The 47,797-nt window shown below is 51.7% G+C and carries 46 protein-coding genes, 3 tRNA genes and 1 pseudogene; 16 read left to right on the top strand and 34 right to left on the bottom strand.

Annotation, left to right across the window (positions count from 1 at the left end):
* Positions 1 to 133, top strand: a pseudogene (locus tag KWG64_RS24150) (IS200/IS605 family transposase); the annotation flags it as partial.
* A gap of 134 nt (positions 134 to 267) precedes the next feature.
* Here KWG64_RS24150 and nlpE read toward each other — a convergent pair.
* From nlpE to KWG64_RS24165, 3 genes are read right to left on the bottom strand one after another with little or no spacing between them, the layout of a single operon-like run.
* A complete protein-coding gene (gene nlpE / locus KWG64_RS24155; protein ID WP_195825540.1) occupies positions 268 to 945 on the bottom strand; it encodes an envelope stress response activation lipoprotein NlpE in 678 nt (225 codons plus the stop codon).
* A gap of 59 nt (positions 946 to 1,004) precedes the next feature.
* A complete protein-coding gene (arfB, locus tag KWG64_RS24160; protein ID WP_165061789.1) occupies positions 1,005 to 1,421 on the bottom strand; it encodes an alternative ribosome rescue aminoacyl-tRNA hydrolase ArfB in 417 nt (138 codons plus the stop codon).
* A 5-nt stretch (positions 1,422 to 1,426) separates the two neighbouring features.
* Entirely contained in the window at positions 1,427 to 1,987 is a 561-nt protein-coding gene (locus KWG64_RS24165) for a YaeQ family protein (protein WP_152326538.1), read from the bottom strand.
* 215 nt (positions 1,988 to 2,202) lie between these two features.
* On the opposite strand from KWG64_RS24165, the gene KWG64_RS24170 reads away from it, so the two are divergent.
* Entirely contained in the window at positions 2,203 to 2,403 is a 201-nt protein-coding gene (locus KWG64_RS24170; RefSeq protein ID WP_015696108.1) for a YaeP family protein, read from the top strand.
* Entirely contained in the window at positions 2,390 to 2,650 is a 261-nt protein-coding gene (gene rof / locus KWG64_RS24175; RefSeq protein WP_101079200.1) for a Rho-binding antiterminator, read from the top strand. The genes KWG64_RS24170 and rof overlap by 14 nt, the downstream gene beginning before the upstream one ends.
* 75 nt (positions 2,651 to 2,725) lie before the next feature.
* Here the strand turns inward: rof and KWG64_RS24180 are convergent, their stop codons facing one another.
* The 21 genes from KWG64_RS24180 to rpsB all read right to left on the bottom strand — a co-directional run bounded on the left by KWG64_RS24180 (position 2,726) and on the right by rpsB (position 27,022).
* Complete coding sequence (locus KWG64_RS24180) at positions 2,726 to 3,058, bottom strand: cytochrome c (protein ID WP_195825539.1); 333 nt, start codon at positions 3,056 to 3,058, stop codon at positions 2,726 to 2,728.
* A gap of 31 nt (positions 3,059 to 3,089) precedes the next feature.
* Positions 3,090 to 4,436, bottom strand: a complete 1,347-nt coding sequence (gene tilS / locus KWG64_RS24185; RefSeq protein WP_218523374.1) for a tRNA lysidine(34) synthetase TilS — start codon at positions 4,434 to 4,436, stop codon at positions 3,090 to 3,092.
* 4 nt (positions 4,437 to 4,440) lie between these two features.
* The gene (locus KWG64_RS24190; RefSeq protein WP_195825537.1) at positions 4,441 to 4,833 is read right to left on the bottom strand and encodes a VOC family protein; all 393 of its coding nucleotides are present in this window, start codon (positions 4,831 to 4,833) and stop codon (positions 4,441 to 4,443) included.
* Positions 4,834 to 4,919: 86 nt separating this feature from the next.
* Positions 4,920 to 7,067: a lysine decarboxylase LdcC gene (locus tag KWG64_RS24195; protein WP_218523375.1), complete on the bottom strand. Its 2,148-nt coding sequence runs from the start codon at positions 7,065 to 7,067 to the stop codon at positions 4,920 to 4,922.
* A 189-nt stretch (positions 7,068 to 7,256) separates the two neighbouring features.
* Positions 7,257 to 8,216 (bottom strand): acetyl-CoA carboxylase carboxyl transferase subunit alpha, encoded by a 960-nt coding sequence (gene accA, locus KWG64_RS24200; protein WP_101079205.1) that lies wholly within the window; start codon positions 8,214 to 8,216, stop codon positions 7,257 to 7,259.
* A 12-nt stretch (positions 8,217 to 8,228) separates the two neighbouring features.
* A complete protein-coding gene (gene dnaE, locus KWG64_RS24205) occupies positions 8,229 to 11,711 on the bottom strand; it encodes a DNA polymerase III subunit alpha (protein ID WP_195815767.1) in 3,483 nt (1,160 codons plus the stop codon).
* A gap of 87 nt (positions 11,712 to 11,798) precedes the next feature.
* On the bottom strand, positions 11,799 to 12,395 hold the full coding sequence (rnhB, locus tag KWG64_RS24210) for a ribonuclease HII (protein WP_218523376.1): 597 nt from the start codon (positions 12,393 to 12,395) through the stop codon (positions 11,799 to 11,801).
* Positions 12,392 to 13,540 carry a lipid-A-disaccharide synthase gene (gene lpxB / locus KWG64_RS24215; RefSeq protein ID WP_195815765.1) on the bottom strand — a complete coding sequence of 383 codons (1,149 nt, stop codon included), beginning with the start codon at positions 13,538 to 13,540 and terminating at the stop codon, positions 12,392 to 12,394. Before lpxB ends, rnhB begins: the two co-directional genes overlap by 4 nt.
* An 18-nt stretch (positions 13,541 to 13,558) precedes the next feature.
* Positions 13,559 to 14,347, bottom strand: coding sequence for an acyl-ACP--UDP-N-acetylglucosamine O-acyltransferase (gene lpxA, locus KWG64_RS24220; protein WP_195815764.1), 789 nt, complete (start codon positions 14,345 to 14,347; stop codon positions 13,559 to 13,561).
* A gap of 3 nt (positions 14,348 to 14,350) precedes the next feature.
* Positions 14,351 to 14,806: a 3-hydroxyacyl-ACP dehydratase FabZ gene (gene fabZ, locus KWG64_RS24225; protein ID WP_095923207.1), complete on the bottom strand. Its 456-nt coding sequence runs from the start codon at positions 14,804 to 14,806 to the stop codon at positions 14,351 to 14,353.
* A 148-nt stretch (positions 14,807 to 14,954) separates the two neighbouring features.
* Positions 14,955 to 15,977, bottom strand: a complete 1,023-nt coding sequence (gene lpxD, locus KWG64_RS24230) for a UDP-3-O-(3-hydroxymyristoyl)glucosamine N-acyltransferase (protein WP_218523377.1) — start codon at positions 15,975 to 15,977, stop codon at positions 14,955 to 14,957.
* Between the two features lie 2 nt (positions 15,978 to 15,979).
* Positions 15,980 to 16,477, bottom strand: a complete 498-nt coding sequence (skp, locus tag KWG64_RS24235; protein ID WP_195815763.1) for a molecular chaperone Skp — start codon at positions 16,475 to 16,477, stop codon at positions 15,980 to 15,982.
* A 153-nt stretch (positions 16,478 to 16,630) separates the two neighbouring features.
* Positions 16,631 to 19,051 (bottom strand): outer membrane protein assembly factor BamA, encoded by a 2,421-nt coding sequence (bamA, locus tag KWG64_RS24240; protein WP_195815762.1) that lies wholly within the window; start codon positions 19,049 to 19,051, stop codon positions 16,631 to 16,633.
* Between the two features lie 36 nt (positions 19,052 to 19,087).
* Positions 19,088 to 20,443: a sigma E protease regulator RseP gene (gene rseP, locus KWG64_RS24245; RefSeq protein WP_218523378.1), complete on the bottom strand. Its 1,356-nt coding sequence runs from the start codon at positions 20,441 to 20,443 to the stop codon at positions 19,088 to 19,090.
* A 41-nt stretch (positions 20,444 to 20,484) separates the two neighbouring features.
* Complete coding sequence (gene cdsA, locus KWG64_RS24250) at positions 20,485 to 21,333, bottom strand: phosphatidate cytidylyltransferase (protein ID WP_218523379.1); 849 nt, start codon at positions 21,331 to 21,333, stop codon at positions 20,485 to 20,487.
* Positions 21,334 to 21,342: 9 nt separating this feature from the next.
* Complete coding sequence (ispU, locus tag KWG64_RS24255; RefSeq protein ID WP_095923213.1) at positions 21,343 to 22,101, bottom strand: (2E,6E)-farnesyl-diphosphate-specific ditrans,polycis-undecaprenyl-diphosphate synthase; 759 nt, start codon at positions 22,099 to 22,101, stop codon at positions 21,343 to 21,345.
* 285 nt (positions 22,102 to 22,386) lie between these two features.
* Complete coding sequence (gene ispC, locus KWG64_RS24260) at positions 22,387 to 23,583, bottom strand: 1-deoxy-D-xylulose-5-phosphate reductoisomerase (protein WP_218523380.1); 1,197 nt, start codon at positions 23,581 to 23,583, stop codon at positions 22,387 to 22,389.
* 158 nt (positions 23,584 to 23,741) lie between these two features.
* Entirely contained in the window at positions 23,742 to 24,299 is a 558-nt protein-coding gene (frr, locus tag KWG64_RS24265; RefSeq protein WP_218523381.1) for a ribosome recycling factor, read from the bottom strand.
* 108 nt (positions 24,300 to 24,407) lie between these two features.
* Complete coding sequence (gene pyrH / locus KWG64_RS24270) at positions 24,408 to 25,139, bottom strand: UMP kinase (RefSeq protein WP_101079218.1); 732 nt, start codon at positions 25,137 to 25,139, stop codon at positions 24,408 to 24,410.
* Positions 25,140 to 25,297: 158 nt separating this feature from the next.
* A complete protein-coding gene (tsf, locus tag KWG64_RS24275) occupies positions 25,298 to 26,149 on the bottom strand; it encodes a translation elongation factor Ts (protein ID WP_152326523.1) in 852 nt (283 codons plus the stop codon).
* A 147-nt stretch (positions 26,150 to 26,296) separates the two neighbouring features.
* Positions 26,297 to 27,022, bottom strand: a complete 726-nt coding sequence (gene rpsB / locus KWG64_RS24280; protein ID WP_152326522.1) for a 30S ribosomal protein S2 — start codon at positions 27,020 to 27,022, stop codon at positions 26,297 to 26,299.
* A 368-nt stretch (positions 27,023 to 27,390) separates the two neighbouring features.
* Between rpsB and map the strand changes: the two genes are divergently transcribed.
* The 4 genes from map (at position 27,391) to KWG64_RS24300 (ending at position 32,380) form a co-directional block, all read left to right on the top strand.
* The gene (map, locus tag KWG64_RS24285; RefSeq protein ID WP_152326521.1) at positions 27,391 to 28,182 is read left to right on the top strand and encodes a type I methionyl aminopeptidase; all 792 of its coding nucleotides are present in this window, start codon (positions 27,391 to 27,393) and stop codon (positions 28,180 to 28,182) included.
* 96 nt (positions 28,183 to 28,278) lie between these two features.
* A complete protein-coding gene (gene glnD, locus KWG64_RS24290; RefSeq protein WP_218523382.1) occupies positions 28,279 to 30,969 on the top strand; it encodes a bifunctional uridylyltransferase/uridylyl-removing protein GlnD in 2,691 nt (896 codons plus the stop codon).
* A 46-nt stretch (positions 30,970 to 31,015) separates the two neighbouring features.
* On the top strand, positions 31,016 to 31,840 hold the full coding sequence (gene dapD / locus KWG64_RS24295) for a 2,3,4,5-tetrahydropyridine-2,6-dicarboxylate N-succinyltransferase (protein ID WP_152326519.1): 825 nt from the start codon (positions 31,016 to 31,018) through the stop codon (positions 31,838 to 31,840).
* 150 nt (positions 31,841 to 31,990) lie between these two features.
* On the top strand, positions 31,991 to 32,380 hold the full coding sequence (locus tag KWG64_RS24300; RefSeq protein WP_056781756.1) for a DUF3461 family protein: 390 nt from the start codon (positions 31,991 to 31,993) through the stop codon (positions 32,378 to 32,380).
* Between the two features lie 108 nt (positions 32,381 to 32,488).
* Here the strand turns inward: KWG64_RS24300 and KWG64_RS24305 are convergent, their stop codons facing one another.
* The 3 genes from KWG64_RS24305 to KWG64_RS24315 are packed head-to-tail and all read right to left on the bottom strand — an operon-like array spanning position 32,489 to position 34,063.
* Positions 32,489 to 32,938 (bottom strand): flavodoxin, encoded by a 450-nt coding sequence (locus KWG64_RS24305; RefSeq protein ID WP_195825528.1) that lies wholly within the window; start codon positions 32,936 to 32,938, stop codon positions 32,489 to 32,491.
* Positions 32,939 to 32,967: 29 nt separating this feature from the next.
* Complete coding sequence (gene truC / locus KWG64_RS24310; RefSeq protein WP_218523383.1) at positions 32,968 to 33,747, bottom strand: tRNA pseudouridine(65) synthase TruC; 780 nt, start codon at positions 33,745 to 33,747, stop codon at positions 32,968 to 32,970.
* A 1-nt stretch (position 33,748) separates the two neighbouring features.
* Complete coding sequence (locus KWG64_RS24315) at positions 33,749 to 34,063, bottom strand: YqcC family protein (RefSeq protein ID WP_152326517.1); 315 nt, start codon at positions 34,061 to 34,063, stop codon at positions 33,749 to 33,751.
* Positions 34,064 to 34,250: 187 nt separating this feature from the next.
* Here KWG64_RS24315 and KWG64_RS24320 point away from each other — a divergent pair, with 187 nt between their 5' ends.
* Positions 34,251 to 35,489, top strand: a complete 1,239-nt coding sequence (locus KWG64_RS24320) for an MFS transporter (RefSeq protein WP_195825526.1) — start codon at positions 34,251 to 34,253, stop codon at positions 35,487 to 35,489.
* A gap of 676 nt (positions 35,490 to 36,165) precedes the next feature.
* On the opposite strand, the gene syd is transcribed toward KWG64_RS24320, so the two are convergent.
* Entirely contained in the window at positions 36,166 to 36,717 is a 552-nt protein-coding gene (gene syd, locus KWG64_RS24325) for a SecY-interacting protein (RefSeq protein ID WP_218523384.1), read from the bottom strand.
* A 79-nt stretch (positions 36,718 to 36,796) separates the two neighbouring features.
* On the opposite strand from syd, the gene queF reads away from it, so the two are divergent.
* The 3 genes from queF (at position 36,797) to xni (ending at position 40,081) form a co-directional block, all read left to right on the top strand.
* A complete protein-coding gene (queF, locus tag KWG64_RS24330) occupies positions 36,797 to 37,642 on the top strand; it encodes an NADPH-dependent 7-cyano-7-deazaguanine reductase QueF (RefSeq protein WP_218523385.1) in 846 nt (281 codons plus the stop codon).
* Between the two features lie 241 nt (positions 37,643 to 37,883).
* On the top strand, positions 37,884 to 39,248 hold the full coding sequence (ppnN, locus tag KWG64_RS24335; protein WP_152326513.1) for a nucleotide 5'-monophosphate nucleosidase PpnN: 1,365 nt from the start codon (positions 37,884 to 37,886) through the stop codon (positions 39,246 to 39,248).
* 80 nt (positions 39,249 to 39,328) lie between these two features.
* A complete protein-coding gene (gene xni, locus KWG64_RS24340; protein ID WP_195825523.1) occupies positions 39,329 to 40,081 on the top strand; it encodes a flap endonuclease Xni in 753 nt (250 codons plus the stop codon).
* Between the two features lie 67 nt (positions 40,082 to 40,148).
* On the opposite strand, the gene rlmM is transcribed toward xni, so the two are convergent.
* The 4 genes from rlmM to KWG64_RS24360 form a co-directional block, all read right to left on the bottom strand.
* On the bottom strand, positions 40,149 to 41,255 hold the full coding sequence (gene rlmM / locus KWG64_RS24345; protein WP_101079232.1) for a 23S rRNA (cytidine(2498)-2'-O)-methyltransferase RlmM: 1,107 nt from the start codon (positions 41,253 to 41,255) through the stop codon (positions 40,149 to 40,151).
* A complete protein-coding gene (locus KWG64_RS24350) occupies positions 41,248 to 41,643 on the bottom strand; it encodes a DUF423 domain-containing protein (RefSeq protein WP_152326511.1) in 396 nt (131 codons plus the stop codon). The genes rlmM and KWG64_RS24350 overlap by 8 nt, the downstream gene beginning before the upstream one ends.
* 91 nt (positions 41,644 to 41,734) lie before the next feature.
* Complete coding sequence (locus tag KWG64_RS24355) at positions 41,735 to 42,655, bottom strand: transcriptional regulator GcvA (RefSeq protein WP_101079234.1); 921 nt, start codon at positions 42,653 to 42,655, stop codon at positions 41,735 to 41,737.
* Between the two features lie 450 nt (positions 42,656 to 43,105).
* A complete protein-coding gene (locus KWG64_RS24360) occupies positions 43,106 to 43,327 on the bottom strand; it encodes a YgdI/YgdR family lipoprotein (protein ID WP_104924609.1) in 222 nt (73 codons plus the stop codon).
* A 188-nt stretch (positions 43,328 to 43,515) separates the two neighbouring features.
* Between KWG64_RS24360 and csdA the strand changes: the two genes are divergently transcribed.
* Positions 43,516 to 44,721: a cysteine desulfurase CsdA gene (csdA, locus tag KWG64_RS24365; RefSeq protein ID WP_218523386.1), complete on the top strand. Its 1,206-nt coding sequence runs from the start codon at positions 43,516 to 43,518 to the stop codon at positions 44,719 to 44,721.
* 18 nt (positions 44,722 to 44,739) lie between these two features.
* Positions 44,740 to 45,174 carry a cysteine desulfurase sulfur acceptor subunit CsdE gene (csdE, locus tag KWG64_RS24370; protein ID WP_218523387.1) on the top strand — a complete coding sequence of 145 codons (435 nt, stop codon included), beginning with the start codon at positions 44,740 to 44,742 and terminating at the stop codon, positions 45,172 to 45,174.
* On the opposite strand, the gene tcdA is transcribed toward csdE, so the two are convergent.
* Together tcdA and mltA are read right to left on the bottom strand one after the other, a co-directional pair.
* The gene (gene tcdA, locus KWG64_RS24375; RefSeq protein WP_218523388.1) at positions 45,162 to 45,977 is read right to left on the bottom strand and encodes a tRNA cyclic N6-threonylcarbamoyladenosine(37) synthase TcdA; all 816 of its coding nucleotides are present in this window, start codon (positions 45,975 to 45,977) and stop codon (positions 45,162 to 45,164) included. The two genes, csdE and tcdA, sit on opposite strands and share 13 nt — an antisense overlap.
* Before the next feature lie 29 nt (positions 45,978 to 46,006).
* A complete protein-coding gene (gene mltA / locus KWG64_RS24380) occupies positions 46,007 to 47,119 on the bottom strand; it encodes a murein transglycosylase A (protein WP_195815749.1) in 1,113 nt (370 codons plus the stop codon).
* 220 nt (positions 47,120 to 47,339) lie between these two features.
* On the opposite strand from mltA, the gene KWG64_RS24385 reads away from it, so the two are divergent.
* The 3 genes from KWG64_RS24385 to KWG64_RS24395 all read left to right on the top strand — a co-directional run bounded on the left by KWG64_RS24385 (position 47,340) and on the right by KWG64_RS24395 (position 47,706).
* Positions 47,340 to 47,416, top strand: a tRNA-Met gene (locus KWG64_RS24385).
* 63 nt (positions 47,417 to 47,479) lie between these two features.
* Positions 47,480 to 47,556, top strand: a tRNA-Met gene (locus KWG64_RS24390).
* A 73-nt stretch (positions 47,557 to 47,629) separates the two neighbouring features.
* Positions 47,630 to 47,706 (top strand) — tRNA-Met (locus KWG64_RS24395).
* Positions 47,707 to 47,797: the final 91 nt, after the last annotated feature.

The raw sequence follows: 47,797 nt of genomic DNA on the forward strand, positions 1-47,797 counted from the left end.
GTATTACGTTGATACGGTTGGGAAAAACACGGCCAGGATACAGGAATACATAAAGCACCAACTGGAAGAGGATAAAATGGGTGAGCAGCTCTCGATCCCATATCCGGGCAGCCCGTTTACGGGCAGTAAGTAATCCATAGATGCAAATGTCAGATCGCGATGCGCCTGTTAGGGCGCGGCTGGTAACAGAGCCTTATAGGCGCATATGAAAAACCTCCGGCTATGCCGGAGGATATTTATTTGTGTAATCCGATAAAAGCTGAAAACCTAAGGGCAAACTTTATTGGCATCAAAGCTGATATTCTTATCCGCAACAACCGCCCGTTGCATCTGCCCCTCTTCCATTGACGGTTCTGTCATAAAATGACCGTCCATCGAGATGAAGACCAGCTGGTTCGGCACTTTACGCGCAGCAAGATAGCCGGCTTCCAGCGTTTTATTGGCGGACATCGGGAAAATATTACCCGTTGCGCAATCTTTAAAAGAGGCCGCATCGGCGCTGTATTGCATCATGCCGGTCAGTGCCATTGGCGTTTTAGGCAGGCTCTGCTGCACAGGTTTCAGCGTGTAGTTGAACGAAGAAACGATCGGCTCACCGCTTTGATCAAGCATTTCCAGATTTTCATCTTTTGGATGGAAATAGCGCTTCTCGCCACGGCTGTCAGTCAGCACCAGTTTATCTGCCGTACGCGCCCAACGGCCGTAGCTGGCGAAACTCTGATCGCCCTCTTTGCTGCCCTGATACACTTCCTGCAAGATGTAAGTGCCGTCCTGTTGCAGGAACAATGAGGTTTTTAAGCCGCTGCAATCTGCGCAAGGCAAAACACCGCTGTAACTTTGCTGCATCGCCTGAAGCGGTTTTTCATGATTGAAGGCAGCGGTGTGACAGCCGAACAGTGACAGCGCCCCGAGCGCCAGCACTGCCGTGATAATGATTTTTTTCACAGTTTCTCCCCTACTGCTTTTTTCCTTGTGCTGCGATAAAGATTGTCCTGCAACACGATTTAAGGCTGACGAATTTTGCCTCGTAATGCTTTTGTGGCACCTTTGCGAACTTTACTTTCTACGCGACGAATTTTGGACCCTTTGGTCGGCTTCGTCGCCCGGCGAGGTTTTTCTACCACCATCGCCTGCGAAATCAATGTGCTCAGCCGGGCAACAGCGGCTTCGCGGTTCTGCTCCTGACTCCGGTACTCCTGGGCTTTAATGATTACCCAACCGTCGGCAGTAATAGAATGGTGATTGAATGCCAGTAACCGCTCTTTGTAATATTCTGGCAAACTTGACGCTTTAATATCAAAGCGTAAATGGATCGCCGTTGATGTTTTATTGACGTTCTGACCACCATTTCCCTGCGCGCGGATCGCCGTTAATTCGATTTCGCTGTCAGGGATTTCCAGTTTTCCGGAAAGGATTAGCACGCTGATTACCTTCCGTCATTTCCGGCAAACTCTTTCCATTCAGAAAAATGAATTTCCAAATTACTCTGAGCATCGGAAAGCCAAATAGTTCCATCCTGTAAAGTTGCCTGTAAATCCATGGTTCGGCTGCCAAAAGCGGTCAGCTGATTCAGAAGCTCATCTTCTAAATATCGAATGCGAAGGTTGTTAAAACCTCTGACTTTTCCTTCGATTTGCGACCACCAGACTTTTGCCGCTCTCTCACCATAAGCGTAAAGCACGACTTCGCGCGATTGGTTACAGGCCTTTTTCAGACGCTTCTCATCCGGCAATCCTAATTCAACCCATAATTCGATGCCGTTATGATCGTTTTTACGCCAGATTTCAGGTTCATCTTCCGCACTTAATCCGCGAGTAAAAGTCAGGCGTTCATCTGCATGATAAATCCATGCCAGCAGACGCAGCATCATTCGTTGTTCTGTTTCTGAGGGATGCTGGGCCAAAGTCAGGTTGGCGTCATGAAAGAAATTACGATCCATATCAGCAATATTGATTGCTGCTTTATAAATTGTTGCTTTTAGCGCCATGGGAAACCTCTTGATATCAGACGCACAGTGTACTTGAAAGCGTCCTGCCTAAACCAGTTTTCCCCCGATGGACCTTCGGAATAAAGGCTGTACGCAAACGATTTACCTTTACAGGCCTGCTAATAACTCACACTCTCCTGTGCTATAGTCGTTAAATACTGAGAGTTTATCTTTCTGCGCTTTCCTCAGAGGGATACGCTTTTTAGGGAGAACTTATGCAACAATACTGTGAGTTGGTACGCCGTAAATATTCTGAAATCGCTAGCGGCGATCTCGGATATGTGCCCGATGCGTTGGGTTGTGTATTGAAAGCATTGGACGAAGTGGCAGCGAATGCTGAGCTTCCGTCTTCCGTTAGGGACCAGGCGGCCTACGCCGCCGCTAACTTATTGGTGAGCGATTATGTCGATGAATGATGAGTACCAACCCATCAATTGTGATGACTACGATAATCTCGAGCTCGCCTGCCAGCATCACCTGGTTTTGACGCTGAAGCTGCGTAGCGGAGAAGTCGTTGAGGCAAAAGCCAAAGATTTGTTAATGCGTAAGAAAGTGGAGTATCTGGTGGTCGAGGCCAGCGGAGAACAACGCGATCTGCGGCTTGACCATATTGAAAGCTTTAGCCATCCGGAAATTGGCACGGTGGTCGTGAGCGCAGAATAAGCGAAAACCTCCGTCACTATGACTAACGGGCAATCTCAGGGTTGCCCGTTTGCATTTCTGCAACCGACCCAATTCCTATTTAAGCGGCGTCAGACTGGCATAGTAGGCTGCCAGATCACTGATATCCTGCTCAGACAGTGATGACGTAAATGCCTGCATGACACCCGCCTGCCCGCCGCTGCGTTCTCCTTTCTGATAAGCACGCAGCGCCAGTGCCAGGTAGTCTTCATTTTGCCCGGCCAGATTAGGGTAAATAGCATTAACCGCTTTTCCCTTTGCGCCGTGGCATGCCGCACAGCTTGCCGATTTAGACTGACCATCAGCACTGATTCCCTGAGCCAGAACCGGTGAACTCAGCAATATCAGCGGCAATAAGCCTGCCATTGCCCACAACAAAACTCTCAGCATTACAACTCCCCAAAATTAACTGCTTTCTATTTTATTGGGCAACGGACCATAACAGCCGCCATTGCTCTTCGTTATTTTCAGCCAGTGCCTGACGGGTGATAAACCAGCCAGGTGCAGCAATAAGCTGTTCATTGTAATAAACCAGCGGAATGCGATCCCGTTGCCAGGGCGGCACGCCTAACTCAGACCACAACTTTTTCGCCTGACGGGCACGATCGCGCCCAACCTTTTCAATCATCCCGGAAGCATGGAAGCGAACGGTGATCGTTTCCCCCGCGCGCGGCTGACGGATGACACAGTTTTCATCACCCGCATCACGAATTGCAGAAACTGATAAAACACCCAGAACGTCAGGCAACAGAAGTTTGTCAGCAGGATCCCAGCTGATGATCTGATCTTTGAGGGATGAATATTGGGGCAACAGATACAGACGCTGGCGAAAACGTCGCACAACAAAACTCCCAAGCTGAAGCTGCGCCTGTGCATCTTCACGGCTTAACGCCACTTCATCCCAAATTCTCTGGAGCTGTTCGCGGGAAGGCATTTTTGCTCCCCGTCCAGCCAGCCAGCGGCGCAGCAGCGCGAAACGTCTTACCGCCGAGAAACTCTCCATGCCCTCAACGGATAAACTCCCCTGTTCATCTGTTAATGCAGTCAGGGACTCACTGAGCAGTTCATCCAGCAGAGATTCCTGTTCCGCGCACAACGAAGCGCTGCGGGCGGTGGATTGCGCAAAGTGTGGCCAGCGCGCATAGAGCGAAGGGAGAATATCGAGTCGCAAAAAATTACGATCAAAACGGGCATCACGATTGCTGTCATCCTCGATCCACGTCAGCTGGTGTTGATCTGCGTATTCCTCAAGCTGATCCCGGCTGAGATCGAGCAACGGCCGCATCAGCCGATAACCCAGCCCCATGCTGTCCGCGCTCATCGCCGACAACCCCGCAGGGCCACTGCCGCGTTTGAGCGCAAGCAAAAACGTTTCACACTGATCGTTAAGATGTTGCGCTGTCAGTAAGACTTCGCCTTCTTCCAGCTGTGTTGAAAATACCTGATATCGCGCAGCCCTTGCTGCCGCTTCAATCCCGCCATCCCGGGCATTTACCTGAACCTTGATGACCGACAGCCCGATATTCCACAGCTGACAAAAATCATGGCAATGCTTCGCCCAGTCATCCGCAAACGGGCTTAATCCGTGATGGACATGTAATGCCCGCAGCCGTAAGTCCGGGATCTGGTTGTCCCGCACCTGTGCAAGACCAGCCAGCAAAACGGTTGAATCCAGACCGCCGCTAAATGCCACGCAAAGTTTTCGCGCAGACCCAATTTTGGTGCGCAGATGTTCAGTCAGAAACAGTGCTGACGGATGACGATTCATGAGATTACCGGGATTCGTAAAGCTCTAACGGCAGGCCGTCGGGATCGGTGAAAAAAGTAAACTGTTTGCCGGTATAAGGATCTGTTCTCACCGGTTCGCAAAAGACACCGGCCGCATTCAGCACACTGACGGACTGCCCGATATCTTCAACGCTGAACGCCAGATGGCGCAAACCGCAGGATTCAGGCCGGCTTGGACGGGCAGGTGGATTCGGGAAGCTGAATAATTCAATCGTATACTGGCCATTCAGTGCCAGATCGGCTTTCCAGGAATCACGTTCTTCGCGGTAAAACTCGCCAAGTAAGGTAAACCCAAGAATATCGCAATAGAAATGTTTACTGGCCTGATAATCAGAACCAATGACCGCGATGTGATGAACCTGACGAAGATTAAGCATGATGATTTCCTGTTAATTCCTGCTGTGCACGTTACTCAGGGTGTTTGCAGACGTCAATAAAAAGCCCTCACGAAGAGGGCAGTTTGTTAACCCGCTTCCGGGAGTTTTAAAACTTTTACCAGATAGCGTCCGTCTTCTGTGAGACGGGTTCCATGAATATCCGTTTCAAATCCCGGATAACGCTCACCGATAGAACACAGCATGATCAGAAAATCGAGAACGGCCCGGCTCTCTTGCGTAATCATCTCACCGGGCATCACCACGGGCACACCCGGTGGATACGGCAGAATCATATTAGCGGACACTTTGCCAATCAGTTCGTCAATGTCGCACTCATCGATATGCCCGCGCACCTGATGCTGGAACATTTCGTACGGCGTCATTTTCATTTCCGGCAACACATCAAAAGCCTCAATCATCAGACGCGGAAGATCATGGCGAACAATCAGTTTGTGGATCCCCTGAGCCAGATCCTGAATGCGCATATTACGGTAGAAATCCGGATCTTCCGCATAGAGGTCCGGAAGCATATTTTTGACCCGAAGATTAAGATCATAGCTGCGTTTGAAATCTGTCAGCCCGCGCATCAGGCTCATGGATTTGGTTTTATCAATGCCAATACTGAACAGGAAAAGCAGATTGTACGGACCCGTTTTTTCCACCACCACGCCGCGCTCATCAAGGAATTTCGCCACCAGCGCCGCCGGGATCCCCTCTTCTTCAAGTTTGCCCATTTCATTCATACCGGGCGTCAGAATCGTCACTTTGATCGGATCCAGATACATATGATCGGTATCCGCATCAGCAAACCCATGCCAGTTCTGATCAGGATTCAGCGGCCAGCACTCTGCTTCATCAATATGCTCAGGTTGCCAGATATCGAAGAACCAGCCGTCAGTTTCCTCACGCAGCCGTTGTATCTCTTTACGGAAATGCAGCGCACGTTCCACAGAACGGTTGATGAGCCGCCGTCCAGGATTTCCGCGCAACATAGCCGCCGCAGTTTCTGCCGACGCCACAATGCCGTAGTTCGGTGATGTGGTGGTGTGCATCATGTAGGCTTCATTGAAGGTGCTTTCGTTATAGTCGCCTTTAATGTGAATCATGGAAGCCTGCGAGAAAGCCGCCAGCAATTTATGCGTCGACTGCGTTTCATAAATCACTTTGCCGGGAACCCGCTCGCCGCTCATTCCACTTTTGCCATCATAAATCGGATGGAAATTGGTGTAAGGCACCCACGCGGAATCAAAGTGAATAGACGGTACATCCAGCGTACTTTTGATGTAGTCCGTGTTGTAAAGCAGCCCGTCGTAGGTGGAATTGGTGATCACAGCATGCACGGGCCACGTGGCATTTTCGGTCTGCGCGATCTTCTCTTCAATGCTTTCACGTGTGAATTCCCGTTGCGGGATCCCGCCCAGAATACCGTAAGCATTGCGGTTCGGACGCAAATACACTGGCACGATGTTGGTCATCATCATCAGATGCGCCAGAGATTTGTGGCAGTTTCGGTCAATCAGCACGGTGCTGCCCGCAGGCGCGGCGTACATCCCGACAATTTTGTTTGCCGTGGATGTGCCATTGGTAACGATATAGCTTTGCTCCGCCCCAAATGTTCGCGCGATGTATTCCTCCGCCTCTAAATGCGGGCCGGTATGGTCGAGCAGGGAACCGAGTTCCGTTACCGAAATCGACACATCCGCTTTCAGGGTCTTAGCCCCGAAGAAGTCATAAAAAAGCGTCCCGACCGGGCTTTTCAGAAAGGCCGTACCGGCCATGTGTCCGGGCGTACAGAAGGTATATTTCCCTTCTTCCACATAGGTAAATAACGCTTTGGTCAGCGGCGGCGTGATGGTATCGATATATTCATCAGTGTACTGACGGATACGCTTGGCAATATCATCGGCAGCAGCCAGAGCATACTCGAAGAAATACAAGACCATACGCATCTCATTAACATCAACATCCAGCGTGGAATGCGTATTGATGAACGCGTAAAGCGGCAGGTATTCATTCAGTTCATTGATTTCCGTACACAGCGCTTCACTGTGCTGGTCCCAGTCGAAAATCGCCCCGCAGATACGGGCATTATTTTCGATGAGTTTCAGTAAGTCGGCACGATCGCGCGGATAAATAATCTGGAATCCGAGAAGCGTCAGCGCGCTATCCAGTTCACGGATTGGCTCATCTTTATAGTAGGCCCCTTCCGGGCGCATGATAGCGATAATATTCATCTGACAAATCCTTCTGTTGTATATCTCTCAGGTATTTATAGAAACACGGTTAACGGACGCTGTGTACCCTTTACCACCGGGTTTCGACCAAAAAGAGGGAATTTAAGAATGCAGGAAAATCTGAGAGGGAAAAACGGGTAATAAAAAAGGCTATGCCGGAGCATAGCCTTTCGCAATACATTACTGATATCAGCAGTAACCGTAAGTCATCAGACGCTGATAACGGCGGTTGCGCAGTTCTTCAGTGCTCAGAACATCCAGATCGCTCAGGTCAGCTTCCAGTTGTGCACGCAAAGAAGCAGCCATCGCCTCAACGTTACGATGCGCGCCACCCAAAGGTTCCGGGATCACGGAGTCGATCAGTTTCAGCTCTTTCAGACGCGGGGCAACAATCCCCATCGCTTCCGCAGCCAGAGGCGCTTTATCTGCGCTTTTCCACAGAATCGACGCACAGCCTTCCGGTGAAATTACCGAGTAGGTGCTGTATTGCAGCATGTTAACTTTGTCACCGACGCCGATTGCCAGAGCACCACCGGAACCCCCTTCACCAATAACGGTGCAGATAACCGGGACGTTCAGGCGCGACATTTCTCGCAGGTTGCGGGCGATCGCTTCAGACTGGCCACGTTCTTCCGCACCCACACCAGGGTATGCACCCGGGGTGTCGATGAAGGTGATGATTGGCAGTTTGAAACGTTCGGCCATTTCCATCAGGCGTAACGCTTTGCGATACCCTTCCGGTGCAGGCATACCGAAGTTACGACGAATTTTCTCTTTGGTTTCACGGCCTTTCTGATGACCAATGATCATCACAGCACGTTCGCCCAGACGAGCAATACCACCAACGATAGCCTTATCGTCCGCGAATGCACGGTCACCCGCCAGTTCATCAAAATCGGTAAAGATATGTTTGATGTAATCCAGGGTATAAGGGCGACGAGGATGGCGCGCCAGTTGGGCAATCTGCCAGGCGCCCAGATCAGAGAAAATCTTACGGGTCAGTTCAACGCTTTTCTCGCGCAAGCGTGCAACTTCTTCGTCCAGATTAATATCTAATTTTTCGTCTTGACGGCTGACTGCAGTCAGCGAGTCAATTTTCGCTTCCAGTTCCGCAATCGGCTGTTCAAAATCAAGAAAATTCAGACTCATAGCATTCCTATTTTAGTCAAATTCCAGTTCCACCTGCTCACTACCGACCAGGCCTCGCAAATCCAGCAACAGTTTGTCCGTTGGCGTAACACGCCATGACGCCCCGAATCGCAGCCGGGCTCTTGCATTTTCTCGTTGGTAATACAGATGCACTGGTATCGTCCCCGATCGGTGAGGTTCCAACGATTGGCGGAGACGGTTCAAAAGCTGGTCATCAATTTGCCTGTCAGTCAGCGAGATAGCAAGACCGCGAGCATATTTTTCCCGTGCTTCACTGATGTCCATTACATCGCGGGCCATCATTTTAAGCCCGCCACTGAAGTCATCAAAGCTGACCTGTCCTGTGGCGATAAGGATACGGTCTTTTTCCAATAAATGCTGGAATTTTTCCAACGCTTCGGTGAACAACATCACTTCGAGACGACCGGAACGATCGTCAAGCGTACAGATCCCAATGCGGTTACCGCGTTTGGTGACCATGACGCGAGCAGCAAGAACCAGCCCCACTGCGACGGTCATTTTGCCCCGATCCGTCGGGTGCATATCTTTCAAACGCTGGCCGCCGCCATAACGTTCAATCTCTTTCAGATATTGCGTGATCGGATGCCCGGTCAGATACAAGCCGAGCGTTTCCCGCTCGCCGTCGAGCACCGTTTGTTCCGGCCACGGCATCACGTTTGAGTAAGATTTCTCAACCTGTTCAGGCGCTTCGGCCAGAACACCAAACATGTCCACCTGACCAATCGCTTCCGCCTTCGCGTGCTGATCGGCCGCTTTCAGCGCGTCACTAAGAGAACTCATCAGAGCAGCGCGATGCGGCCCAAGCCGGTCAAAAGCGCCGGACATAATCAGTTTTTCGAGAATGCGTTTGTTCAGCTTTTTGACGTCGGCCCGCGCGCACAAATCAAACAACTCTTTGAAATAGCCGCCTTCATTACGCGCTTCAATAATCGCTTCAATCGGGCCTTCACCCACGCCTTTTATCGCGCCGATACCGTAAACGATTTCACCTTCGTCGTTGACGTGGAAGTGATACAGACCGCTGTTGATGTCCGGCGGCAGGATTTTCAGGCCCATACGCCAGCATTCATCCACCAGCCCGACGACTTTCTCGGTGTTATCCATATCCGCGGTCATTACCGCCGCCATGAATTCGGCCGGATAGTGCGCTTTCAGCCACAACGTCTGGTACGACACTAAAGCGTAGGCGGCTGAGTGAGATTTGTTAAAGCCGTAACCGGCAAATTTCTCTACCAGGTCAAAGATTTTAATGGCCAGCTCGCCGTCAACGCCGCGTGATTTGGCGCCATCTTCGAAGCCGCCGCGCTGTTTAGCCATTTCGACCGGGTTTTTCTTACCCATTGCGCGACGTAACATGTCTGCGCCGCCCAGCGAATAACCCGCCAGAACCTGCGCAATCTGCATAACCTGTTCCTGGTACAAAATGATGCCGTAGGTCGGCTCCAGTACTGGTTTCAGGGACTCATGCTGCCACTGGATATCGGGGTAAGAAATCTCTTCACGACCGTGTTTACGGTCGATGAAGTTATCTACCATCCCCGACTGTAACGGCCCCGGGCGGAACAGCGCCACCAGTGCGATCATATCTTCGAAGCTGTCGGGTTTGAGGCGTTTGATCAAATCTTTCATGCCGCGGGATTCAAGCTGGAAAACCGCAGTGGTTTCCGAGCGTTGCAGCATGTCGAAACTTTTCTTGTCATCAAGTGGGATCGCAGCGATATCCAGCGGTGCTTCACCCGCTTTTGCACGGCGCGCGTTGATCATTTCCAGCGCCCAGTCGATGATCGTCAGGGTACGCAGGCCCAGGAAGTCGAACTTCACCAGCCCGGCATATTCCACGTCGTTTTTATCGAACTGTGTAACCGGATGATTACCTTCGGCGTCGCAATAGAGCGGCGCAAAGTCGGTAATTTTCGTCGGCGCGATAACCACACCACCGGCGTGCTTACCGGCATTTCGTGTAACGCCTTCCAACTGACGCGCCATGTCGATAAGCGACTTAACTTCTTCATCCGCCTCATAAATCTCAGGCAACTGAGGTTCAGCGGCAAACGCTTTTTCCAGCGTCATACCCGGATCCGGCGGAACTAATTTCGAAATGCGATCGACGAAACCGTAGGGATGACCCAGCACGCGGCCCACGTCACGGATAACCGCTTTCGCCGCCATCGTACCAAAAGTAATGATCTGCGAAACCGCTTCACGACCGTACATTTCCGCGACGTGATCGATAACCCTGTCGCGTTTTTCCATGCAAAAGTCGACGTCAAAGTCGGGCATGGAAACACGTTCAGGGTTAAGGAAACGTTCGAACAGAAGATCGAATTCAAGGGGATCCAGATCCGTGATTTTCAGCGCATAGGCCACCAGTGAACCCGCACCGGAACCACGTCCCGGCCCGACCGGCACGCTGTTATCTTTTGACCACTGGATGAACTCCATAACGATCAGGAAGTAGCCCGGGAAGCCCATCTGGTTGATAACTTTGAGTTCGATATCCAGACGTTCGTCATATTCAGGGCGACGTTGCGCGCGGACTTCAGGATCCGGGAATAAAAACTCCAGGCGCTCCTCCAGTCCGATTTTCGATTTTTCGACCAGAAAATCTGCCGTGGTCATTTCGCCCGTCGGGAACTGAGGCAGGAAATACTCGCCCAGACGGATCGTGACATTACAGCGCTTGGCGATTTCCACGCTGTTTTGCAGCGCTTCCGGGATATCTTCGAACAGCTCGCACATTTCATCTTCACTGCGCATGTACTGCTGCGCGGTGTAGTTTCGCGGGCGTTTCGGGTCATCAAGCGTAAAACCATCGTGGATTGCTACACGGATCTCATGGGCATCAAAGTCCGTCGGAACCATGAAACGCACGTCGTTGGTGGCCACAACGGGCAAACCGCGCTCCGTCGCCAGCGCGACAGCGGCATGCAGGTAGTTTTCTTCCTCTGCGCGACCAGTGCGAATCAGTTCGAGATAATAACGATCGGGGAAATATTGCTGATAGAACTCCAGGCATTGCTCAACCTGCGGGCCATTTCCGCGGATCATGAACTTGCCGACATCGCCCATTTTTGCGCCGGAAAGCAGGATCAGCCCTTCATTCAGCTCTGCCAGCCACTCGCGGTCAACAATCGGGCCCGCCGCGCCATAGCCGCGCTGATAAGCACGGGAAATGAGCAGGGTCAGGTTCTGATAGCCCTGATTGTTCATCGCCAGTACGGTCAGCTGCGCGAGTTCATCTCCGAGGATTTCACTTTGAACATTCAGGTCTGCGCCGATAATCGGCTTAACGCCTGCGCCGTGCGCCGCACCGTAAAATTTCACCAGCCCGCACAAGTTGGTGAAATCGGTGATAGCCAGAGCAGGCATGCCGAGTGACGCTGCGCATTTCACCAGCGGACCCACTTTCGCGAGGCCATCCACCATGGAATAGTCGCTATGTACGCGCAGATGAATAAAACGAGGTTCGGCCATATCCAGAGTCCAGAAATATGTGAATTAAGAGTTTATGTGCCCCGCCATTTTATAAATAAAAGTCAGGGGCAGAAACAAAGTGACGCGCTAGGCCAGCCCGAGTGCGCGTTTTACCGGCGCAAAACTGCGGCGGTGATGTGCTGTCGCACCAAGCCGGGCAAGACTTTCAAGATGTACCGGCGTCGGATAGCCTTTGTGCTTCGCAAAACCATATTCAGGGAACTGCAAATCCAGTTCAACCATTTCGCGATCGCGGGTCACTTTGGCAAGAATGGATGCCGCACTGATTTCAGCGACTTTACTGTCGCCTTTCACCACAGCCTGTGAGGCCATCGGCAATTTCGGGCAGCGGTTGCCATCAATCAGCACCATATCCGGCGTCAGTGCCAGACCGGCGACGGCTCTTTGCATGGCCAGCATCGTGGCATGCAGGATGTTCAGTTCATCAATTTCATGCGGCTCAGCCCGTCCGAGACTCCAGGCCAGCGCCTTTTCTTTGATTTCGATGTATAACGCTTCGCGACGTTTTTCGGTGAGCTTCTTTGAATCCGCCAGCCCTATAATCGGGTTGGCAGGATCGAGGATCACCGCAGCCGTCACCACTGCACCGACCAGCGGGCCGCGGCCAACTTCATCCACACCGGCAATACACACGGCCTGCGGATAAACAAATAATTCACTCATCGGTTTGCCAGCTCCATTACGGCCTGAGCGGCCTGCTCATCAGCATCACGGCGAATGCTTTCATGCAAATCCAGGAAAATTTTACGCAATTCCTCGCTTTTTTCACCACCCGCCAGTAACGGCAGAAGTGCGGCAGAAAGCTTTTCCGGTACGCATTCGGTTTGCAGCAATTCGGTGACAATTTCCCGTCTTGCCAGCAAATTTGGCAGGGATACATAAGGGGTTTTCACCAGACGCTCCGCCAGCCAGAACGTAAAAGGCTTCATGCGATAACCCACGACCATCGGGCATTTCGCCAGCATACACTCGAGCGCGGCAGTGCCAGACGCAAGAAGCGCAGCATCGCTGGCAATCATCGCTTCACGCCCTTTGCCATCGAGCAAATGCGCAGGCAGATCAGGCGCAATCTCAGCTTTGATACGCTCGAATTGCTCGCGACGCCTGGCGTTAACCAGCGGCACCACGATGTGCAAATCAGGGTAAGTCTGTCGCAGCTGTAATGCTGTCTTCAGGAAATCTGCGCTGAGCATTTCGACTTCGGCATGGCGGCTTCCCGGCAATAATGCCAGGCAATGGACATCATCAGGGATCCCAAGCGATGCACGAGCCGCCTGCTTGTCCGGATGCAAAGGCATGGCATCCGCCATCGTGTGACCGATGAAACGGCAGGGAACGTTAAATTTGTCGTAAAACGCTTTTTCGAAAGGCAGGAACGCCAGCACTAAGTCAGTTGCTTTCCCGATTTTGAAAACACGTTTTTGTCGCCAGGCCCATACGGAAGGGCTGACATAATGAATCGTGCGGATACCACGCTGTTTCAGGCGGCCTTCCAGTGTGATATTGAAGTCGGGAGCATCAATGCCCACGAAAACATCTGGCTGAAGTTCACTGAAACGTCGGGTGAGGTCTTTGCGGATTTTCAACAGGCGTGGCAGCCGTTCTAAAACTTCCACCACGCCCATCACAGCCAGCTCTTCCATTTCGTACCAGGCTTCACATCCTTCCGCCTGCATCAGCGGACCTGCGACCCCTACAAAACGGGCATCAGGATGATGTTTTTTCAGGGCTCGAATCAGCCCGGCGCCAAGAATGTCACCGGACGTTTCACCGGCCACCAGGCCAATTGTCAGAACAGGCTTTTGCATTGTTTTCCGTAGCGCAGATCAGCGAATAATGCCGCGGGTAGAGCGGCTAAAGAAATCACTGAAAGGTTTAGCTTTCGGGAATTCAGCGGCGATAGCAGCGATTTCCGGTTGTGCTTCTTCCAGCGTTTTACCGCTGCGGTACAGTAACTTGTAGGCATTACGGATTGCGTGCAGATCTGCTTTCTCAAAACCACGGCGCTTTAGACCTTCGATATTGATACCGAAAGGTGTCGCATGGTTACCCTGCGCAATGACGAACGGAGGGACATCCTGGGCAACGCCAGAACACCCCCCTACCATCACATGCGCGCCGATGATGCAGAACTGATGCACTGCGGTCATGCCGCCGATGATCGCAAAATCATCAACTTCAACGTGGCCGCCAAGTGTCGCGTTGTTCGCCAGAATACAGCGATTTCCAATGACACAATCGTGGGCGATATGTGCGTTAACCATCAACAGGTTGTCGCTGCCCACTTTTGTCAGACCACCGCCCTGAACGGTACCACGGTGAATGGTAACGCTCTCACGAATATTGTTGCGATCGCCGACCTCAACGCGTGTTGGTTCACCGGCATATTTCAGATCCTGGTTAATTTCACCAATGGAGACGAACTGGAAAATGCGGTTATCGCGACCAATTTTGGTCACGCCATTAAGAACTACGTGTGATTTAAGCTCAGTACCTTCTCCGATTTCTACCTGGGAACCCACGTAGCAGAAAGGACCGATATGCACTCCGGCACCGATAACGGCACCGTCTTCAACAATAGCGCTTGGATGAATAAAGGCGGTTTTGTCAATCATGTATTAAGACTCCCGGCGACGGGCGCACATCATTGATGCCTCGCAAGCAATCTCACCATCTACTTTTGCGACACCTTTAAAACGAGCAACACCACGACGCTCTTTAATGAATTCAACTTCCAGAACCATCTGGTCACCCGGAAGGACCGGACGTTTAAAGCGTGCATCATCGATTGCTGCGAAGTAATACAGTTCGCCTGGCTCCAGTTTACCCACGCTTTTAAATGCCAGAATACCGGTGGCCTGAGCCATCGCTTCCAGAATCAATACGCCTGGGAAGATAGGTTTGCCCGGGAAATGGCCCTGGAAGAACGGTTCGTTAAAAGAAACGTTTTTCACAGCGCGCAAAAATTTGCCTTTCTCAAAATCCAGCACGCGATCAACCAGTAAGAACGGGTAACGGTGTGGCAATAAATCCAGTATCTCTTCAATACGCAGAGTATGAGTGTCAGTAGTCAAAATACTCTTCCTGTCTATAAAAAACTGATGGCATCAATAACACGGCCTGCCAGACCCCAAAAAAAGGTCATCAGGCAGGCCGCAAATAGGAACGTATGTCGCAGGTTCACTCAGCAAAGGGAACACAAAGCGTCACCGTAAATGGTAATTAATCTTTTTCGATTTTACGCTCGACAGCTTTCAAGCGCTTATTCATCTCATCAATATTCATTACCAACGCAGCCGTCTTACGCCAAACTTTATTCGGTTGTAACGGAATACCGGAGGAGTATACCCCAGGTTCAGTGATTGGTCGCATCACCATTCCCATTCCTGTTACGACAGCCTGGTCACAAATCTCCATGTGACCGTTGATAACACTGGCTCCACCGATTTGGCAGTAGCGTCCAATTTTCAGACTACCGGCCATAATAACACCGCCAGCCACCGCCGTATTGTCTCCAATCACGACGTTGTGTGCAATCTGGCATTGGTTATCAATGATAACGCCGTTGCTGATAATGGTGTCATCCAGCGCACCGCGGTCAATCGTGGTGCACGCACCAATTTCAACGCGATCGCCAATGATGACGGTGCCCAGCTGAGGAATTTTGATCCAGTTGCCGCGGTCGTTGGCATAACCAAAACCGTCAGCACCGATCACCGTGCCTGACTGAATCAGGCACAGCTCGCCAATTTCTACGCGGTGATAAATAGAAACGTTGGCCCACAAGCGTGTACCCGCGCCTATTTTTGCCTCTTTACCGACAAAGCAGCCTGCGCCGATGACAACATTGTCACCCAGCACAACGCCCGATTCGATGACTGCATTTGCGCCAACCGAGACATTCTTACCCAATGAAGCACTGTCTGATATCACCGCGCTCGCAGCAATATCCTGTGCCGGTGCTGGCGTGGTATCCAGCAACTGCGCCATACGCGCATACGTCAGGTAAGGGTTTTTAACCACTAATGCCGCTGTAGGGCAAAATGGCAGATCCGCTTCCGTCAACACTACGGCACCTGCATGACAGGAGGCCAACTGTTCACGGTAGCGGCTGTTTGATAAAAACGTGATTTGCTCAGAGTGTGCGGAATGCATTGAAGCAACGCCGGTGATGGCAATTTCGCCATCACCGTGCAATTGTGCATCCAACTGCTGTGCGAGATCAGCCAGTCGAATTGAAGACATGTTTATTTAACCTGTTTCAGCACATCAGCAGTAATATCTTTGTCATTGCTTGCGTACGCAATAGCGTTTGCATCAATAACAACATCATAACCTTCTTTGCTGGCAACAGATTTCACAGCGTCCTGAATACGGCTCAGGATTTTGTTACGTTCTTCGCCCTGGCGACGACGGTTATCTTGCTCGAACTGCTGCGCTTTAGCTGAGAAAGCTTCACGCTGAGCCATAACGTCTTTTTCGAGTTTGGCACGATCGCTGGCTTTCATGGTTGAGCCATCACGTTGCAGACGTTGCATTTTAGTTTGCAGATCACGTTCCTGAGATTGCAAATCAGTTGCACGACTTTTGAACTCGTTTTCCAGTTGTTTAGCCACAGCTTCACGAGCTGGCATCTGTTGGAAAATGCTAGCGACGTTAACGATAGCAATTTTGTCAGCAGCCTGAACGCTAGCTGAAGAAGCCATAACTAAACCGAGGCCTGCGGCATATAACCACTTTTTCACTATAAACTCCTTCCATCACCCGTTTGTGCCAGATGGCACAGTAAATTACACAAAACACCCGATATTAAAACAATACACGGGCCGAAACCCGTGTATCAAATTCAGCATCAGGCCATTGCGATTCTGCTGAATAAACTCTTTGCAGACAAAACGTTACCAGGTTTTACCAATGTTAAACTGGAACTGTTCCGCTTTGTCGCCTTCGTATTTCTTAACTGGCTGTGCGTAAGAGAACACCAGCGGCCCCAGAGGAGACTGCCACTGCAACGCCAGACCAGAAGACACACGAATGTTGCCAGGCTTACTGTAATCAGGCACACCCGCTGCAATAGTTTGCGGCGTGTTTTCCCAACCTGTATCCCAGACTGTACCGCTATCCACGAACAGAGACGTACGCAATGAGTTAGCGTATTTCTCGCTAACAAACGGAGTTGGAACAATCAGTTCCGCACTCAGGATGGCCATTGCGTTGCCGCCCACTGCATCGCTCGAGTTATCAATCGGGCAGGTGCTATACGAGGTATTAGCCGTAGTACATTTGTAATAAGCTGCTTTCGGACCGATGGTGTTCGACTGGAAACCACGAACACTGCTTGAGCCGCCGGCATAGAAGTTGTCATAGAACGGCACTTCTTTGCCGCCCAGACCATCCGCATAGCCTGCGCGCGCACGTCCCATCAGTACCCAATCACGATCCTGATTCAGCGGCATATAGCTGGTTGAATCGAAGGTGATTTTATAATATTCGTTATCTGAACCCGGCACGGTCACTTTACCGTTCAGGCTGGCTTTGGTCCCTGACGTCGGGAAGTAACCACGGTCAAGGTTGTTATAACCCCAACCCAGATTCACGAAGAAGTCATCAGCACTGAAATCAGCATCTGAGTTATCGCTGGTCGTTACCGCAGGTTTCAGGCCCACAGAGTTCAGATAACGGAACATCGCGATCTGAGGTTCCATATTGGACAGATCGTTGTGTACGTAATCCAGACCCAGACGCAATGAGTTGTTCTCATTGACAGGGAAACCAAGGTTGCCGCCAATACCGTAACTTCTGTTGGTATAGTCAGACAGGTCCGCATTATCCGCTTTAAAGTCGTTATAGAAAATACGACCGCCCAGACTCACACCGTCAACGGTGAAGTACGGGTCTGTAATCGTGAATTCTGCGTACGTCTGGTAATCATTTTTCGTACCGCTGATGCCTACGGAGTTACCCGTACCCAGCCAGTTGTCCTGCTGGACACCAACCTGGAAGCTGACACCACTTTCAGTACCGTAACCGACACCAAAGTTGAAAGTACCGGTATTACGTTCTTTCACTTTGTAGACCACATCAACCTGGTCCGGTGAACCCGGAACGCGTTGCGTATCCACATCAACAGTTTCGAAGTAACCCAGACGGTTCAGACGCTCTTTGCCTTTATCGACCAGATCATTACCTAACCAGGCACCTTCCATCTGACGCATTTCACGGCGCAGAACGCTGTCTTTACTGGTGTCATTGCCTTCGAAACGGATATGACGCACATAGAAACGGTTACCCGCATCTACGTTGATATGCAGTTTTACTGTCTTATCTGCATCGTTAATTTCAGGCTGAGTAGTCACACGCGGATAGGCATAGCCATAACGGCCCAACATCTGCTTGATGTCGTTTTCCATCTTGGTGACTTTAGCGCCGTTGTACAGCTCGCCTTTATCAATTTTAGTCAGGCTCTGAACTTCTGCTGAGTGACCCGCCATGCTGCCGGTGACTTCAACACCAGAAAGTTTGTACTGCTCACCTTCTGTGATGTTCAGCGTGATGTAGATGCCTTTTTTGTCCGGCGTCAGGCTGACCTGAGTCGAATCAATGTTGAAACGGGCATAACCGCGATCCAGATAGAAACTGCGCAGGGTTTCAAGGTCACCCGCCAGCTTTTGTTTCTGGTATTTACGGTCGCCGACCACGTTCCACCAAGGCACTTCATCGCGCAACTGGAAGCGGGAAATCAGTTCATCAGTCGAGAAGGCATGGTTACCCACGATGTTGATCTGCTGAATCTTGGCAGAAACACCTTCGGTAAACACCAGTTTCAGGTCAACACGGTTACGCGGTAAAGGGGTCACAACCGCTTTTACCGACGCGCTGTATTTACCGACGCTGTAATAGAAATCTTCCAGGCCTTTTTCAATACTGCCGATGGTTGTACGGTCAAGCGCTTCGCCAACGCGGACGCCAGAGGCTTCCAGGTTTTGTTTCAGCATGTCATCTTTCACCGATTTATTACCGGAGAAAGTGATGCTGGCAATCGTTGGACGTTCCTTGACCTGCACAATCAGAGAATCACCATCGCGAAGGACACGAACGTCCTCAAAGTTGCCAGTGGCAAACAATGCGCGAATGGTATTACTGATGTCATCGTCAGTAACGGTATCACCGACACGAACCGGCATATTGAGTAACGCCGCACCGACGGCAACTCGCTGCAGGCCTTCGAAATGAATATCTTTCACTACGAAACCGTCTGCACCGTATACGGTGGCGCTGCCAAACAGCAGCGACGCTATGAGCAACTTTTTGATCGCCATCGTTGTTATGCGTTCTTCCTAACCTAATCTCCGGTCTTAAAGACGAGAGAAATCATTGAAAAGTGCAAGCCCCATCAACAACACCAGCAAAACTGAACCAATGCGGTAACTGAAGTCCTGAACTCGCTCGGAAACTGGCCCACCTTTAAGCTTTTCTATTGCAAGAAACAGCAGGTGGCCACCATCTAATACCGGTAACGGGAAGAGGTTGATGATCCCCAGATTGACACTGATGAGTGCCAAAAACGTGAGGTAAGACACCAAACCATACTCCGCTGACATTCCTGCGCCCTGTGCGATGGAGATTGGGCCACTCAGATTGTTCAGCTTCACATCCCCGGTAATTAACTTACCCAGCATGCTCACGGTGAGTTTCATCAGTTGCCAGGTTTTATCCCCGGCCTCATAAAACGCCACAAACGGACCATACTGACGGATTGTTTTGTATTCATCAGGCAGCGGCACCACTTTCGGGACCACACCAGCAAAACCCTGTATTTTGCCTTTACCTGCAGACTTCGTATCCGGCGTCAGTGTTAAAGCGACGGGAGAACCACCCCGCTCAACTTCCAGACTGATTGGCTTGCCCGGATTGTCACGCACCTGAATGACAAACGACTGCCAACTTTCCAGAATCTGACCATCGACTTTAACGATCCTGTCTCCGGCTTGCAAACCCGCCTTTTGCGCGGCTGAATCTGGCTGTACTTCCTGCAAGACAGATTCTATCTGCGGACCTCGTGGAATCAAACCCAGAGAGACCACCGGATCCTGCTTTTCAGGATCAAACTGCCACTGACGTAAATTCAGTGTTTTCTCAACAACATTATTGGAGCCAAAAGGCGCAACTCCCACTGTCGTTTGTTCATCACCAATCTCGCCAATCAACGCCATACGAACTGAATCCCAATCAGGCGTTTCGATACCGGCAACAGACTTTAGTTCCATTCCCGGAGAAATATTGGATTGCGCAGCGATTGAATTTGCAGTGACATTTGCAACAACCGGACGCACGGTCGGCACACCAATCACGAAGATCAGCCAGTATGCAAAAACCGCAAAGATGAAATTGGCAATCGGCCCGGCGCTGATGATAGCAGCACGCTGCCAGATTTTTTTGTTATTGAAGGATTGATGACGAAATTCAGGGGCTACAGCCTCGACGCGTTCGTCGAGCATTTTGACGTAGCCCCCGAGAGGAATAATGGCCAGCACATACTCGGTTCCCTGACGATCGGTGCGACGCCACAAAGCGCGACCGAAACCAACAGAGAAGCGTTCAACACGCACACCACAACGACGAGCAACCCAGAAATGGCCGAACTCGTGCACGGTGATAAGCACCCCCAATGCAACGATAAAGGCGGCCAGGCTCCAGAGTATGTTCATCATATGTCCAACTATTCCTTAGAAAACTTCACCGTCTGCGACGGTTAATACACTAACAGCATCAGACAGGCGAATACAGGAACCGCAGCAGTCAGGCTGTCAATGCGATCCAATATTCCGCCATGACCCGGGATCATATGACCACTGTCTTTGATTCCGGCTTCACGCTTGAACATACTTTCCGTCAGGTCGCCCAGCACAGAAGCCAGAGCAGCAACCACAGAACAAATCAATAACGTTGCTGGCTGCACGCTCAAAGGTGCATACCGGCCAAACAACCATGCAATCAGGGCAGATGTCACCAGCCCACCGATAAACCCTTCCCAGGTTTTCCCCGGAGAAACTTTTGGTGCCAGCTTATGCTTACCGAACAACTTGCCAAACAGGTAAGCACCGGAATCTGCGCCCCAGACCAGCAGCATGACATATAACAGCCACCACGCGCCTGTGTGAGGATTCTCAGCATAACCGTACTGACGCAACGCAACCATGCCCCAGAAGAACGGCACAATCGTCAGTACGCCAAACAGCACACGTAATACGCGTGAATGACGCCAGAATGCAGCGGAAGCCGGATACGCAACAACCAGAATTAACGCCAGACACCACCACGCCAGCGCTGCCCACAGCGAGCCGCTAACCTGTGGTAAGTAAACACTCTGATGATAAGCCGGAATGCTCAACATCATAGCGGCTAACAGAAAACCACACAGTATCGCCAGCCAGATACGCTGACTACGGGTTGCAAGCCCGGCGAGCTGCCCCCACTCCCACGCGGCCAGCATGCACACCACTAAGGTGACAATGGCGAAACCCACCGGCGGCAGCAAAAAGAGTGCTGCAATAACAATCGGTATTAAAATCAAAGCTGTGATAATGCGATACTTCAGCAAATGTTCTCCCTAGGACGCATCGGCGCCGATAGGTGTAGTCCCCCCGAAGCGGCGCTCTCGCTGTGCAAACGCGGTCAGCGCACCTTCAAAGGTGTTTTCATCAAAATCAGGCCAGAGGACATCGGTAAAGTAGAGCTCCGCATAGGCAATCTGCCACAGCAAAAAGTTACTGATCCGATGTTCCCCACCGGTTCTGATCACCAAATCGACGGGTGCCAGTTCGCTCATACAGACCGCTGAATTCAGCAACTCTTCTGTAATCTGCTCTGCCCGCAATGTACCGGCTTCAACCTGCCCGGCCAGCGTCTTCACGCCCTGAATAATATCCCACCGGCCACCGTAATTTGCAGCGATGTTCAGGGTCAGACCGTCGTTATTTTGAGTAAGTGTTTCTGAACGACGAATGCGTTCCTGCAGACGAGCACTAAAACGACTGACATCGCCAATGATCCGCAACCTGACATTATGTTTATGCAGGCTTTTAACTTCGCTGTCTAACGCACGAACGAACAGCTCCATCAAGGCGGAAACTTCCTGAGCCGGACGATTCCAGTTTTCACTGCTAAAGGCATAAAGCGTGAGCGCATCAAGGTGATGACTGGCAGCAAAGCTTACCGCTTTACGCACTGACTTCACTCCCGCTTTATGACCGAATACCCTCATTTTACCCTGACGTTTTGCCCAGCGTCCGTTGCCGTCCATGATAATGGCAACATGGCGAGGTTGAGAGCAACACATATCAGACATCTGTTGATTTTCGAGGGACATAACGCGTACTCATTTCCTTTTATCAGAACACAACGGCTTTCCAGCTGACATAAGCCTGATATGGCTCACGCTACAACGTTTAGCTGACGCTGCACCTTTTACCGAGGGTGCGGCAACACGCGCAAAAAAGCCGTGTCTCCCTTACAGGCACGGCTTACACTGACAGATCACCGATTCCACCTTTAACATTCAGGCTCAGAAAAGCCAAATCTACTGTCAGTGTGGCGCAGACTATACCATTTCAATGTGGCGCTAACAAACTGCTGCATAAGCACTAAACCGGTCTTATCGCGCAAACTGAGGAAGTTTATCCTTTGCCGATGCACGTGCGCGAGCATCAATCTCCAACACTTCCTCAACAGACGTCGGTTCGGCGCTCACTAACTGCTCCATAACCTGACGATTCAGTGAAGCAATGTCAGTAAAACGAATCTCGCCATTCAGAAAAGCCGCCACTGAGATTTCATTCGCTGCATTCAGCGTGGTAGTGGCTGCCTGCCCGGTATTGCTGGCTTCAATAGCAAGCTGAAGGCAAGGATAACGCGCGTAATCCGGATCACTAAACGTCAGTGCGCCCATCTTACAAAAATCCAGTGCTTCAACGTCAGTCGTCACACGGCGGGGATACGCCATGGCATGCGCAATAGGCGTTCGCATATCCGGTGAGCCCAGCTGAGCCAGTACGCTGCCGTCACGATAGCGAACCATAGAATGGATAACCGACTGCGGATGGATAATCACTTCCATTTCGGCGGCTGACGCATTAAACAGCCAGCGCGCTTCAATATATTCCAGCCCTTTGTTCATCATCGTGGCAGAGTCGACAGAAATCTTGCGTCCCATTGACCAGTTCGGATGAGCGCATGCCTGATCCGGTGTCACGCGGCTGAATTGGTCTAAAGGCAATTCGCGGAATGGTCCGCCGGACCCGGTCAGTACAATGCGGGAAATCCCATGTTCTTCAAGTGAAGCATAGCCCAGTTGTCTCTGAACGGATTCAGGCAAACTCTGGAAAATCGCATTGTGTTCGCTGTCGATAGGTAAGAGCTGAGACTGATTCTGACGCACGGCATCCATGAAAATACGGCCGCAGGTCACCAGAGATTCTTTATTTGCCAGAAGAACTTGTTTGCCCGCACGAACGGCAGACAACGTCGGTAACAGCCCTGCCGCGCCGACAATGGCAGACATGACCTGATCGACATCATCCAGCGCCGCCAGTTCGATGGCCGCGTCCGGGCCAGACAGGACTTCGGTATTGATTCCCTGCTCCGACAAGATTGCCCGCAATTTGCGCGCAGAAGACTCATCCGCCATCGACGCATAGGCCGGACGAAACTCCAGACATTGCTGCGCCATAACGTCGACATTGCGGCCCGCAACCAGAGCCTTAACAGAGAACGCGTCAGGGTTAGACCGGACAACGGAAAGCGTGCTGGTGCCGACAGATCCTGTCGAACCAAGAATAGTCATTTGTTTCATGAAAATGCCCGGGATAACGCTCGTAAATTCGGAAAGTGCACAGTCTGAAACCTCTTATCGGGCTTGTCCATGAGATTGTGCAGATAGATAAAATAATTGGAGGCCACTTAAAAACAAAGCGCCGCAATTGCGGCGCTTTGTGAGAGACATAAGCCGGATTAGAAATCCATCAGCTCAGTTTCTTTTTCAGCTAACGCAACGTCGATTTTCTTGATGAAAATGTCAGTCAGTTTCTGAATATCGTCCTGAGAACGGCGATCTTCATCTTCGCTGATTTCTTTATCTTTCAGGAGTGCTTTGGTTTTGTCGTTAGCGTCGCGACGGACGTTACGCACAGAAACACGGCCCTGCTCTGCTTCGCCACGAACAACTTTGATCAGGTCTTTACGACGCTCTTCAGTCAGTGCTGGCAATGGAACACGGATAGTTGCGCCCGCAGAAGATGGGTTCAGACCCAAATCGGATGTCATGATCGCTTTTTCCACAGCCGCGCTGATAGAGCGGTCGAATACGGAAATAGCCAAAGTACGGGAATCTTCAACCGTTACCTGAGCCAGCTGGCGCAGTGGTGTAGATGAACCATAGTAATCGACCATGATGCCATCCAGGATGCCTGGAGAAGCACGACCGGTACGGATTTTGCTGATATGCGTTTTGAATGATTCAACGCATTTATCCATGCGAATTTCAGCGTCTTTTTTGATTTCGTTAATCACGTTGTGAACCCTTGAAAGCTGTTTACCTGGCAGACCATAACATCAGTATAGTCCGTGAATACTTATGCCAGCACAGGCTGGCTGAACGGTATGTTCAATTGTGAAGGATCACTCCGCGTTAGAAATCAGCGTCCCTTCATTTTCACCCATCACCACACGGCGCAGTGCGCCCGGTTTGTTCATGTTGAAAACACGAATTGGCAGATTGTGATCGCGGGCCAGTGTAAACGCCGCCAGATCCATCACTTTCAATTCCTGTTCCAGCACTTCCTGATAGGTCAATTTTTCGTACAGTGTCGCTTCCGGATTTTTCACCGGGTCGGCGGAATAAACACCGTCGACTTTGGTGGCTTTTAATACCACATCAGCTTCGATTTCGATACCACGCAGGCATGCTGCTGAGTCAGTGGTAAAGAAAGGATTGCCGGTACCGGCGGAAAAAATCACCACGCGGTTATGACGCAACAGGCTGATCGCTTCAGCCCAGCTGTAATTATCACAAACACCGTTCAAAGGGATTGCGGACATCAAACGTGCGTTAACATAAGCACGGTGTAACGCGTCACGCATCGCCAGACCATTCATGACAGTCGCCAGCATACCCATATGGTCGCCTACAACACGATTCATGCCAGCCTGCGCCAGACCCGCACCGCGGAACAAGTTACCGCCGCCGATCACAACGCCTACCTGAATGCCGAGTTCGACCAGCTCTTTCACTTCCTGAGCCATACGATCTAATACACTCGCGTCGATACCAAAACCTTCACTGCCCTGCAGGGCTTCGCCACTGAGTTTGAGCAGGATACGCTGATAAACGGGTTTCGCATTGGTAGCCATGGTGTCTGTCCTAGAAGCAATGTGTCTTAATGGATAGTCGGTCTTTACATCATAGCGTTGTCTGAATGACCACACGCACAATGTAATGGGAATTTGGGGCTGGATAAAACGGAACCGCCCTTTCGCAGCGGTTCCATTTTAGGTGTATCAGATACTGATTAAGACTGTTTAGTCATCGCTGCAACTTCAGCAGCAAAGTCAGTCTCAACTTTCACGATACCTTCGCCCACTTCGAAGCGGATGAAGTTAACAACGTCAGCGTTGTGCTCTTTCAGAACCTGGCCCACAGTTTTGCTTGGGTCGATTACGAAAGGCTGACCAGTCAGAGAAACTTCGCCGGTGAATTTCTTCATGCGGCCTTCAACCATTTTCTCTGCGATTTCTTTAGGCTTGCCAGACTGCATAGCGATGTCCAGCTGTACCTGGTACTCTTTTTCAACAACTTCAGCAGACACGTCTTCTGGTTTAACAAATTCAGGCTTGCTTGCAGCAACGTGCATAGCGATTTGTTTAACCAGATCTTCGTCAGCGCCTTTAGCTGCGATCAGAACACCGATACGTGCGCCGTGCAGGTAGCTACCCAACACTTCGCCTTCCAGGGAAGAAACGCGACGAATGTTGATGTTTTCACCGATTTTTGCGACCAGAGCAACACGCTCTTCTTCGAATTGTGCTTTCAGCACTTCAACGTCGGTGATTTTGCCTGCAACCGCAGCGTCCAATACTTTGTCAGCGAAAGCCTGGAAACCACCATCTTTAGCAACAAAGTCAGTCTGGCAGTTAACTTCCAGAATCACACCGTAGTTGCCTTCGATTTTGGTTTTGATCACGCCGTCAGCAGCTACGTTGCCTGCTTTTTTCGCCGCTTTGATCGCGCCAGATTTACGCATGTTTTCAATTGCCAGCTCGATGTCGCCGTTAGCTTCAACCAGAGCTTTCTTACAATCCATCATGCCAGCGCCAGTACGTTCGCGCAGTTCTTTTACCAGGGCAGCGGTAATATCAGCCATTGTATTTTCCTCGATTATCTCAGTGCAAAAAGGCTTTTTGCGGTGAGATATTTCTCGCATTTAAGATAAGCAAAGGGGGCCAATAAAGGCCCCCTAACCAACATATTTCAATACCTGGTTAATAAGGGCTCTGCTGAGCTTGCCTTATTATTCAGCTTCTACGAAGCTTTCTTCTGCCTGAACAGCCAGATCTTGCGAACGGCCTTCACGGACAGTAGCAGCAACAGCGCTCAGGTACAGATTTACTGCACGGATTGCGTCATCGTTACCTGGGATAACAAAGTCAACGCCATCCGGATCGGAGTTGGTATCAACAATGGAGAATACCGGGATACCCAGGTTGTTAGCTTCTTTGATTGCAATGTGTTCGTGATCAGCGTCGACAACGAACAGAGCATCAGGAAGACCACCCATATCCTTGATACCACCCAGGCTGTTTTCCAGCTTAGCCAATTCGCGAGTACGCATCAGCGCCTCTTTCTTGGTCAGCTTCTCGAAAGTACCGTCCTGAGACTGAACTTCCAGATCTTTCAAACGTTTGATGGACTGACGAACAGTTTTCCAGTTAGTCAGCATGCCGCCCAACCAGCGATGGTTCACGAAGAACTGGTCGCAGTTGTGTGCAGCTTCTTTTACCGCTTCGCTTGCTGCGCGTTTAGTACCAACGAACAGGATTTTGCCTTTACGGGCAGAAATCTTCTGCAACTCAGCCAGAGCTTCGTTGAACATTGGAACAGTTTTTTCCAGGTTGATGATGTGAACCTTGTTACGTGCGCCGAAGATGAATGGCTTCATTTTCGGGTTCCAGTAACGGGTTTGGTGACCGAAGTGAACACCAGCCTGGAGCATGTCGCGCATGGAAACAGTTGCCATGATAAAACCTCTATTAAGTAGTTGGGGTTATGCCTCCACGTATCCCATAACACCGACCCTGCAGAACGAATTCCCAGAGCACCCCGGCGAATGTGTCGATACGTGTGTGTTATTACTTACGTTAATAAGTACACAATGAGTGATTTTGGCTTTAATCCCTCAGCGTCGTTAAGACTCAGAGCGGATTGCCGGCGCGCTTTATACCATAAATAACGACCCGGCAGCAACTTTTGTTCACCGGATTACTTCCCGGAAAATGATAGTTTGGCAGGTAATATCAGGGCTGATACCATAAGCCACAGCTAATTATTGACGACATCGGTGCAGAAATAAAGCACACCCGATGTACAGAACCTGCAGGATTACTCATGGCAATTTCAATCAAAACCCCGGAAGATATCGAAAAAATGCGCGTCGCTGGCCGTCTGGCTGCGGAAGTGCTGGAAATCATTGAGCCTTACGTTAAACCGGGCGTCAGCACCGGCGAGCTCGACCGGATTTGTTCCGATCACATCGTCAACAAACAACATGCCATTTCTGCCTGCCTGGATTACCACGGCTTCCCGAAATCGGTCTGCATTTCTATCAACGAAGTGGTCTGCCACGGTATCCCGAGCGAAGACAAAATCCTTAAAGATGGCGACATCGTCAATATCGACGTCACTGTCATTAAAGACGGTTTCCACGGCGATACCTCTAAGATGTTCATCGCAGGCAAACCGACTATTCTTGGCGAACGTCTATGCCGTATCACGCAGGAAAGCCTGTACATTGCCCTGCGCATGATCAAGCCGGGCATCCGCCTGCGCACGCTGGGTAAAGAGATCCAGAAATTCGTGGAAGCGGAGAAATTCTCCGTGGTGCGCGAATATTGCGGTCACGGTATCGGCGAAGGTTTCCACGAAGAACCTCAGGTTCTGCATTACGATGCGGATGACGGTGGCGTTGTGTTACAGGCCGGTATGGCTTTCACCGTTGAACCGATGGTCAATGCTGGTGATTACCGTATCCGCACCATGAAAGACGGCTGGACAGTAAAAACTAAAGATCGCAGCTTGTCGGCTCAGTACGAGCATACTATTGTGGTGACAGATAACGGTTGTGAAATTATGACGCTGCGTAAGGATGACACCATCCCGGCTATCCTGACGCACGACTAACAGTTCCCCGCTCGGCGCAGAGGGGTTAAATCTGTCAATCAAACCGGCGAAAGCCGGTTTTTTTATCCTTAACGTGTAGGAATAGGCTGCGCATCTATGATTGAAAACTTCTCTGCTGAAAAGAGCCTGCTGCCGCAAACGACGCAGGAACTCACCCGCGCTTTCCCGCCACAGCCTGTTACCCCTTCCGCCTATCCGGATGACGACTTAAACCGTCAGAGCCTCAAGCAACACATGGAACAGTTTCAGGTCTGGCTGGCAGAAGCTTTCAATGCCGGACAGCGCGCCGAAGAACTGGTCGATGCACGCACGCATTATATCGACCAGCTGCTGCAACGCCTGTGGACGTTTTACGGCTTTGACAATATCCCGGAAACCGCAATGGTGGCCGTCGGTGGTTACGGGCGCGGCGAATTACACCCGCTGTCGGATATTGATGTACTGGTACTCAGCCAGAAGCGCCTCAACGATGAGCAGGCGCAACGCATTGGCGAGCTGATTACCCTGTTGTGGGACCTGAAGCTGGAAGTCGGTCACAGCGTGCGCACGCTGGAAGAATGTCTGCTGGAAGGGCTGGCCGATTTAACGGTCGCGACCAATCTGATCGAATCGCGCCTGATTTGCGGCGATGTCGCCCTGTTCCTCAATATGCAAAAACACATTTTCAGTGACGGTTTCTGGCCTTCGCCAAATTTCTTCCGCGCCAAAATTACCGAGCAAAATGAGCGTCATCAGCGCTATCACGGCACCAGCTACGGCCTGGAACCCGACATCAAAAGCAGCCCTGGCGGCCTGCGTGATATCCACACCATATTGTGGGTCGCCCGCCGCCACTTCGGGGCCACGTCGCTCGATGAAATGGTCGCCTTTGGCTTCCTGACGAAAGCGGAACGCAACGAACTTCTGGAATGCCAGAGTTTCCTGTGGCGCATCCGTTTTGCGCTGCATCTGGTGCTGCCGCGTTACGATAACCGCCTGCTTTTCGACAGACAGCAAAGTGTGGCGCAACTGCTGCAATATCAGGGCGAAGGCAACCAGCCCGTCGAACGCATGATGAAAGATTTTTACCGCATGACCCGCCGGGTTGGCGAACTGAATCAGATGTTATTGCAGCTGTTTGATGAGGCGATTCTGGCCATCGGGCCAAATGAAAAACCCCGTCCTCTGGATGAGAATTTCCAGCTGCGCGGTGATCTCATCGATCTGCGCGATGAATCACTGTTTGAGCATCGCCCGGAAACCATTATCAGCATGTTTCAGCTGATGGTTCGTCATCGCGAAATCAAAGGAATCTACTCCACCACGGTACGTTTGCTGCGCCATGCGCGCCGTCATCTGAAAGAACCGTTGTGCATGATCCCGCAGGCGCGTGAAACCTTTATGTCGATTCTGCGCCACCCCGGCGCCGTCTCGCGAGCGCTGGTGCCGATGCATCGCCACAGCGTTCTCTGGGCCTATATGCCGCAGTGGGGGCAAATCGTCGGACAGATGCAGTTTGACCTTTTCCACGCCTACACGGTTGATGAACACACCATTCGCGTTCTGCAAAAATTAGAAAGCTTCGCCCATGAAGAAACGCGGCCAAAACATCCGTTGTGCGTGGAATTATATCCGCGCCTTCCGCAGCCTGAATTGCTGCTGATCGCTGCCCTTTTCCACGATATCGCCAAAGGACGCGGCGGCGACCATTCCATTCTCGGCGCGCAGGACGTACTGGAGTTTGCCGAACTTCACGGCCTGAATTCGCGTGAAACACAGCTTGTTTCGTGGCTGGTGCGCTGCCATCTGCTGATGTCAGTCACCGCGCAACGCCGCGATATTCAGGATCCCAACGAAATCCAGCAATTCGCCGCCGAGATGCAGAGCGAGGTGCGTCTGCGTTATCTGGTCAGCCTGACCGTTGCCGATATCTGCGCGACAAACGAAACGCTGTGGAACAGCTGGAAACAGAGCCTGATACGTGAGCTGTATTTCGCCACCGAAAAACAGCTGCGCCGCGGCATGCAAAATACTCCGGACCTGCGCGAGCGCGTGCGTCATCACCGCTTGCAGGCGCTGGCGTTGCTGCGTATGGATAATATCGATGAGGAAGCGTTGCACCGCATATGGAGCCGCTGCCGCGCCGATTACTTCCTTCGCCATTCACCGAATCAGCTCGCATGGCACGCCAGACATTTACTTGAGCATGACTCCTCCAAACCGCTGGTTTTAGTCAGCCGTCAGGCCACGCGCGGCGGTACAGAGATATTCATCTGGAGCGCTGACCGCCCGTATCTGTTCGCCACGGTAGCCGGTGAGCTGGACAGACGTAATCTGAGCATCCACGACGCACAGATTTTCACTAACCGCGACGGCATGGCGATGGACACCTTTATCGTGCTGGAACCGGACGGCAGCCCGCTGGCGCAGGACAGGCACGAAGCCATCCGTTATGCGCTGGAACAATCGATGACGCAAGCTTATCAGCCGCCGCGTGCGCGACGCCCGTCACCGAAACTGCGCCATTTCAGCGTGCAGACCGAAGTCAGCTTCCTGCCGACACATACCGACCGCCGGACGTACATGGAACTGGTCGCGCTCGATCAGCCGGGTCTGCTGGCGCGCGTCGGGGAAGTCTTCTCAGACCTGGGGCTTTCGTTACATGGCGCGAGGATCTCGACCATCGGCGAGCGGGTAGAAGACTTATTTATTCTGGCAAACGGGGAGCGCCGTGCGCTGGATAAACAAACTCGCAAGGAAATCACACGCCGATTAACCGAGGCACTCAACCCGGGCGATAAAATGTGATACAAGTACCATTATCTTTTAAAACCAATTCAGGAAAGAGAACAGGATGCAGCAACTACAAACCGTTATTGAACAAGCCTTCGAACGCCGTGCGGACATCACCCCGGCAAACGTTGACAGCGTAACGCGCGACGCCGTAAACCAGGTTATCAACAAAATCGACAGCGGCGAATTGCGCGTTGCCGAGAAGATTGATGGCGAATGGGTAACGCATCAGTGGCTGAAGAAAGCGGTGCTGCTGTCCTTCAGAATCAACGACAACCAGGTTATGGAAGGTGGCGAAAGCCGTTACTTCGACAAAGTCCCGATGAAATTTGCAGACTACGACGAAGCCCGTTTCCAGCGTGAAGGTTTCCGCGTGGTGCCACCGGCGGCAGTCCGTAAAGGCGCGTTCATCGCCCGTAACACGGTTCTGATGCCTTCTTACGTCAACATCGGCGCATACGTTGATGAAGGCACCATGGTTGATACCTGGGCGACTGTCGGTTCTTGCGCGCAGATCGGTAAAAACGTTCACCTGTCCGGCGGCGTCGGCATCGGTGGCGTTCTGGAGCCACTTCAGGCTAACCCGACCATCATCGAAGACAACTGCTTCATCGGCGCGCGTTCAGAAATTGTTGAAGGCGTGATCGTTGAAGAAGGCTCTGTGATTTCCATGGGCGTTTACATCGGCCAGAGCACCAAAATTTACGACCGCGAAACCGGCGAAGTATTCTACGGCCGCGTCCCTGCGGGTTCCGTCGTGGTTTCCGGCAACCTGCCTTCTAAAGACGGTAAATACAGCCTGTACTGCGCCGTTATCGTGAAGAAAGTGGATGCGAAAACGCTGGGCAAAACAGGCCTGAATGAGTTGCTGCGCACCATCGAGTAAAATTAAAAAGCGGGTAATTGTTTTGAAAACAAAAAGATTACCCGCTATTTTTTTATCTTGCAGATGGCGAATTGTGTCATCAGTCAACGATTCGGACCGCTGTTCGGTTCATTATGATCAACAGATATTCTCCTAAACGAAGGTGGCGCTATGTATGACAATCTGAAAAGCCTGGGCATTAATAATCCCGACGATATTGATCGTTACAGCCTGCGTCAGGAGGCCAATAACGATATTCTGAAGATCTATTTCCGCAGAGACAAAGGCGAATTTTTTGCTAAAAGCGTGAAATTCAAATACCCGCGCCAGCGCAAAACGATCGTTGCCGATAATGCGGGTCAGGGTTATAAAGAAATTCATGAAATCAGCCCGAATCTGCGTTATGTCATTGATGAGCTGGATCAAATCTGTCAGCGCGATCAGGTAGAAGTGGATCTGAAACGTAAAATTCTTGATGACCTTCGTCACCTTGAATCCGTTGTGGCAAATAAGATTACTGAGATTGAATCCGATCTGGAAAAACTGACCAGCGGCCGCTGATTAATCACCGCCCGAACTGTCATAAAGCAAAAAGGTCAGGTTTTTAAACCTGACCTTTTTTATTGCCTTCCGCTGCGCTGCGCCGGACTGACTTATCTCAGCAATAACCTATTTCAGCAGCTGGCCCCATTTTTCGGCCCACGGAATTGCCAGGGTTTCCGGCTCAGCCGTTTCCATCGCATCGACTTCCAGCATTTCGCCAATCCGGGAAGCGCCCTGCTCTTGCAATAAATCATCCAGCTTATGACCGCCGCCACAGAAATGGTCGTAGCTGCTGTCGCCCAGCGCAATCATGCCGTAACGCAGCTCTGGCTGATAACCGACGGTATCGCGGATCGCGGCATAAAGCGGCGCGATGCTGTCAGGCAAATCGCCCTGACCGGTCGTCGACGTCACTACCAGCACGAAATGATGGCGGTAATACTGCCAGGCTTCCAGCGTGCCTTCTTCAAACAGTTTGACGTCATGCCCCTGGCTTTTGAGCACGGTTTCCGCTTCTTCCGCTACCAGTAACGCATTGCCGTACACCGTCCCGACAAAAATTCCGACTTCAGCCATGAGCTTCACTCCTGTGTGATCTTAACGTCTTAAATTTGTGCACTATCCTGACCGCAAGCGGGGTCAAACTCAACCCTTTCAAGCCCGGGGACTTTCCCCTGCCAGCCGAACTGCGTCACGACATTTTGCCAGCGGTGATCCCAGCGCGCCTGCAAACTGAGCAACTCACCCGTCACCGGATGCGGCAGTTGCATATGACTGGCGTGGAGCATCAGACCGGAACAGCCAAAATGTTCGGTCATCCCGCGATTTTGTTTTAAATCGCCGTGCGCGCTGTCGCCAATGATCGGATGACGTAAATGCGACATATGGCGGCGAAGCTGATGCTTACGCCCGGTTTCCGGCCGGAGTTCCACCAGGCTGTATCGGGCCGTATCGTAACGCCCGACGGCGACCGGCATTTCTACCTGCGCGAGCGAACGGTAATGGGTCACTGCGGGCTGCGGCGCTTTATCCGGATTCGTGAACTTATCGGCAATTTTATCCAGCTCTTCTGTCAGCGCGTAATCAAGCGTTCCGTCTTCAGTGAGATAACCGCGAACCACGGCGTGGTACACCTTGCTCATCTGCTGATTTTCAAACTGCTGAGACAACAGCCGCGCTACGTCGCTCGACAGCGCCAGCAGCAAAACGCCCGACGTCGGTTTATCCAGGCGATGAACGGTAAAAACATGCTGACCAATCTGATCGCGTAATGTTTGCATCACAAACACCGTTTCATGTCGGTCCAGCCAGCTGCGATGAACCAGCATACCCGCAGGTTTATTCACTGCGACCAGATGTTCGTCCTGATACAAAATTTCCAGCATGTCAGTCTTCTATATTGAGCAAGTCGTCGAGGCGTTGCAGCTGATTCAGCAACAGAGCTGCTTCAGGCATCGCTTCTTCAAAATAGGGGGTGATAGCAAAACGGGTAGGCAGCGGGGCTTCAGCGGCCAGCAACGCGTACATGCGAGGGATCAAAACCCATTGCAACCACTGATCAGCGGACATGGTATCCACCGAAAATGGCTCTTTGCTTTCAAAAGCTTCCGGTTCCGGCGGCGTGGCATGCCACAGCTTGTCGTTGCGCATCGCCTGTTCGATATCTTCTAAAATCTCGCGAACCTGTTTTTCTGTATTCATGGTTACTCTCTTCGTTCATGGCCCGGGCAGCTTCTGCCCGGGGCGCAAAGCATAACATTGAAGGCCGGATGCCCCAACCTTCTGCATCGTATCCAAATTATCAATCAATCTATAAGTTTTTCATGGTGGCGGTAAACGCCCGATACGGGCAAACTACCGCCACTTTTTTCTTCACAGATGTGTCAACATGTCCTCACAACATCCGCAAAAAGCACACGCTACGCCAGCCAAAGCCATGCTGGCTTCCGTCACGGGTTACGCCATGGACGGTTTCGATTTATTGATCCTCGGTTTCATGCTGCCCGCCATCGCCAGTGAATTCGGGTTAACGTCATCACAAAGTGGCTCGCTGGTCACCTGGACGCTGATTGGTGCCGTTCTCGGCGGCGTCATTTTCGGCCCGATAAGTGACCGCTTTGGCCGAATCCGCGTTCTGACATTTACCATTCTGATGTTCTCCGTCTTCACCGGCCTGTGCGCTTTTGCACAAGGTTACTGGGATTTACTCATTTACCGCACGCTGGCAGGCGTGGGTCTGGGCGGCGAATTTGGTATTGGTATGGCGTTAATTGCCGAAGCATGGCCGGTTGAAAAACGTAACCGCGCGTCGGCGTATGTCGGTATGGGCTGGCAGCTGGGCGTATTACTGGCGGCCTTCCTGACGCCGATGTTGCTCGGTATTATCGGCTGGCGTGGGATGTTCCTGGTCGGCCTGCTACCGGCGCTGGCTTCTTTCCTGATCCGCCGCACCATGGGCGAACCGGAAGCCTTTGTCAAAAACACAGCCACTGATAACAAGGGTTCGCTGCTGAGCCGCATCAGGTTGCTGTTTCGTGATAAAGCCACCACCAAAGCCAGCCTCGGCATTCTGATCCTCTGCTCCGTGCAAAATTTTGGCTATTACGGGCTGATGATCTGGATGCCCAGTTACCTGTCGAAAAACTTCGGTTTTTCCCTGACTAAATCCGGTTTATGGACGGCGGTCACGGTCGTGGGGATGACATTTGGGATCTGGCTGTTCGGCGTGTTGTCGGATCGTTTCCCGCGCTGGAAAATCTTCCTGATCTATCAGATTGGCGCGGTCATTATGGTGGTGTGTTACGCGCAGCTTTCTGACCCGACGCTGATGCTGTTTGCCGGCGCGGTGATGGGCATGTTCGTGAACGGGATGATTGGCGGCTACGGCGGACTGATTTCTGATTTGTATCCGGTACGCGTCAGGGCGACGGCGCAGAATTTGCTGTTCAATCTGGGACGCGGTGTGGGCGGTTTTGGCCCGCTGGTGATCGGCCTGCTGGTTTCACAGGTTTCTTTTACTGCCGCCATTAGCCTGCTGGCCGCCATTTACCTGCTGGATATCTTCGCCACGCTTTTCCTGCTGCCAAAAAAGCAAGGGCAGGATGACGTACTGGGTGCGATTGGCTGACGACAACGGATTCTCCTGTTCTGGCAGGAGCGTCATATAACGCGTGGGTTTAAAGCGCGTGAATTTGTAGCGGAAAAACAAAAAGTTGGGGGCACTGTTTTCACAGTGCCCCCGGTTCGTTTTATAGCAATCCAGCTACATTAGTGCTCCCTGCTCAATCCTTGAAAACTTTTCCTGCGGTTATCCTAACCGGCTGTCCTTCGCATCGTCCTACTTTCATCCTGACGGGCTATCCTAAGTCGTCCTGACTATAATCCCTTGGTCATCTGTGACCCGCTCAGCTTCCTTTGTGAGCTCTCTTCTCCGTCCTGGAGGTGTCCCTGGTTTCGTCCTGAAACATCCTGGCATAATCCGATGCCGTCCTGACTCTTCCTGAGCCGTCCCCTGCTTTATGAATCAGCCATCATCCTGATGTTCTGTTTCATGCTTCCTTTGTGCACGACTAGAATCGTCGATTTCGACCTTTGGAGCAAGACAGGGTGTAAGCCAAAACCAGGGAATGTGAGCCGTCTTACAGGTGATAAAAACATTATCCAACTGAAATAAAAGGATTTATCAAATAAACAGAGAGAGTAATTAAGTCAAATTAGCGAGATCTCTTACAGCCTTTGTGAGAGATCTCTCACACGCTTGTGAGCCATTTGAGCTCTGCGGGAATGGGGGATTCAGAACAACATCAGGCGGGGTAAACAGCGGTCAGCATTGTAAGGAATTCTGGCAGCGAAGGCGAGAGTATCGTTCTTTTTTTGCTGCCGAACTGTTCCAGAACAACATTTCCGGTCACATTGCACAAAGAAACCATATCCAGCTCGGAATCCGTGGTGGCCAGAAAAACCGTCGGCGTCAGTTTCAGGCGTTTTTGTGTGACCAGATGACCAATCAGATTCTCCTGCAAACGGGTAAAATCTTCCGGGCTCCAGACCTGAAGCAGCGTCATCGCATTGCCCTGCCAGCTGGCCGTCATATCACCGGCAAACTGCGTAGTGTAAAACGCATGTGCTTCCGGTCGCAGCTGCAGCTCCATCGCACGTTCCACATTTTCCAGCGTGGCCGCCGGGCTGAAAACCTGAGTCAGCCAGTAAACAACGTCATCATCGGTTTTCACCGCACAAGGGGAATCGACGCCAAACAGCGCTTCGCTGGAAGGCGGCATACCGGTCTCCTTCTGCCAGACATCGACATAACGCTGAGTAAATTCACGCAATGCTACAGAAACTTCAGACTCCATAATTCTCTCATCTTCAGGTAAGGCTGGGTTAAACTGGTGGCTATTCCCTATTGTACCTATCTCTAAGCAAGGTGACAGCATGTCCTCTTATCAGGATAACCCCGCACTGGCGCAACTGACGCTGGGCAAAAGCACGGCCTACGTCGATCATTACGACGCTTCTTTATTACAGGCGGTTCCGCGCAGCATGAACCGCGAACCGCTGGGCCTGTTCCCTGACAACCTGCCGTTCCAGGGCGCCGATATCTGGACGCTGTACGAGCTGTCGTGGCTCAACGCCAAAGGGTTACCACAGGTAGCCGTCGGTGAAATCAGCCTGAAAGCCGACAGCCAGAATCTGATCGAATCCAAAAGCTTTAAGCTCTACCTCAACAGCTTCAACCAGACCGTATTCCCTGACTGGCAGGCGGTACAGGAAACGTTAACACGGGATTTAAGCGCCTGCGCTCAGGGCGACGTCACGGTCACCGTCAGCCGTTTGTCCGACATCGAAGGCTCGCCGGTCGGGCACTTTGAAGGCACCTGCATTGACGACCAGGATATTGAAATCGACAGCTATGAATTCAGCACGGACTACCTTGCTGACGCCGCCGGTGAAGAAATTGTCGAAGAATCGCTGGTCAGCCACCTGCTGAAATCTAACTGCCTGATCACCCATCAGCCAGACTGGGGTTCCGTACAAATCCAGTATCGCGGCCCGAAAATTGATCGCGAAGCGCTGCTGCGCTATCTGGTTTCATTCCGCCATCACAATGAATTCCATGAACAATGCGTCGAACGCATCTTTAATGACATCCTGCGTTTTTGTCAGCCAGAAAAGCTGGCCGTCTACGCCCGCTATACACGACGCGGCGGTCTGGATATCAATCCCTGGAGATCTAACTTCCCGTTTGAGCCTGCAACGGCGAGGCTTGTCAGACAATAATGCGGGGCATTGCTCAAGAACTGAGCTAACGCTCTGTCAGCATTGGTAAAAGCCTGATGACAAGGTTACTGTTAATTCAGAGAGAGATTCCGGGTACTGCGTATCCGGCGTTCTCTCTGCTATCAGGCTAGTGTTTTTGTTTGTCTTTCGCGATGCGACGCAAAAAACGTGATCCGAAAAATCATGCGTAGCGGAACTCAGCAGAAACATTCACAGCACCATTTGGTGTCAAGGAGCAACTTTGATTACACATATCAGCCCGTTGGGCTCAATGGATTTGTTGTCGCAGTTGGAAGTCGACATGCTCAAGCGAACCGCGAGCAGCGACTTATACCGTCTTTTCCGCAACTGTTCACTGGCCGTTCTCAACAGCGGCAGCCAGACTGACAGCAGTAAAGAACTCCTCGAACGTTTCGAAAGTTTTGATATCAACGTGCTGCGCAGAGAGCGTGGCGTGAAACTTGAACTGGTGAATCCACCGGAAGATGCCTTTGTTGATGGCCGGATTATCCGTTCATTGCAGGCTAACCTGTTCGCCGTCCTGCGCGACATCCTGTTCGTGAATGCCCAGATTTCCAGCAATTCGCGCTTTGAGAATTTCAACAGCGGGAATTCAGCCCATCTCACCAATATGGTGTTCTCGATTTTACGCAACGCCCGCGCGCTTCATCTGGATGAAGATCCAAACATGGTGGTGTGCTGGGGCGGTCATTCCATTAATGAAAATGAATACCAGTATGCCCGCAACGTCGGCAGCCAGCTGGGTTTGCGCGAACTGAACATTTGTACCGGCTGTGGTCCGGGTGCAATGGAAGCACCGATGAAAGGTGCCGCCGTCGGCCACGCGCAGCAGCGTTATAAAGCCGGTCGTTTTATCGGAATGACCGAGCCTTCTATCATCGCGGCTGAGCCACCGAATCCGCTGGTCAATGAACTGATCATCATGCCGGATATCGAAAAACGGCTGGAAGCTTTCGTGCGTATCGCTCACGGGATCATCATCTTCCCGGGCGGCGTAGGCACGGCGGAAGAGCTGTTGTATCTGCTGGGCATTTTGATGGATCCGGAAAACAGCGATCAGGTTCTGCCACTGATCCTGACCGGGCCAAAAGAAAGCGCGGATTATTTCCTCGTTCTGGATGCTTTTATCAAAGACACGCTGGGTGAAGAAGCCGCTAAGTTCTACACCATCATCGTAGACGATCCGACCGAAGTCGCGCGCCAGATGAAACGCGCCATGCCGCTGGTGAAAGAAAACCGCCGAAACAGTGGGGATGCTTACAGCTTCAACTGGTCAATCCGTATTGCGCCGGACCTGCAACATCCGTTTGAGCCAAATCACGAAAACATGGCGAACCTGAATCTGTATCCGAACCAGCCACCACAGGAACTGGCCGCCGCACTGCGTCGCGCCTTCTCCGGGATTGTGGCCGGTAACGTGAAAGAATTCGGTATTCACGCTATCGAAAAGCACGGGCGTTTCAAGCTGCACGGCGACCCGGCATTGATGAAAAAAATGGACAGTCTGTTGCAGGGCTTTGTCGCACAGCACCGCATGAAATTGCCGGGCAGCGCGTACATTCCTTGTTATGAAATCTGCGCCTGACACCGTTCAGGCTGCATTTCTGAAACAGTTCCCGGAGCGACGTAAGTCGCTCTGATTTTATGGATTTTGATGACCCGCTTATGGCAATACACCTGCTGATTATTGATGCCCTCAACCTGATCCGCCGCATTCACGCGGTCCAGGGTTCTCCTTGTCTTCTCACCTGCCAAAATGCCGCCAGACAGCTCGTTCAGCACACACAGGCGACACATGCCGTTGCGGTTTTCGATGAAGACGATCGCGCCGACAGCTGGCGTCATCAGTGTCTGCCGGATTACAAAGCCGGACGCTCCCCGATGCCGGACAACCTGTTTGCGGAGATGCCGGAACTGAAAGCGGGTTTTGCCGCGATGGGCATCACCTGCTGGCATTCCGCCGGAAATGAGGCGGACGATCTGGCTGCCACACTGGCGGCAAAAGTCTCTTCCGGCGGGCATCAGGTCACGATTGTGTCGACAGACAAAGGTTACTGCCAGTTGCTGGCGCCGAACGTGCAAATCCGCGATTATTTCCAGAAACGCTGGCTGGACATGCCTTTCGTGCGCGAAACCTTTGGCGTTTTGCCTCAGCAACTTACCGATTACTGGGGTCTGGCGGGGATCAGCAGCAGTAAAATTCCGGGCGTGCCGGGAATCGGGCCGAAAACAGCGGTGACATTGCTGACGCAGACCGGCTCGCTGGACGAGCTTTACCACAATCTGGAAGGTGTTCCGGAGAAATGGCGCAAAAAGCTGGAAGAACACCGTGAGCTGGCTTATGCCTGTAAACGGGTTTCCACGCTGCAAACCGATCTCGCGCTGGATGGCAATTTACAGCAACTGCGCTTACCCTGAATTTTGCATTAAAAAAGGCGCTCTCCGAAGAGAAGCGCCTCATTAACAGACTCAATGATCGAAAGTATCAGCGGTCGCGCTCGTCGCGACGCCCACCAATTGCCGACCAGAAACGGCGGATATGTACGGTCACTTCTTCGCGGTCGTGATAAAGCTGCTTGGCGAAGATCTCCGCGTTCACGCCGTTTTCCTTCAGGCGCTCATCAATGCGTTCAAGAATGTTAGACACTTCTTCATAACGCTTCTTCATCGGCAACTTCAGGTTGAAAATCGCCTCGCGACACCAGCCGTTCACCAGCCAGTCACACATCAGCGCGGCTACTTTCGCCGGTTTTTCTACCATGTCGCAAACCAGCCAGTAGTTTTTGGTGCTGGTGGATTTGTAGCGGAAACCATCTTCACGTAAATGGATGACCTGACCGGTTTCCATCAGGCTCGGTGCCATCGGGCCGTTATCAATCGCCGTCACCATCATGCTGCGCTGGGTCAGCTGATACGTCCAGCCGCCCGGGCACGCGCCCAGATCGACCGCATACATCCCGCTCGCCAGACGCTCATCCCACTCGTCGGCCGGAATAAACACGTGAAACGCTTCTTCCAGTTTCAGCGTTGAACGGCTCGGCGCTTCGGACGGGAACTTCAGACGCGGAATACCCATGTAGAACGGGGAATTATTATTGCTGTAGGAATAGCCTACATAGCAGCAACCTGGCGCGATAAAGAACACGTGAACGACCGGGCGCAGGGCATTTTCTTTCTTACCCAGCACGCGGCACTCGCGCATCGCAGAACGCAGCGGAACAGTCAGCTTACGGCAGAATTTGGTCAGCTCTTTGCTTTCGTTGGTGTCAGGCACTTCAACGCGCAGTTCGCCACCATTGGTAATGACGTTCTGCACCATACCGACGATCGGCGAAACGCGATCCTCCGGCGGTAAATCTTTCAACAGTTCGCCGACGACAATCAGCTGACGGGCAAAAATCAGCTCGCGGAAAGGCAGATTTTTTGCAATACGGTCAGCGTCATCCGGCTGATAACATTCAAACAGCACATAACCGCTGTTTTCTTTTACGCGGGCAAAACCGAAGATTTCCATCTTCGCGGCTTTGTCGGTAATTTCTGCTGCGCATTCTTTTTCAAAACCCTGACGGCAGTAGAGAGCAACTTTATTCATGGCGTTCGGCCTTTTTCTTCAGGCGCAGTGCGCCGATCAACAACAAAATCCAACCGACCAGAAATAAGGTACCGCCAATCGGAGTTACAAAAACGAATAACCGGAGATGAGACAGCGCCAGGCAATAAAGGCTGCCGCTGAATAAAACGGTTCCCAGCGCTAGAAAGGCGCTGCTCCAGTAGAACCACACATTACGCTGGCGCTGCATCGCAACACCTAAAATCATCACCGCCAGCGTGTGAATACTTTGATACGTTAAGCCGGTATGGATCCATGCCATTTCCGCTTCGCCGAGCGACTGGCTCAGGACGTGTGCGCCGAATGCGCCAAATGCGACATAAACAAAACCGCTGATCGCGGCAAAGATCAACATTGAACGACTGGTCATTATGCGTTACCTGTTATCGTTGTGTGCTGATAAAGCCGCGAATTATCAGCTTTGTCAGCCTGTTCAGGAAAACCTTCCCCAGACTCAGGCATCACGCCTGATCGAAACGAAAACGCAGTTTTTCCTGCTCGCTGGCTGCGCGGGCGAGGATCCACTGACGAAAGGCGGCTATTTTACCCAGTTCTGCCTGACTGTCATGACAAACCAGATAAAAAGCATTTTTACTGATTAAAACTTCACTGAACGGACACACGAGACGTCCGGCCTCAATTTCCGTCTGCGCCATCACATTATTCACCAGCGCAATTCCCTGCCCGTGAACCGCCGCCTGAACGACCATTGCACTGTGGCTGAAAATCGGCCCCTGCTGAACATTCACCTGCTGCAACCCAAGCTGTTTGGTATAGGCCAGCCAGTCACGGCGCGAGGCATCGTGTAATAACGTATGATGACTCAAATCTGCCGGTTCTTTCAGCGGATTATCGCCCATCAGTAAAGACGGGGAACAAACCGGGAGTAAATATTCGGCATATAAACGTTCCGCCCGCAGACCCGGCCAGTTACCACGCCCGTGGAAAATCGCCACGTCCACGTCGTCGGACAATTTGTCCTCTTCGCGGTCCACAGCCTGGATACGCACATCGATGCCCGGATAAGCTGAGTTAAAGCCAGACAATCTCGGCACCAGCCATTGAATCGCAAAGCTTGGCGGCAAACTGACGGTCAGCGCGCCTTTCGCGCTCCGCGCCTGAAGTTTGCGCGTGGCCTCATTCAGGGCCGAGAATATCTCTTTGATATCCAGATAATAACTCTGCCCTTCTTCGGTCAGTAACAATGACCGGTTGCGCCGGCGAAACAGTTTTAGCCCTAAAAAGTCCTCAAGTGACTTAATCTGGTGGCTAACGGCGGCCTGTGTGACGAACAATTCCTCAGCCGCTTTAGTAAAACTAAGGTGGCGCGCTGCGGCATCAAACACCCGCAGAGAATTAAGAGGCGGTAAACGTTTTGACATAGAATGGATACTTCTTATTCGCCGGTAAGCGGAGCGCCTGTCCGTGGGTTTTGATATTAGTTTTTTTAATCCGAGACATTATAATTTGTCCGTTGAGGATGTACAGGCAAAAACCTATAGTGGCGCCACTTCCTGAGCCGGAACGAAAAGTAGATTGGTATGAGGATGCTGAAATACTTTTGGCTTGTGGTTGTGATGTTGTGTTTGCAATTGTCTGGCAATCCGGACACGTAGCTTGAATGCTACAAACTTTTCACTTCCTGTACATTACCCTGTCTGTCCAAAGTGATTTTTCAGCACCGCAATTTGCGGTGCTTTTTTTTGCCCAAATTTCACCGCAGGCCACGTTTTATGCTGCGCATAATGTGACAAAACCGGCCACGTCGCAAGAGGGGCCGGTTTTGTCATAAAGCATCTGAGTGAGTGCCCGTCAGGGTCTCACCGGAGGGATCAGTTCCCTTCTGCCATTTCTTTGACTTCAGATTTATTGATCTGCTGCTTGTTGCCATACGCATCGGTATAACTGATCATACCGGTATCACTGTCGGTGCTTGGTTTGCCTTCAGCAACAATGGTCCGGCCATCGTTGGTGTGCATCACATAATTGCTTGAACAGGCGGCAAGTGTTGTTGTCAGCAGTGCAGCTGAAATTACGGCGGCGATCTTCTTCATCATAGACTCCTTGCAGATTAAAATGCTTTAAAATCCTGGGAAAACCCCAGGCTAATGCTTCTAGTCATCGTAATTCAGCATAACAAACCTCTGATAAATTTCCAGGTAACCATTCCTAAAATGAATAAGTGGCTTGTGTAACAGATAAATCTGTACTTTTTCATTCAGGCCGAAGGATCTGATTTCGTATGAAAGACTTTAAACCTGCTGATTTTCGTCAACAATTTCCCGCGCTGTCACAAGGGCAATGCTATCTCGACAGCGCTGCGACGGCGCTCCGGCCTCAGGCGGTGATTGACGCAACCCTGAATTTTTATATGCAGGAAGGCGCGACGGTTCACCGCAGCCAGCACCGCGCAGCGCAAACGCTGACAGAAGAATATGAGCAGGCCAGAAAACGGGTTGCGCAGTGGATTAACGCGCCCCGCTCAGAAGATATTATCTGGACGCGCGGCACGACGGAGTCCGTCAATCTGGTTTCGCAAGGCTGGCTGCGCCCGCAATTACAACCGGGCGATGAGATTATTGTCAGCCAGGCGGAACATCATGCAAACCTGATCCCGTGGCTGATTGTGGCGGAACAATGCCAGGCGCGCGTCGTCACGCTGCCCATTGATGAGCAGGGTTTGCCGGATATCTCCGCCCTTCCGGCCATTCTGAATTCAAAAAGCCGCCTGCTGGCATTGGGGCAGATGTCGAATGTCACAGGAGGCGCGCCGGATCTGACCCGCGCTGTCGAACTCGCCCATACCAACGGAACACCGGTCTTTATTGATGGTGCGCAGGGCGCGGTGCATTGCCCGGCAGACATGCAGGCTCTGGACATTGATTTCTATGCCTTCTCCGGCCACAAACTCTACGGCCCGACCGGCATTGGCGTGCTCTATGGCAAAACGGCGCTGCTGGAAGATATGCAGCCGTGGCAAGGTGGCGGAAAAATGCTGACGCAGGCGTCGATGACCGGTTTTACGCCTCAGACCGTTCCGCATCGTTTTGAAGCAGGCACGCCGAATATTGCAGGCGTTATCGGCCTGTCAGCGGCGCTGAAGTGGCTGGAAACTGTCGATATGCCAGCAGCCGAAATTTATGCGCAGCACCTCGCGACGCTCGCAGAGCAACAGCTTGCAGAACTTGCAGGTTTCCGCAGCTTCCGTTCGCAAAACTCATCGATTTTATCTTTTGATATCGCCGGTGTGCATCACAGCGATCTGGTGACACTGCTGGCTGAACAGGGGATCGCACTTCGCGCAGGACAGCATTGCGCGCAGCCGTTAATGGAGGCGATGGGCATCAGCGGAACATTGCGTGCCTCATTTGCACCGTATAATAACGAAAATGACGTATCGCGGCTGGTCGCGGCGGTAAAATACGCCCTGACGCTGTTAGCAGATTAATTTACACCGAGGAAAGCCATGTTAGCCCCACACCCTTTCGGGCATGAAATCACTGAAACGTCCCTGACTGAAAAATTTGCTTCATTCCGTCAGTGGGAAGATCGCTACCGCCAGTTAATCCTGCTCGCGAAATCCCTGCCGCCGCTCGATGTTTCGCTCAAAACACCTGAAAATGAATTATCAGGCTGCGAAAACCGGGTCTGGCTGGGTGCCGAAAAGGCAGAAAACGGAACAATGCATTTCTATGGCGACAGCGAAGGACGGATCGTGAAAGGGTTGCTGGCCGTATTACTGACGGCCGTTGAAGGCAAAACGCCAGCGGAAATCCTGAAGCGGGATCCGCTGGCGCTGTTTGACGTATTATGTTTGCGCGAACAACTGAGCACCAGCCGTTCCAGCGGGCTGAATGCGCTGGCAGAAGGCGTAATCGCCCTCGCCCGTCAGGCCGCCTGAGCCTGACGCTGAGCTTTCGCCATCATCTTTTTAAGGACATGGGAAACCGCGACAAAACCGAATGTGGCGGTAACCATGGTCGCAGCACCAAATCCGGAAGCACAATCCATACGTTTCGGTCCTTCCGCCGTCGCGCGTGACGTACATACCGATCCATCCGCCTGCGGATACATCAGCGGTTCGCTGGAAAATACACAATCAATGCCCAGCTTCCCTTTGCTATTTTTCATGACATTAAAATCATTTTTCAGACGTTCGCGCAGTTTCGCAGCCAGCGGATCCTGAATGGTTTTTGCCAGATCGACGACAGCAATTTGCGTCGGATCAATCTGCCCACCGGCACCGCCCGTTGTGACGACAGGAATTTTAAAGCGGCGACAGTACGCCAGCAAAGCCGCTTTCGGACGCACGCTGTCAATAGCATCAATGACGTAGCTGAAACCTTTGTCGAGCATTTCAGCGACATTGTCTGGCGTAATGAAATCGTCGATGCAGGTCACATTGCACTCCGGATTAATCGCCAGAATACGCTGCGCCATAATTTCTGTTTTGGCCTGCCCGACGTTTTCCCGCAATGCATGAACCTGCCGGTTGGTATTGGTGACGCACACATCATCCATATCAATCAGCGTAATAGCGCCAATGCCAGTTCTCGCCAGCGCTTCCGCCGCCCAGGAACCCACCCCACCAATACCAATCACACAGACGTGGGCCTGCGAGAAAAACTCCAGCGCCTGCTGACCATAAAGGCGAGCAGTACCGCCAAAGCGTTGCTGATAAGCGTCGGAGTATGTTGCTGTCATGAACGATAAACCTCAGTGCGTCTGAAAACTTAATTTGATTGTGAATAAGCGGTGAACAGCGGTTTGCCGTTCTGCGCTGATTTTAACACCCAGACGCGCCCGTAGTGATTATAAAATCCTGCTGCATGCCCGGCATCCGTACCAATCCCCTGATACATATCGAAATGTTGTCCTTTAATCGCGCCACCAACGTCCAGCGCAACCATCAGACGCATATGATATTTACCAGTAAACTTACCTTTATCATTAAGTTCAGGCACTTCTGCCAGCAGCGTGGTGCCTGCCGGAATAAGCGAACGGTCAGAAGCCACCGAGGCTTTGGCAATCAGCGGAACACCGCTGGCACCGCGAACCGGCGCAAAAGGTTCAGGTTTAAAGAAGACAAATGACGGGTTTTGTTCCAGCAGCTCACGCACTTCAGCCGCAGAGTGAGTATCAGCCCACTGGCGGATGGCCTGCATCGACATATTTTCGCGCGCCACTTCGCCACGGTCGATAAGCACCTTGCCAATGCTGCGGTAGGCGTGACCATTTTTGCCCGCATAACCAAAGAACATATAAGGACGCCCGTCGCCGTAATCCACATAACCGCTGCCCTGCACTTCCATCATGAAGTTATCCATCAGGGAATTGGTCCAGGCGACTACGTAATTGTCGCTCAGCGCACCGGAGTAAATAGAGGCGCGATCCGGCAGGCGACCACGTTTTGGCGGCATACGGTAAAGCGGATACTGGAATTCGCCCTGACGGGTATAGCGCGCCTGCACAACCGGCGTGTAATAGCCGGTCAGCTGCACGTTACCAAAGTTATCGGCACCTTCCATCTGATAGGCGCTGAGGCCGTACTGACTCAGGTTACGGGTATCGGCTCCGGAGCGAAGCCATTGCTCCACGGCCTGAAACGTCGTGTTATTTCTGCCATATAAAGAGGAAGACGCGATTTGTACGGCAGCAACCTGATTTGAATAATCCAGCGCGTTGACCGGTTTCCCTGTGGCATTCGGCTCATTCACGTATTCCAGCGCGTTGTCCAGACGGCCATCTTTATACTGCTGGCCCCGGTCAGTCGGCCGCGAGGAACAGCCCGCCAACACTGCAATCACCAGACCACTCAGCAGATACTTACTCCAACGTCCTTTCATTGTTGCCGCGCTCTCTTACTTTCAGGGAAATGACTGGCGAAACGATAACAAACGGGATATCAGAAAGGAATTGCCACAGTATAAAAAAGTGTACTGAGCCAAATTGCACCCCAAACGACGATTTTGTGGACAAAAACCCAGCAACTTGGTGCTTTATTTGAATAAATTCAAAAAAGGGTTGCACGAAATCTCATGGGGAGTATAGTTCGCCTCCATCGGACGCGGGGTGGAGCAGCCTGGTAGCTCGTCGGGCTCATAACCCGAAGGTCGTCGGTTCAAATCCGGCCCCCGCAACCAATTCGATTTCGATGTATGAAATGCTCAGTTGAATTGTTCGATGTAATAAAGCAGTATCACGGACGCGGGGTGGAGCAGCCTGGTAGCTCGTCGGGCTCATAACCCGAAGGTCGTCGGTTCAAATCCGGCCCCCGCAACCAATTCGAGACTGATGCATAACGATGTTCAGTTCGGATTCTGTGATGATGTAAAGCAGTACCAAGTAGTGACGGACGCGGGGTGGAGCAGCCTGGTAGCTCGTCGGGCTCATAACCCGAAGGTCGTCGGTTCAAATCCGGCCCCCGCAACCAATTCGAGACTGATGCATAACGATGTTCAGTTCGGATTCTGTGATGATGTAAAGCAGTACCAAGTAGTGACGGACGCGGGGTGGAGCAGCCT

The sequence above is a fragment of the Rahnella sp. PD12R genome, assembly GCF_019200965.1.
In the GTDB taxonomy this organism is placed as follows: Bacteria; Pseudomonadota; Gammaproteobacteria; order Enterobacterales; family Enterobacteriaceae; genus Rahnella; species Rahnella laticis.

What these genes read in the sequence shown, in the direction of transcription:
- KWG64_RS24165 (WP_152326538.1), bottom strand. Translation starts at nt 1,987, where the DNA reads ATGGCGCTAAAAGCAACAATTTATAAAGCAGCAATCAATATTGCTGAT.
- KWG64_RS24170 (WP_015696108.1), top strand. Translation starts at nt 2,203, where the DNA reads ATGCAACAATACTGTGAGTTGGTACGCCGTAAATATTCTGAAATCGCT.
- rof (WP_101079200.1), top strand. Translation starts at nt 2,390, where the DNA reads ATGTCGATGAATGATGAGTACCAACCCATCAATTGTGATGACTACGAT.
- KWG64_RS24180 (WP_195825539.1), bottom strand. Translation starts at nt 3,058, where the DNA reads ATGCTGAGAGTTTTGTTGTGGGCAATGGCAGGCTTATTGCCGCTGATA.
- tilS (WP_218523374.1), bottom strand. Translation starts at nt 4,436, where the DNA reads ATGAATCGTCATCCGTCAGCACTGTTTCTGACTGAACATCTGCGCACC.
- KWG64_RS24190 (WP_195825537.1), bottom strand. Translation starts at nt 4,833, where the DNA reads ATGCTTAATCTTCGTCAGGTTCATCACATCGCGGTCATTGGTTCTGAT.
- KWG64_RS24195 (WP_218523375.1), bottom strand. Translation starts at nt 7,067, where the DNA reads ATGAATATTATCGCTATCATGCGCCCGGAAGGGGCCTACTATAAAGAT.
- accA (WP_101079205.1), bottom strand. Translation starts at nt 8,216, where the DNA reads ATGAGTCTGAATTTTCTTGATTTTGAACAGCCGATTGCGGAACTGGAA.
- dnaE (WP_195815767.1), bottom strand. Translation starts at nt 11,711, where the DNA reads ATGGCCGAACCTCGTTTTATTCATCTGCGCGTACATAGCGACTATTCC.
- rnhB (WP_218523376.1), bottom strand. Translation starts at nt 12,395, where the DNA reads ATGAGTGAATTATTTGTTTATCCGCAGGCCGTGTGTATTGCCGGTGTG.
- lpxB (WP_195815765.1), bottom strand. Translation starts at nt 13,540, where the DNA reads ATGCAAAAGCCTGTTCTGACAATTGGCCTGGTGGCCGGTGAAACGTCC.
- lpxA (WP_195815764.1), bottom strand. Translation starts at nt 14,347, where the DNA reads ATGATTGACAAAACCGCCTTTATTCATCCAAGCGCTATTGTTGAAGAC.
- lpxD (WP_218523377.1), bottom strand. Translation starts at nt 15,977, where the DNA reads ATGTCTTCAATTCGACTGGCTGATCTCGCACAGCAGTTGGATGCACAA.
- bamA (WP_195815762.1), bottom strand. Translation starts at nt 19,051, where the DNA reads ATGGCGATCAAAAAGTTGCTCATAGCGTCGCTGCTGTTTGGCAGCGCC.
- rseP (WP_218523378.1), bottom strand. Translation starts at nt 20,443, where the DNA reads ATGATGAACATACTCTGGAGCCTGGCCGCCTTTATCGTTGCATTGGGG.
- ispU (WP_095923213.1), bottom strand. Translation starts at nt 22,101, where the DNA reads ATGTCCCTCGAAAATCAACAGATGTCTGATATGTGTTGCTCTCAACCT.
- ispC (WP_218523380.1), bottom strand. Translation starts at nt 23,583, where the DNA reads ATGAAACAAATGACTATTCTTGGTTCGACAGGATCTGTCGGCACCAGC.
- pyrH (WP_101079218.1), bottom strand. Translation starts at nt 25,139, where the DNA reads ATGGCTACCAATGCGAAACCCGTTTATCAGCGTATCCTGCTCAAACTC.
- tsf (WP_152326523.1), bottom strand. Translation starts at nt 26,149, where the DNA reads ATGGCTGATATTACCGCTGCCCTGGTAAAAGAACTGCGCGAACGTACT.
- rpsB (WP_152326522.1), bottom strand. Translation starts at nt 27,022, where the DNA reads ATGGCAACTGTTTCCATGCGCGACATGCTCCAGGCTGGTGTTCACTTC.
- map (WP_152326521.1), top strand. Translation starts at nt 27,391, where the DNA reads ATGGCAATTTCAATCAAAACCCCGGAAGATATCGAAAAAATGCGCGTC.
- glnD (WP_218523382.1), top strand. Translation starts at nt 28,279, where the DNA reads ATGATTGAAAACTTCTCTGCTGAAAAGAGCCTGCTGCCGCAAACGACG.
- dapD (WP_152326519.1), top strand. Translation starts at nt 31,016, where the DNA reads ATGCAGCAACTACAAACCGTTATTGAACAAGCCTTCGAACGCCGTGCG.
- KWG64_RS24300 (WP_056781756.1), top strand. Translation starts at nt 31,991, where the DNA reads ATGTATGACAATCTGAAAAGCCTGGGCATTAATAATCCCGACGATATT.
- KWG64_RS24305 (WP_195825528.1), bottom strand. Translation starts at nt 32,938, where the DNA reads ATGGCTGAAGTCGGAATTTTTGTCGGGACGGTGTACGGCAATGCGTTA.
- truC (WP_218523383.1), bottom strand. Translation starts at nt 33,747, where the DNA reads ATGCTGGAAATTTTGTATCAGGACGAACATCTGGTCGCAGTGAATAAA.
- KWG64_RS24315 (WP_152326517.1), bottom strand. Translation starts at nt 34,063, where the DNA reads ATGAATACAGAAAAACAGGTTCGCGAGATTTTAGAAGATATCGAACAG.
- KWG64_RS24320 (WP_195825526.1), top strand. Translation starts at nt 34,251, where the DNA reads ATGTCCTCACAACATCCGCAAAAAGCACACGCTACGCCAGCCAAAGCC.
- syd (WP_218523384.1), bottom strand. Translation starts at nt 36,717, where the DNA reads ATGGAGTCTGAAGTTTCTGTAGCATTGCGTGAATTTACTCAGCGTTAT.
- queF (WP_218523385.1), top strand. Translation starts at nt 36,797, where the DNA reads ATGTCCTCTTATCAGGATAACCCCGCACTGGCGCAACTGACGCTGGGC.
- xni (WP_195825523.1), top strand. Translation starts at nt 39,329, where the DNA reads ATGGCAATACACCTGCTGATTATTGATGCCCTCAACCTGATCCGCCGC.
- rlmM (WP_101079232.1), bottom strand. Translation starts at nt 41,255, where the DNA reads ATGAATAAAGTTGCTCTCTACTGCCGTCAGGGTTTTGAAAAAGAATGC.
- KWG64_RS24350 (WP_152326511.1), bottom strand. Translation starts at nt 41,643, where the DNA reads ATGACCAGTCGTTCAATGTTGATCTTTGCCGCGATCAGCGGTTTTGTT.
- KWG64_RS24355 (WP_101079234.1), bottom strand. Translation starts at nt 42,655, where the DNA reads ATGTCAAAACGTTTACCGCCTCTTAATTCTCTGCGGGTGTTTGATGCC.
- KWG64_RS24360 (WP_104924609.1), bottom strand. Translation starts at nt 43,327, where the DNA reads ATGAAGAAGATCGCCGCCGTAATTTCAGCTGCACTGCTGACAACAACA.
- csdA (WP_218523386.1), top strand. Translation starts at nt 43,516, where the DNA reads ATGAAAGACTTTAAACCTGCTGATTTTCGTCAACAATTTCCCGCGCTG.
- csdE (WP_218523387.1), top strand. Translation starts at nt 44,740, where the DNA reads ATGTTAGCCCCACACCCTTTCGGGCATGAAATCACTGAAACGTCCCTG.
- tcdA (WP_218523388.1), bottom strand. Translation starts at nt 45,977, where the DNA reads ATGACAGCAACATACTCCGACGCTTATCAGCAACGCTTTGGCGGTACT.
- mltA (WP_195815749.1), bottom strand. Translation starts at nt 47,119, where the DNA reads ATGAAAGGACGTTGGAGTAAGTATCTGCTGAGTGGTCTGGTGATTGCA.